Here is a 57,671-nt window from a genome sequence, read left to right on the forward strand (position 1 = left end):
TTGGTTTTCTTCTTGTGAGTTTAGGTATTGTGGTATTGCTTGCAAAAACCTTATCACCCACTATAGAATCGATTGTTGTGAAACATCATCTTCCAAAAGCATTGGTAGGTGTTGTTATCGCCGCTGTGATCTTGTTGCCAGAAGGCATTGCAGCCATCATTGCCGCAAGAAAAAACCGTTTGCAAACAAGCCTTAATCTTGCATTAGGTTCGGCACTTGCAAGTATCGGTCTTACTATTCCTTGTGTAGCACTTGTAAGCAGGATTACCAATATGAATATCATCCTGGGCCTGGATATTAAATCCATCATCCTGCTTGCATTATCAGTATTTATTGTATTGCTGTCACTGGCAAGTGGCCGTACCAATGTGGTGTATGGTGCGGTGTTGCTGGTAAATCTTATTGCTTTTATTTTCATGATCATACATCCTTAAGAGCAACAGTCTACATCAGTTTAATCACACGCACAGGACATGCAGCAATCAAAGAACGATTCGCTTCGGCAGCATCGTCATTTACATCGAGCAACTGCACATCTTTTTTTGTAACAGCACTAAGCAAAGTTGCTTTGCCATCTTTCTTGCTCATGCGCCAATACAATGGTTGCTGCTGGTAACAGATGCCACAGCCAATACACTTATTGCGATAGTGAACAAGTTTAGGCATGTACTTCCTCCACAATTTTGTACAGCTTATCAGTTGGTAAAACAGTGGTAGCGACAGGCAACGTTAGTTTATCGCCACGACCTGCAATGGATGCGGTGGCTCCGTTTACTGTAAGTGTATGCAACTGTTCTTTTACTGCGCCATGCCTGCGACCGGTAATTAAAATCGTATCACCTGTTTTAAGTGACCCTGTTTCAATATGAAACTCGCCCACTTTAATTTGTGCATAATACTTACTTCCTTTTCCCAAATAAATTTTCTTTTCAGTTGCATTAGAGCCGGGCTTACTCGTCCATTCGCCTGTTGGGTGACCGAGATAATAACCTTCCCAAAAACCACGGTTGTACACCGTTGCTAAACGCTGTTCCCATACTGCAACTTTTTCTTTCGTATATGTTCCTGCTGTAACTGCATCAATCGCTTCACGATAACATTGCGTAACTGTTTGAACATACTCTGCACCTTTGCTTCGTCCTTCTATCTTTAATACATCTACACCTGCATCAATGAGTTGATCGATAACGCCGATTGTACACAAGTCTTTTGGCGACATGATGTATTCATTATCGATCAGCAATTCTTCGCCGGTTTCAACATCGGTTACTTTATACGGTCGTCTGCAGGTTTGCACACATGCTCCACGATTTGCAGAAGCATTTTGCGAATGAAGACTCAAATAACATTTACCGGATACTGCCATACACAACGCACCATGTACAAACACTTCTATCCTTAATAACTCGCCGGATATACCACGGATGTTTTTCCGTTTGATATCACGGGTGATGGCTTTCATTTGCTGCAACGTGAGTTCACGTGCAAGCACCACCACGTCGCTCATGCCTGCAAAAAAATGTACAGCTTCACTGTTGCCCACATTCGCCTGCGTGGAAACATGCAGCGGAATGTTTAGTTCTTTGCATAATTGCATCACGGCAAAATCAGCAGCAATCACTGCATCAATACCGTGTTCCTTTACTTCGTTAAGGATGACACGTAGCAACTGCATGTCATGATCGTACATCACAGTGTTTAGTGTGAGATAAGTTTTGATGTTATGGGCATGACAAAGCGATGCCACTTCTTTGATATCTTCAATTGTAAACCCTTCACTTGAACGGGTGCGCATGTTGAGTTGCTCCACACCAAAATAAATGGCATCGGCACCTGCGTTAATAGCTGACTGTATACAATCGAAGCCTCCTGCAGGAGCCAGCAGTTCTACCTTCTTCTTCATGAACGAACAGTGTTTGTAAAAGCGGCAAAATTAGAAGCTTGGTAAATGACAGCAGAGAAAGTGGAGCTGATTGTGGTCAGTATTTTGCCCGCATTTTCTTACCTTGTTTGGTGGTTCATTTTCTCATCGTACAAAACAATAACCATGAAGTGCAAAACTTTATTCTTCGTGATGATACTTTTCTTTTCCGTCGATTCATTTGCACAAAAAAACGATGAGGCGTTGATCAGAAAACTTGAAGAGAAGGAACGTGAAGCAATCTTAAAATCTGATACAGTAGCTTTATCTGAATTGATGTCGATGAAAATTATCGTGCAGAATCCGGAAAGCGTAATTGTGGGCTTTCAACAAATTATGGAAAGAATCAGGAAAGGAAAGATCAACTATGCCAGTTTTGAACGAAGGATAGATAGCGTCAGCTTTGTAAATGGCATGGCGGTGGTCATGGGTTTAGAAATACTTAAGCCCCAGGCCGATTCACAAAACGCAGGTAAAACGGTAAACAGACGCTTCACTAATATCTGGACAAGAGAAAATGGAACATGGAAACTTACCGTAAGACAGGCAACGATTATTTCCATTAATTGATCCTATTTGCCATTCTGCTTTCCTCCCAACATCGGCACGAAAGAAAATGAATCAAACTCTTCTTCGGTATAAGAACCATCAGCATGTTTGGTCAATCGTTTCATGCGTTGCGAATCACCTTCATCAACAGGTATTACCATCTTAGCGCCTGTTTTCATTTGATCAATAAGCTTCGGAGGAACAAATGGTGCGGCTGCAGTAATAATCACTTTATCAAATGGTGCAAATGTGGGCAGGCCCTCAAACCCATCGCCGTAAAAGAATTTAATGTTGAGATACTTTTTTAAAAAGGGAAAAGAGGCTTTATTAAAATCGAATAATTTTTTCTGCCGTTCAATAGTGTACACTTGTGCATTCATTTCAGCCAGCACACAAGCCTGGTAAGCACTACCTGTACCGATCTCCAATACTTTATCGTAAGGCTTTATTTCCAGCAGCTGGCTTTGATAAGCAACCGTGTAAGGTTGCGAAATAGTTTGTCCTTCACCAATGGGAAATGCACGGTCTTCGTAAGCAATTTCATCGAAGGCAGTGTCTAAAAAATAATGTCGGGGAATATTATTGATGGCTTCCAGCACACGTTCATCTGTAATGCCCTTACTACGCAGGAGATCAACTAATTTTTTGCGTAATCCTTTGTGTCGGTAACTATCTTCAAATCGTCTCATAGCAAGCGCAAGATAAGGAAAGAGGCTGCACACTTGAGGCAAGGAAGAAAATCATATATTTTTGAGTTAAAATCAAAGTAAACGCCCTTAAACACTGCACAATTTTCTACAATGTCAAACGTAAAAGACAATGAGTTAGATAAATATAGAGACATCGTTACTGCCGGAATCGATTACATGATCAAGTGCTATTCAAGTGCTCCGGTTGAAACACAAGATGGAAAACTTGTCAATTTCGCAGAAGAGCTGGGTTCATATTTCTCTGATCTGAAAAGCTACGTTGTACTACTTCACCAGAAAAACAGACTTACTTCATTGAAGAAGGTTTTTAGAGATATTTCTGAGCCAGCAATTGCCTCAAATGACATGAATTATCAGACTTTTATTGAAAACGAAACGGGATATAAAATTGATTTGTTCAATAAATTACTCAGTAAAATTGATACGCTTATAAACACAGGTAAAATTAATACTGATACACAATACCGAAATATAGCTACGTTTATTGATTTTCTTGAATCATTTAATCCTTCTGACAAAGAAAGAATAGAAAAACTCCTAGCATTGAAGTTCGCTTATATGACAAAAAAGAATCCAAGAATCGTCAAAAAAAAATAGCTCACCGATAATAATCAATTCCAATCTACTTCAACTTCATATCCTTGATAATGCCATCTATTCTGTCATTCAAGTTTTGATGTACTGCATCGAAATTTTCTGCTTTATCAAGTGGTGCATGTACACTGAAATAAAATTTGATCTTTGGCTCAGTACCACTTGGCCTTGCAGAAATTTTACTGCCATCGGCCAGAATAAACTGCAACACATTTGATTTTGGCAATGTGATGGTCCACTCCTCACCTGTTTGTACATTCTTTCCTTTCTGCAATTGATAATCGAGCAACTGCACAACTGCTGAACCATTGATTGAAATTGGCGTGTTATCACGATAGCCCTGCATCATTTCAGCGATCTCTGCCTGGCCGTTCATTCCTTTCTTAGTAATAGAAATCAGGCTTTCTTTATAAAAACCATACTGCACATACAGATCGATCATTTTCTGATACAAACTGCGGCCTTTGTTCTTTTCATATGCTGCCATTTCGCAGAGCAAAGCCACAGCACTGATGGCATCTTTATCACGCAGCTGGCTGCCGATCATCAATCCATAACTTTCTTCACCACCAACAATATAATTTTCTGTTGCTTCTTTTTCTTTAATAAGCTCAGCGATCCATTTGAAACCTGTGAGTACGTTGTAACAATTGATATTACTTGCTTTAGCGATCGTGTCAATCATTTCGGTGGTAACAATTGTTTTCACCACCATATCATTGGGTTGATTGATCCCTTTTGCTTTGCGTGCTTCGATCATGTAGTTAAATGCAAGCACAGCAGTTTGGTTACCATTCATAAGCACCCAGTTACCGTTGAGATCTTTAACACCAATGCCAACACGGTCGCTGTCGGGATCAGTACCCAACAAAATATCCGCATCCATTGCTTTGGCTTTATTTAAACCAATGCTCATAGCTTCCGCTTCTTCGGGATTAGGATAAACAACTGTTGGAAAATTTCCGTTTGGTTCTTTTTGTTCATCAACGATAGTTACATTGGTAAAACCAAAGCGTTCCAACACTTGAGGCACCAATGTAATGCCTGTACCATGTATAGATGTGTAAACAATTTTGAGATCATGTTGTGCTTTACATACTTCAGGATATACACTCAAACTTTTGATCATATCCATGTATGCTTCATCAATTTCTTTTCCAATTAAGGTGATATTGTTTTCACCACCACTCCACTTCACATCATCAACACCTGCAATTTTATCTACTTCGATAATTACATTCTTATCATGAGGTGGCACTAACTGGCCGCCATCATTCCAGTAAGCTTTGTACCCATTGTATTCCTTCGGATTGTGTGATGCTGTGCAAACAACACCCCCCTGGCAACCGAGGTGACGAATTGCAAAACTCAACTCCGGTGTTGGACGTAATGCTTCAAACAGATAAACTTTAATTCCGTTTGCACCCATTACATTGGCAACGATCTCTGCAAACAGGCGACTATTATTGCGACTATCGTGACCAACCACACATTTTACATTTCCTTCGCCAAAACTTTTATTGAGATAGTTGGCATAACCCTGCGTGGCCATACCAACCGTGTACTTATTCATACGATTTGTACCAATACCCATGATTCCACGTAAGCCGCCAGTACCAAACTCCAGGTTACGGTAAAATGAATCTGCCAGTTCATCGGGGTTGCCTTGTTGAAGTTGTGTGATCTCGTCTTTCACCGATTGTTCGAAATTACCAGCGAGCCACTTCTGTACATTGGCCTGAATCGTTTCTTGCATACAGTTTGTTTTTTTATGAATTCAAATGTAGGATACTCCTGCTTTTGTTTCAACAGCAATTTCAGAAAGAATGGATATTTTGCCGAGCTTACGTATTTTGCAGCAGCCTATGACAGGTAAGCATTATATCAGCAAGATTATTTTATTGTTTTGTATTGCATCCATCACCATGCAGCAGGCCGCTGCACAGCAATATTTTTTGCCTGCAAGTGATCAATATCGTCCGGATCGTTTACGTAAAGTTGTTTGGACAGAATCGGCTGTGTTTGTGTTAACATCTGTTGGTTTGTATTTTCTCTGGTATAAAAAATTTCCGAAAAGCAAGTTTCACTTTCTGAATGATAATAAAGAATGGCTGCAGATGGATAAGCTGGGCCACGCTACTACAGCTTACAACGTTTCGGTTATGCAGCACGATCTTTTGCGCTGGAGCGGAGTAAAACAAAACCAGGCGATTGTTGGCGGGGCGTTAACATCCCTTGCGTTTTTAAGTATTGTTGAAATGATGGATGCTTTTTCACGTGACTGGGGATTTTCTGGCGGCGATATGATCGCTAATATTTCGGGTGCAGGTTTATTTGCCGCACAGCAATATGGTTGGGGACAACAACGTATTGGTTTGAAATTTTCGGCAAGTTTTTCGCCCTATGCGCAATACAATCCAAAACAATTGGGAAAAAAATGGGCCGAACGATTGATGAAGGATTATAACGGGCAAACCTATTGGTTGTCGGTTAACCTGCGTTCATTTATGAAGACGGAAAGTACTTTTCCCGTTTGGTTGAATGTAGCTGCAGGCATTGGCGCCGATGGCATGATCGGTGCACGACAAAACCCTATAAAAATTAACGGCGATACAATACCTTCGTTTAAACGTACCCGTCAGTTTTATTTGGCGCCAGATGCTGATCTGCACAGGATACGTTCCGCCAACGCTTTGAACGCACCATTATTCCTGCTGCAATATTTTAAAACACCTGCGCCTGCCATTGAGTGGAGAACTGATGGTAAGCTAAAATTGAAACCCTTACAATTCTGATTTGAATGACGATGTATTTATTATACGGCACAATAGCACTGTTCTTTCTGTTTTACCTTTTACGTGGTTTATTAATGGCGGGTTATGAGCACCTTAATGTAAGATATGACAGGCGGGTAAAAGGAGCTTTGATGCGTGATTGGATGAAAAAATTATTGGGGCTTAAACCAATTTCGCAATTCAAGCTAAACCCAAAAAGCATCGACTATAAAAAACATGTGCGGTTCCAGAGACGATCTACTTTTTACTACTATGCAATATGGGCCTGCCTGTTCATCATTCTTTTTTTAGCAGCAAGAATTTATTTAGATGCATTTTGATTTTTTGTTTCACGCAAAGCCGCAGAGAAGCAAAGGCAAAGAAAACTATGATAATATCCCTTTCGCTTGCAGCTTTTTTAAAACAATTTACCAGCTTAATGAAACTTCCTTATTGGGAAATGAGAAACGATAGCTCTTTCGTTCGCCTTTATTCTTAAAGTGAATAATGTTTAACTGGTCTTCTCTGTAACTATACAGCAGATCGTTAAACACCACAGCCGATTTGAACGCAGCGGTATTACTCGAAACAAGATAAACCCACACTGCCTCACCTTCCTGTTCGAAGCCGATCATTTTTAATGCAGCAGCTTTACCATCAAGCTTCAACCGTAAATGTTGTTGCAGGTAATTGTTCAGCAATTGTTCATTTTCCTTTTTTGTAGCTGTATTCAGTACATCAACTTTTCGTTTGTACTCTTTTTTCAATGCTTCTTCAAGGTCATCCGTAAATATTTTGCAGGCAACCTGCACTTCTTTCTCGGCAGGTTTGTATTCAAATTCCGTTACGCTCATGTAGTAAGGGTGGAAAGAAAAAGCTGTAAGGCATAAGGCAAAAGCTATAAGGAAGAAAAGACGAGGTACCACAGACCACGGACCAGCACTGTCTTTCAACTTAAAACTTACAACTGAGAACTGAGAACTTCCCCTCCGCCGCTTATATAATTCTGCCACCATCTTCATATTAAATTTCAAGGTTACAAACTTCTGATTTATTTTCCGACTTCAACCACCGCTACCGTAAAAAATGGGGGATTTTGGGTTTTATTTAAGGGAAGGTTTTTATCATATTACCGATTGGAAAGGTTACGACCATATCCTTTTTGTAATGGCACTTTGTCTTCCTTATTTCCTGCGAGCTACGATAAGCACAGGCTGGAAGCAGGTTTTATTGTTGATCACGGCGTTTACACTCGGTCATAGCATCACATTAGCATTGAGTGTTTATGATAAAATTCTGATCTCCAGTTCATGGGTTGAATTCCTGATTCCCATCACCATCATCATTACAGCGATGGAAAATTTGGTCCGCAATAATGATCAGCCAAAACAAACGAAATTTCGTTATGTGCTGGCATTGTTGTTTGGTTTGATACATGGACTTGGTTTCAGCAATTACCTGAAAAGTATGATGGGAAAAAACGAGAATATCATTTCGCAGTTACTTGCGTTCAACCTAGGGCTTGAACTTGGTCAGTTGTTGATCGTACTTGCAGTGTTGTTGGTTTCCTTCATCTTTGTGCGACTATTGAATGTAAAACATAGAGAATGGACAGTGTTTATCAGCGGTAGCATTTTTGGCATTTCATTTATTATGGCGCTCGAGCGCTTACCTTTTTAAAAAGCAAAAAAAATCTGAACTATGCACATGCGTTTTTTACTTGGTTGTTTATTACTCACTGTAGTGGGTATGGCACAACCTCCCCAGAGTAATCCCGGCAGTAATCACGGCAACCGCTTTGAGCAATTGGGATACCTGTTACAAAGTCCTAATGAATATCGTACGGCCAGTGGTGCGCCCGGCCCGAAGTACTGGCAACAAAAAGCAGATTATGACATTAGTGTTGAGCTGGATGAAGCAAATCTTCGTTTGACCGGCACGGAAACCATTACGTATTTCAACAACTCTCCTGATCAGTTGACTTACCTGTGGTTGCAGGTTGATGGAAATATTCATCATCCCGATCATGATTATCTCCGTAACGGTCGTAACCGTATGGAAGCAACCATGAGCAATACCCAACTGGTGAATATTGAAAAATGGCGTGTGGCAAAAGAAAATGACCTGGGTGTAAAGATCACTAAGCTTACTGATGCTTCAGGCAATGCATTGAAGTATACCATCAACCAAACAATGATGCGTGTTGATTTGCCAACAGCGTTAAAACCCGGACAAAAATTTGTTTTCAAGATTGACTGGAATTATAAAATTCCTGATCGTGGTGTTTGGGGCAGCCGCGGTGGTTATGAACTGTTTCCTGAAGATGGAAATGCAGTGTTCACCATGAGTCAATTCTACCCACGCCTTGCTGTGTACAGTGATTTCCAGGGATGGCAGAACACACAATTCAGTGGTGGTGCAGAGTTTGCTTTAACGTTCGGCAACTTTAAAGTAAAAATGACGGTGCCTGGTGATTTTGTTGTAGCAGCAACAGGCGAATGCCAGAACTACAAACAACTTTTAACAGCTGCACAATTGCAACGCTGGCAACAGGCACAATCTGCAAAAGATGTGGTGGAAGTTGTTACACTTGCTGAAGCAACAGCAAATGAGAAAGATAAATCAACCGATAAAAAAACATGGATCTATTCTGCTGAAAACGTTCGTGATTTTGCATGGGGTGCCAGCCGCAAGTTTGTATGGGATGCTATGCCAACTCATGTTGAAGGCAAGAAGATCATGAGTATGAGTTATTATCCAAAAGAAGCGTATGCATTGTACCGTAAGTATTCTACTAAGGTAACTGCACATACCTTGAAGATCTATAGCAAACACACCATTCCTTATCCTTACCCTGTTGCTATTTCAGTTGAAGCATCGCAGGGCATGGAATATCCGATGATCGCTTTTAACTATGGCCGCACAGAAAAAGACGGTACGTACAGCGAAGCAACTAAATACGGAATGATCGGTGTGGTAATTCATGAAGTAGGCCACAACTTCTTTCCAATGATTGTTAACAGCGATGAAAGACAATATTGGTGGATGGATGAAGGATTAAATACGTTTACTCAATTCTTAACTGAAGGTGAGTTTGATAACAACTATCCTTCTCGTCGTGGTCCTGCACATTTGATCACTGATTATATGAAGTTGCCAAAAGATCAATTGGAACCGATCATGACAATGGGCGATAACGTAGCGCAGGTAGGTTCAAATGCTTATGCAAAAGCAGCAACCGGTTTAAACATTTTGCGTGAAACAGTAATGGGTCGTGAGTTATTCGATTATTCTTTCCGTGAGTATGCACGTCGCTGGGCGTTCAAACATCCAACGCCTGCTGATCTTTTCCGCACCATGGAAGACGCAAGTGCGATTGATCTTGATTGGTTCTGGAGAGGTTGGTATTATGGTACAGAACCTGTTGATATTTCACTCGACGAAGTACGTTGGTTTAAGATGAGTGATGCATCGAATGCAGCAGCATTTCAGCAAAAACAATTTGATGCTGTGCATAAGATCCGCAATAAAGAAGATAAAAGCATTGTGTATGCAACCGATGCTGATACAAGTTTGCGTGATTATTATTATTTCAATCCTGGTGCCGATGCCAAATTTACACAACAGCAAACAGAAGCTGCAATTACGCCTGATACAGAAAATAAAAGTAAATGGGCGAATAAGAATTTCTATGAATTGAGCTTCACCAACAAAGGCGGTATGTTAATGCCGGTGATTGTTGAATGGACCTACAAAGATGGAAGTAAAGAAGTTGATCGTGTTCCTGTAAGTGTTTGGAAATTGAATGAAAATAAGTTTACCAAAGTATTCATCAAGGATAAAGAAGTAGCTGCTATTCGTATTGATCCAATGCGTGAAACTGCTGATATTGATGAAAGCAATAACTTATGGCCGGTAAAAGAAATGCCATCGAAGTTTAACCTGTTCCGCCAGGGCAGTGGACCTGCACGTGGTGCAAGCACAGGTGGTAATTCAATGCAGAGAGAACAGAAGAAGAATTAAAACTGATATTCCTGAAGCAAAGGCGACAGTTGTGCAACTGTCGCCTTTTTTTGTCATTTCGACGAACGAGAAATCTGTTGGGCCTTGCTATGCAGTTGAGCAGATCCCTCGTGCCTCGGGATGACAGCTATTTTGTGCAGCAGAAATATTTATCTTCAACACATGAAACGATTAACTTCTCTCCTCCCTTTCTTATTCATTTCATTTCATCTCATAGCTGCCAAAGTTGATACAGTGACAGTCTTCAGCAACAGCATGCAGAAAGAAATTAAATGCGTGGTGATCACACCGAAGAATTACAAGAAAAGTAAAGAACGTTTTCCGGTTGTTTACCTCCTGCATGGTTACAGTGGTAATTATGGCGGTTGGATCAAAGAAGCACCACAACTTGCACAAAAAGCAGATGAGTTGCAGCTGATGATCGTATGTGCCGATGGTGGTTTCTATAGTTGGTATTATGATAGCCCGATAGACCCGAAGATGAAATATGAAACTTTTGTGAGCAAAGAGTTGGTGAAATATATCGATACGCATTACAAAACCATTGCTGATAAAAAAGGACGAGCCATAACCGGTTTAAGTATGGGCGGACATGGCGCCCTCTATCTTGCAGTGCGTAATAAAGAAGTGTATTCGCAGGCAGGTTCAATGGCTGGCGGTGTTGATATTCGCCCCTTCCCCAACAACTGGCAGATAAAACAAGTGCTGGGCGATATTACAAGCAACAAAGAGAATTGGGATAATTATACTGTCATTAATCAAATTGACACATTGAAGAACGGCGAGCTGAATCTTATCATTGATTGCGGTCTAGGCGATTTCTTTTTAGATGTGAATCGTAATCTTCATCAAAAACTTTTAAGCTTAAAAATTAATCATGATTATACTGAAAGGCCCGGTGTACACAATAGTGCTTATTGGGGAAGTGCTGTTGATTATCATTTGTTGTTTTTTAAGAAGGGGCTTGGGAAGAAGTGATAAAAGCTATTACTTATTTTATAAAAACACCATTTGCTATGGGCTTAGGAAGAAATGAGTTTTTAAGATTGATGACATTGGCTTTGTCTGGGCTAGTTGTTGATCCATTAAAAGCTGTTGTTACCAATAACAACTTTTACATCAATAAGAAACTAGGCGTTTTATTTCAAAAACCAGCTTCATGGGGTTTTATACATGTGAAAGATTTTGGCAGACTAAAAGATCAACAAATTCTTGGTAATGGCTGGAATGAATTGAAAGAAGATGTTTGGAAAGACTTAGGCGATCCTATTTGCTTAGCTACAAAATATTTCGAAGATAAGCCCAAGTACAGAGGTATATTTTCTCCAACCATAACATTACAGGTTACTCCAGTAGCTGAATTAGAAGATTGCGGTTATGAAAGCTTTGAGGAGTTGATAGCAATGTCTGAATACGGCATATCGCAAATTCTAAAAGACTTTAAGGTGTTGAAACGATATGACCCTTACAATATATCAGGAAGCAAGTTTTATGAATTTGATTCACAATACATGTTTGAACACGTTGAGATGAAGGAACCGGTTCTGGTGGAATTAAAAACGTTAAAGACCGAGCATAATGGTTTCTATTACGACTTCAATTGTCATCAGTCAATTTCCCAAAATCAAACAGCACATAGTGAGTTTGAAGAATTTAAGAAATCAATCAAACTAATTTAACATTATACCACAATCATCACCTATGCTTCAACAGGCTTTTGCTGCACATGCAGCCATAATTGCAGAAGATGACCCCTTCGTACAAGGATTAGCAGTTGCCGGCTCCTGGCTTACACAGGAACTAGACGAATTTTCTGATCTTGATCTTATTCTCATCACCAATACTAAAGTGGGTGGCAATAAAGAACAGATGATGGCTTATGCCAATAAGTTTGGCAACTTGTTGAATGCATTCACCGGTGAGCATGTAGGTGAGCCACGTTTACTCATTTGTTTGTACAACGATCCGCTTTTGCATGTCGATATTAAATTCATTACAGCAGATGAACTGAAAACAAGAGTTGAAAATCCGGTGTTATTGTTCGACAGGGATGGAAGTTTACAGCAGATCATTGATTCTACTTCGTATCAATTCCCCCACCCCGATCATCAATGGATCGAAGACCGTTTCTGGACATGGGTTCATTATGCTTTGCTGAAGATCGGTCGTGGTGAATACATGGAAGCACATGATTTTCTTGCGTTCCTGCGTATGGTTGTATTTGGGCCTTTGCTGCATATCAAGAACAACAATTTACCAAGAGGTGTGCGTAAAGTGGAAACAACTATTGCTGCAGAAGATTTCAATCAACTACAACAAACATTAGCCATTAATAAAAAAGCATCTTTACTTGCTGCATTAGATCAGTCTGTTCAACTATACCGTTCGTTGCGTAACGATTTATTTACTACAGAGACAAAATTGAAACAGCAAACAGAAGAAGCGGTGATGAATTATTTTATAGAGTTGAAGAAAAAAATACACCAACACTGAGAAAAAGAGATAGAGAGATTAACGCAGAGTCTTGACTATCTCTGCGAGAACTCGATTTCCTTCTTTCTCTGCGGTAAAGACGTATTTCGTCCGGCGAGGGTGTCTGACGTGGCGTGTTACTGTAACAAACCTGTAGCCCAGTTTAAAGCCGCAAATGCCTGGTAAAATTTCACTTTCAGTTCAAGTAATTTTTGTTTTGCTTCCAGCACTTTTGTTTCACGTGAGTTGAGTAGAAACAAGGTTGTTTCACCCAATGAAAATTTCAGTTGCTCGGCTTCAAAAAGACGTACATAATTACGATACGCATTTTCGTAAATAGAAATCTGCTTTTGCAGGTTCAGCACTTCGTTGTAATGAAAACGAACTTTGTTCTCCAGGTTCAGTTCAGTAAAACTGCGGTCAAGTTCAGTTGACTTTATCTTAATTCTTGCAGCACGGTAATCACCAATGCCACTTCGGTTAGGAATCGGAATAATGGCATTCACTCCAAACTTGTAATTATTTTCAAAGAAATTTACATTGAATGAATTAGCCACATTGTATCCTTTCTGCAGAAAATTATATTTCAAATCCAGCTTTGGTAACAGGCTTTGAAATTTTAATCTGCGTTCCACTTCCAGCGATTGTAATTTAAAATCGATCTGCTGCAACTTCGGATGATTGGTAACTGTTTGTGTAAGCCAGCTGCTGAGTTGATCTACTTTAAAATTTGTAAATGATTGGGCGGTCCATAAGCTGTCGGGTATTACACGTTCATTTAAGTAAACAGGCTTGTTTCCTTCTAACCATAAAAAAGTTGACAGTTCCAATGTTGACTTTCTGAATTTCAACCATGCTTCTTCACGTTGCTGTTGAAAGTTCTGCAACTGGGCCAGCGCTTCGGTGGTATCAACCGCTGCACGGTCGCCCTGCTGGAAGGATATACGCACCAGTTCATATCTTGCTTCGTTCAAAAAAATCGTTGTATCAAGCATCTGCAGCAGTTGGTAATCCCGTGCCCAGTTCCAATAGGCTTTGTAGGCGTCAAACAACAGATCGTTGATAACAGTGCGCCGTTCAAATTCTGATTGCTGTGTAAACAGTTTGCCTTGTTGCAAGGCAGCACGGCGTTTGTCTAAGATCAGATCTTTCAATAACGGCAAACTGATACCTGCATAACTGGTACGGCTGGCCGAAACTTCAGGGTTAATAAAATCACCAAAATTATTTTCAAGTCCTGCATACAATTCTACTCCAAACCATGTAGGTATCCCTAACTCTGCATTGGTGTAATTGTAATAGTTTTTCCCATCAAATGTTTTTTGATCGTTGTTCAAAAAAACAACGGGATCAAAGTTTCCACGAATGGAGAGTAGTTGCGCCCTTGCAGCATCTACCAGTAAACCCGCCTGTTTTGCAACCGGGTGATGCTGCTTTACGATCGCAATAAATTCATCTTCTGCAAGCACACGCAATGTGTCCTGTGCACCCAATGGCATGCACGCAACCGTAAACAAAATCAATAAACTCAAAATTCCTTTCTTCATCATGTATCTTGCCTTTGTGATTGCTTAGTTTTTTTCTTTCCCCTCTTTTCCGTTTGTTGTTGTTTGCGGACGATAATAATCCGGTGGAAAACCATTGATCTGCCGCCACAATTCATACCACACCGATACATCTTTCAACAACGTAAAATTCACTGCACCTGTTCCGAGTTTCATATTGGTTGGCCACGGCCGGTCGTTCTTATCTTCTGCAACCAATACACGAAACATACCGTTACTGCTGAGGTTTGATTCAATGGCTACAATTTCACCACCATAAGTTCCATACGATGCCTGTGGCCATCCGCTAAAAACAATTGCGGGAAAACCATCGAACATAAACCGTGTTTTTTGTCCCACATTAAGCAATTGTAAATCCATTGGCTTCACCCATACTTCTACTGCCAGTTGATATTCTTTCGGTACAATTTCAACGATCATATCACCCTCTTTCAGCATTTCATTGATACCAGCTTTCATGGCTTTGATCACTTGTCCATCCTGTGGTGCCAGCACAAAATATTGTCCGTTGCGTATTCTGTAATTGTCATACTGATTTTGCAGCTTCGCTACTTTTCCCTGACCAGTTGAAATTTGTGATTGCGATTGAAAACGATCGCCGAATGCTTTCGCAATTTTCTCTGCATATTCCTGGATGGCTGCACTTCGTTCCAGTTGCAAAATGAGCAGATCCTGTTTGCTGTTGTTGAAATCGTTTTGTGCACTTATCAATTTTGCATTCACGTTTTGATGCAACACTTTTCTTCGTTCAAATTCTGTTAACGGAATTACACCCTGCTCATACATTTTCACGGCACCTTCGAGTTGACGATCGGCCACATTCATTTCATTTATAGCAGCACTCACTTTCATACTATCGCTCTGCACTTTTCGCTTTGTTTGTATGAGTTTATTATCAATTGAACTCAGCTTTAATTCCCGTTCATTTTCCAGTGCGGCAATTTGCTGACCGGTAGCACTTACTTTCCCTTCATAATAATCGATCGTCATTTGTTCTGCAGTGAGTTGCTGTTCGGTACGTTGCAACAGGTTCGGATCGAGGTAATCATCTTTGATCTCTGCTAACTGCACGATGGTATCACCCTTCTTCACAAAGTCGCCTTCCTTCACCCACCATTTTACAATACGTCCGCCAATGATATTGTTCACCTGTTGAGGGCGTTGTTCCTGCCGAAGTGTAGTAACTGTGCCGTTGCTGCGGATGTTTTGTGTCCACGGCAAAAACAGTATAATGATGGTAATACCAATGATGAAAAAAAAGTAACGGCGTATCTTACTGGTCTTGTGTTGCCGGTAAATTTCATTGAATGATCGGAGCGGCTTACCTGCTTTTTCCTGTATATCCGGTGTAAGTAGTTGAAAGGACATGTGGCTTGGTTTAACGGTTAACAGTTGGTTGCTCTTCCTTTACAATTCGTCCGTCCTGCATATAGAACACACGGTTGCACCTGTTTGCAAAAGAATCATCGTTTGTAATTACTAGAACTGTTGTAGCAGGTATTTCCTGAAACAGGTATTGCTCTATTTTCCTGCGGCAATCAGGATCAAGGCCAAGCCAGGGTTCTTCAAGTAACAGGAGTTTGGGCTTTGATACCAGCGCTCGTAACAAAAGCACCTTTCGAATAACGGCACTGGATAAGCGATTTCCGACGGCATCAATTTGTGTATCGAAACCTTTTTTGAGCGATGCAATGAATTCACTGATGCCAAGTTTTGCAGCCAACAAATTAATTTGTGATGTTGTAATAGTCGTATCACCCAGTGTAATATTTTCGTATAGCGTGCCCTGAAAAATTTCCTGCTGATTAAATAGTATTCCCGTTTCGGCACGCAGCAATGCAGGATTGTAATTTCCGATCGGTATCTCATTGATCAGAATATTTCCCTCAAAATCGGAATACGCACCAGTCAGTAATTTCAGAATAGTTGATTTCCCCGAACCTTCGCCTCCTCTGATACATACTTTTTCACCTGCATTAATTTTAAATGACAGCTGATGAAGGATTGGTCGTTGATCAGTATAACTGAAGCTTAGATCGTTCACTGCAATTGCTACTCCGCCCGTGGAAGCATCAAGCCCCAATGTACCTTCCGGTTCAAGCGGCTTGTCGATTACTTTACCTAATTTTTCAACTGCCGTTAAAATATCATAGATCTTATCTAAACTACGTATCAGTTTTTCTACTGAAGCCAGCACAATCAGTATTACAATTTCAGCAGCAGCAAATTGTCCCACGTTAATTTCATTGCTTACCAGCAACAACGCACCAACAATCAACATTCCTGCAGTAATGAGAATTTTAAACCCGATCATTGACCAATACTGTAACAGCAATACCCGAAAATGACTCGTGCGTGCATGCAGGTATTTCGTAACCAGCACATCTGTTTTATCAACGGGTAAAGAAGAACCTCGAGAAAACTGAAATGATTTTAATACCCGTGCAATTTCTTCAAGCCATCCTGCCACTTCGTATTTGTATTCACTTTCATCCAGGCTGGTGGAAAGCCCCTTGGCATAGGTAATGCGTATAATTAAAAACAAGATGAGTAATACCAGTAAACTGAAAACGATGAAGACGTTCGCATACAGCGATAATAAGATCAACCCAAACAATACCTGTATCAATGCCGCCGGAATATCGAGCAATAAACGGCTTAAGCTTTTTTCTAAATTAACTGTATCGAAAAAACGGTTTACAAACTCAGGCAAATAATACTGATCGATCTTCTTAAGATCAAGACGGGGAATACGCCATGCAAATTCAAATGAATAACGTGTGAAGATTCGCTGCTGAATTTTCTCAATGATCTTCATTTGGTTTACCTGCAGCAAACCGGTAAAAAATACACTGAGAACAACAAGTATAATTAAAACTATAATGGATGTAGACAAACGGCCGGCAAGCACAAAATTGATAATGGCCTGCACACCCAATGGTACAGCAAGCTGCAATAACCCTGCAAGAATTGCATAAAAATAAATTGCACCAATCTCCGTTCGCTCCAGGTTTAATACCTGTAATAAGCGTTGCAGCGGACGTTTCAGGTCCTTCGCTGCCTGGTAATTTGCCATTAATAAAACCGTTATGTTAAAGAAAGTTGTCGATTTGAACCCGTTCGTTTGAACAGGTTTTAAAATCGTTTGCAAAACAACAGCATTTCGCAAAAATTGTTAAACGCTGTTGATTGATTTTGTTTTTTTTAACAACTAACGGCTATCAACACTCGGGAAGCGCAATGGGGATATTGATGGCTAACCCACCTTCGGCCGTTTCTTTATACTTGTGGTTCATATCTTTTGCAGTATCCCACATGGTTTTTACAACCGCATCTAAAGAAACTTTTGCAAAATCAGGTGTGCTTTGTAATGCAAGTTGAGATGCAGTGATGGCTTTGATAGCACCCATCGTATTCCGTTCAATGCAAGGAACCTGCACGAGTCCTGCAATAGGATCGCAGGTTAAACCAAGATGATGTTCCATAGCAATTTCACTGGCCATTAAAACCTGTCGTTGTGTGCCACCCATGCTTTCAGTTAATGCAGCCGCTGCCATTGCGCTTGATACACCAATTTCTGCCTGACAGCCACCCATAGCTGCGGAAATAGTCGAACCCTTTTTAAAGATGCTGCCTATTTCTGAAGCGGTCAATAAAAAACGGATGATCTTTTCATCATCGGCGCCGTCACAAAAACAAACATAATACATCAATACTGCCGGGATAACACCCGCTGCACCATTGGTTGGTGCTGTTACGACACGTCCGAACGAAGCATTTTCTTCATTAACTGCTAACGCAAAACAGCTTACCCAATCGAGTGTGTATTTAAAATCATTTCCACCACTACTAATGGCTTCTACCCATTCGCTAAAATCAGTATAAGGCTTTTGCTGCAATAATTTTTTGTTTAAACCAGCACCCCGGCGTTTTACATTTAAACCGCCAGGCAGATAACCCTCAGCATGGCATCCCCTGAAAATACATTCCCGCATTACCCGCCATATGTTCAGTACACCTTGTCTTGTTTCTTCTTCGCTACGCCATGCATTTTCATTTTCCATCACCACTTCACTAATAGTCATTCCTGTTTTCATGCACCAATGCAACAGGTCTTCGGCCTTATCCACAGGGAAAGGCAATTGCACCTGTTCGTTACCGGTAGCTTCTTCTTTTTCTTTCACCACAAATCCACCACCAATAGAATAATAAGTTTCAGCGATGGAATTACCATCATGAAAAGAAGCAAGAAATGTAACTGCGTTAGGATGATAAGGAAGACTTTCCGTCATTAGAAACTCAATATCCTCTCTCGGATCAAATTGTATTTCATGTTTGCCACCCAATACTATTTCTTTCATCGCCGCAATATCATTGATCTTGGCATCAATGGAATGTACATCAAAGGTTACAGGATCATCCCCCGATAAGCCCAACTGAATGGCAACATCTGTTCCATGTCCTTTTCCTGTTTTTGCCAATGAACCGTACAGCAACACCCGCACAGTTGCCACTTGTTCTAATGGCTGTAGTGCTTGAATGGATTGGACAAAACGTTGCGCTGCACGCCATGGACCAAGTGTGTGACTGCTGGATGGACCAACACCGATCTTAAACATATCAAAGACGGAAATAGGTTCGTATGACAAGTGATTGAGTTTTTACAAAAGTAAGTAAACAAAAAAGCTCCTCGTTTATTAAGGAGCTTTTTAAGTATTGTATATTCCTGATTATTGATAAACTGTTACAATCTCCACATCAAAAATAAGCATGGCATTCTGAGGAATAGTGTACAAACCTGTGTTGGGATTAAAAGACCCTGCCGCACCATAAGCAAGGGAAGATGGAATATACAACCTGATTTTTCCTCCTTCACCAATTAACTGCATGCCACGGTTCCAACCTTCAATTAGACTACCAAGTGAGAAAGAAGCCGTAGCTGATCCTGTTGTTTGGTCGAAAATTGTTCCGTTTGCAAGTTTACCAGTGTACTTTACTACAACAGTATTGCACAGTATTGGTTTTTTGGTGTTGCCCGGTGCGTCAATTACATAATACATACCTGAAGTGCCCAATTCTGTGGTGCCGGTAATATTATTTGTGGCAATATAATTTGTCACTACTGCTTCCTCCTGCGCAGAAGCAGATGTATTCTCAGCCGAGTACGGACACTCATCCTCATTTTTCTTTTTACACGCAGTTAAAATCATTACTGCCATTATTAATCCAAATGCATACTTCATATTATCTTATTTGTTTTTATTCAAAATTCACCAAATCTTAAAAATGACAATCATTCTTCTTCTAACGTTGCCTCAGCATTTATTTTTTGCTGAAGTTCATTATATCGCTGCTCATTCATCTCCCACTTAAACCGCATTTTGAAAATGCCATAGAACACCACCACAAGCAAAACTGCAATGAGGATAATGGTCAATTGCGAGCCCGATACATAAGGCATGTTTTTATACCAACCCCGAAACATCACACTCAGCAAAATGGGAAAGCCAAAAGCCAATCCTAAAGGCAAACCAATCGTAAGCTGGCTCAACAATCGTTTTTCCTTGCTTCGGTTTTGCTCCCACCACTCCATAAATTCCTTTTCGTCTGCCGATAGCATGCGCCGTTTTTTTTGCAAATGTAAGCAAGACCGCCCAGCCATCTCTTTCTTTAACGAAGAATTGCAGCAACAGTAAAATCACTGATTTTGCTGGTAGAGGGGTGTTAAGTTGACCAGGTTCTGGTATTTCTATGATAAAAGCAGGTTTTTAAGTATGTTTGAAAAAAATTATCCGTGAAAATCCAGGAAATATTATCACAGTATCTGTATAAGGAGAAAAGTCTTACCCTTCCGGGACTTGGCCGTTTCGATCTTAATCCTTCGGTAAACATTTACGATTTAAAAGAAGAAGGCTGGCCGGCCGATACCATTTCATTTACTACCAATCGTAACGCTGTTGCAGATGAAAGCCTGTTGCAGTTCCTGATGCAGCAAACGGGTAAAATGAAGCCTTTGGCCATGAGCGATCTTGAATCGTATGTTAGCAATGGCATGCAGCTGATCAATATTGGTAAACCTTTTCCTATTAAAGGCATTGGATCTATTAATAAAACGAAAGACAACCAATACGTATTTGAACAAGGTAGCCCTGCATTAGAAAAGATTGATTCTATTAATACCGATCATGTTCGTGATCGTACAGTGCTAGTTGAAGGCGAACGGGAAATCGATTTTTCACATGAAGAACGCAAAAGTTCGAAAAAGCCAATCATTATCTTAGGTAGCATAGTCGCCTTGGCATTGGTTGGATGGGCAGTTTATCTGGCCATGTTCCGAAATAAACAACCAGAACCTGTTGAGCCAGAATCAAATCTTACTGAACAGATCACACCGGTTGACACGACGGCCACACAGCCTGATACTACTGCAATAATAGCGCAGGACTCATTATTACCTGCTAATACTCCATCGGTAATTGATACAGGATCACTTAAACTTGTAATTGAAACAGTTTCTACAAAAAGTAAAGCTGATGCACGCATTGCATTTCACAAAACAAGGGGAAGAGAACTTTCGTTAAACATGAAAGACAGCAGCAACTATCAACTAATACTGCTGGTACAAAAATCTCTTTCTGATAGTACCAAAGTAAAAGATTCGCTCCGTAATTGGTATGGCATTAAAGCACAAGTTTTGAAACCTGGTAACTAGTATGAAAAAGCAGGCTGGAATCATCTTTGGTATTTATGCATTGGTGGTTTTGCTTGAATTGTTTTTCATCTATTTTAACCAATCGCACTTACGATGGTTTACTAAACCATTGCTGATGCCTTTGCTGATGCTGGGTTTCTCTATTTCAACTGCACAACGAAACAATACATTATTCTTTCTGATAATGGCCGCCTTGTTTCTTTCATGGTGCGGCGACGTGTTGTTGCAAATGGAAGGCATGTTTATTCCCGGATTGGTTTCGTTTTTACTGGCGCATGTGTGTTACATCATCTACTTTACCAAAACAGGAAAAGGAAAGAAAGGACTTGTGCAAGCGAAGCCGGTTATTTTATTACCTGTGCTGATTTACATTCTCCTTTTTCTTTGGTTGCTGTTTCCCTATCTTGGTGCACTAAAAATTCCTGTAACGGTGTATGGTATTACCATTGGCACTATGCTCTTGCTTGCGTTAAATACAAAACATAAGTTGGCTGGTACCACAGCTTCCCTTTTTATTGCAGGCGCATCGTTGTTTGTTATTTCCGATTCGTTGCTTGCTGTGAACCTGTTTGCTTACAAGCACATGTTGTTGAGCTTACTGGTAATGATCACCTATGCTTCGGCACAATACTTTATTGTAAAGGGAGCTCTCGCTAACCGGGATCACTAAAAACACTCATTTCAATTGCGTAAAAAGAAAAAACAAAAATTAAAAGAACAGCAGTTCTGGAGCACATTTGCCTTTTTCAGCAAACCACAGTTGCCCGATAGTATTCCAACACATCTTGAACGTGTAAACTTCCGTATTTGGGACCGGGTAACGGATGAAGAAATAGAATTGATGGTTACACATGTACAATCGATCGATATGCTTGATCTTGATGAGACAGAAATTACAAACGATGCAATTGAACAATTAACAAAACTCAGCTTCATTAAAGAATTACGGTTGAAAGGATGCAATGATATTGATGACGATGCCATTTCGCATATCAACACCCTCAACGGACTTGAACTATTACACCTTGGTGGCACATCAATTACTGTAAATGGCTTGTTGCAGTTAAGTGCTGATCATCCATTCCATACCTTGTTGGTGAGCGTTGATGATTCAGAAAAAGAGTTGAACAATTTAACCATACTTGCAAAGCGCTTTCCCAAATGTCAACTTATCGTCAATCACAAAGATTTTGTTTTACCGAAGGCCGATGATGATTGGTCTGAGTATAACTTTACTGCATGACAAACGAATTGATGCGGGACATTACCAGGTTGAAATCCATTGCTGATCTTGGTTTGCTTTACCACAACAACGAATTTGATAAAGAACGTTATGAAGAATTAAGAGAAATTTCGTTGCGGATGCTGAGCAGCTTCAGCAAACAAAGCGCAGATGAGCTTCATACTTTACTACCTGTTGCAAAAGATTATCCAACCGTAAAAGTTGATATTCGGGCACTCATTTTATCAGCCGATAAAAAAGTATTGCTGGTAAAAGAATCAATGGATGACAAATGGAGTTTGCCCGGCGGCTGGGCCGATGTTGGCTACAGCGCCAAAGAAACCATCCTCAAAGAAATAAAAGAAGAAACCGGATTAGATGCAGAAGTGAAACATTTGATGGCTGTGTTCGATAAGCACAAACACCCTCATCCGCCAGAACCGCATTATGTGTTTAAGCTGTTGTTCTATTGTAAAGCAGTTTCGTCTCAACTGCAAACAGGATTTGATGTACTGGATGTTGGTTATTTCTCCATGAATAAATTGCCTGAACTTTCAACCAATCGCATTCTTCAATCGCAACTGGAACTTGTTTACAATAAAGTAATGCAGAACGATTTCGAAACTTATGTGGATTAAAAAAGCAACTCCCGCCAAGGCGAGAGTTGTTTTTTTAGTAGATCAAATAAGGATTATCAAATGAATCATCATCCCTACGGTTGATCTTTTGCAATAAGCTTTTCAACTTGTGTTTCAATTTTTGCATAAACGCTAAAAGCATGTTTCCTGTTTTCATGTTGCATGTTTTTAATCGTGATGAATTATTGAAATGCAAAGTCCCCCGTTTTACCAGAGGACTTTGGTTGTATTTTAAGCTGTTACTATTAAGCTGAGTGATTGAGCTGGCTTACTTCGTACTTCCAACTTCTCACTTCGTACTTATTTAGTAACCACCCATGCCGCCCATATCAGGAGCGCCATGTGCATGTGGCTCTTCTTTCTTTGGTTTATCAGCAATAACTGCTTCTGTTGTTAACAACATACCAGCGATTGATGCTGCATTTTCCAAAGCCACACGGCTTACTTTGGTTGGATCAATTACACCAGCCTTAAACATGTTTTCGTATGTTTCAGTGCGTGCATTGAAACCAAAGTCGCCTTTGCCTTCTTTGATCTTTTGTACAACGATAGAACCATCAATACCTGCGTTAGCAGTTAATGTGCGGATAGGCTCTTCCAAAGCACGACGGATGATCTGCATACCGGTTTGTTCGTCTTCAATTTGTCCACGAACTTTTGCTTCCAATGCATCTAATGCACGGATGTAAGCAACACCACCACCGGGAACGATACCTTCTTCAACCGCAGCACGGGTTGCATGTAATGCATCATCAACACGGTCTTTCTTTTCTTTCATTTCAACTTCAGTAGCAGCACCGATGTACAATACAGCAACACCACCTGCCAACTTCGCTAAACGCTCTTGTAATTTTTCTTTATCGTAGTCAGAAGTTGTGTTTTCAACTTGTGCTTTGATTTGATTTACACGTGCAGTGATATCAGATTTTTTGCCTTTACCACCAACAATTGTTGTGTTGTCTTTATCGATCGTTACAGAAGAAGCCTGACCTAAGTAAGAGAGATCAGCATTCTCCAGTTTGTAACCTTGCTCTTCGCTGATAACTGTACCTGCAGTGAGGATAGCGATATCAGTAAGCATTTCTTTTCTGCGGTCACCGAAGCCAGGAGCTTTTACAGCAGCTACTTTCAATGTACCACGGAGTTTGTTTACAACCAATGTTGCAAGCGCTTCACCTTCCAGATCTTCTGAAATGATCAACAACGGACGACCGCTTTGAGCAACTTTCTCCAAAATGTGAAGAATATCTTTCATTGCAGCGATCTTCTTATCATAGATAAGGATGTACGGGTTCTGCAATTCCACTTCCATTTTTTCGCTGTTTGTAACGAAGTATGGAGAAATATAACCACGATCGAATTGCATACCTTCTACTACATCAACAGTAGTATCAGTACCTTTTGCTTCTTCAACAGTGATCACACCTTCTTTACCAACTTTTACAAATGCTTCAGCAATAAGTTTACCGATTGTTTCGTCGTTGTTTGCAGAGATAGTTGCAACCTGTTGAATTTTTTTGCTGTCGTTACCAACAGTTTGTGATTGACTTTTTAAGTTTTCAACCACCAGTCTTACCGCTTTATCAATACCACGTTTCAGATCCATTGGGTTTGCACCTGCAGCAACCATTTTCAAACCTTCGCTGATGATTGATTGCGCCAATACGGTTGCAGTAGTAGTACCATCACCTGCAATATCTGCAGTCTTAGATGCTACTTCTTTCACCATTTGAGCACCCATGTTCTCAATCGGATCTTCCAATTCAATTTCTTTTGCTACCGTAACACCATCTTTTGTTACAGCTGGTGCACCGAATTTCTTTTCAATTACCACGTTGCGGCCTTTAGGTCCGAGGGTAACTTTTACAGCGTTGGCTAATACGTCAACACCTTTCTTCATTTTATTTCTTCCCTCGATATCAAAGAAGATTTGCTTTGCCATATGAATACAATTTGAAAATTAAATAATTTGAAAATTTGATAATTGCAGAGTTTGAAATATGAAGATGTTGATTAGTGGAGTGTTCCAATTTTCAAGCCTTCAAATGTTCAAATTAAACAATCGCTAAGATGTCGCTTTCACGCATGATCAACAGATCATCGCCTTCAATAGAAATTTCAGTACCGGCATATTTACCGTAAAGAACCGTATCGCCAACTTTCACAGTTACGGGTTCATCTTTTTTACCAGGACCTGCAGCTACTACAGTACCACGTTGTGGTTTTTCTTTTGCAGTGTCGGGGATGATGATACCGCCAGCTGTTTTTTCTTCAGCAGGGGCAGGCTTCACAATTACCCTGTCGTGTAAAGGGGTAACACTTACCTTCTTAGCCATAGTTATTCTTGTTTTAGTTTTAAAATGAAATTAGTTCTTGCCCGTTTTACGGGGCAACGAAGGTAAGCGAATACAGTGCCACGGCGCCAGAACAGGTAAAATTTTCAGGAATGAGTATAAATCAGTAGCAAATCTCTCAATCTGGCAGAATATGAGCTAAGATGATTTGACAAATTTTCATTTATTGGTAAGGCTGCTAAACGGGGTCGGGGGTTGTGAGTTCTGTTATTTTGCTTGTTTGAAGGATAACTTCCTTTCGTTTATAGACTGCTTTTAACCGAAGTTCTTTTTCCTGGGAAGGGATAATAACAGCTTCATTTTTTGAAACAGGGTTTAATTGCAGCCGGTAAAGATGTTCGTTCTCTTTTGTTTGAATAGTGATTTTGTCACCAGTTTGATTACTGATGCCCACTTCAAAGCCTGAAAAAGCATTTATTTTTTCCGCAATAATGGTAAAGGCTTTGGCATTTATCCATGCGGTATCCCATGCTATATTTTCAGAAGTTGTTACCACGTAAACAAAATATTTAGTTTCAGGTTTTGACGGCATTTCTTTACCGTTTTCGTCCACAGCCACAATTCCCGGGTATGATGTTGCTGAAAAGGCATGCGTTTGCTTCACAACCTTTTTTGCATTTATGCAGGAAAGCAAGAAGAAAATCGCTACACAAAAAAGTTTTAGCGCTGATAAAAAATATCTATTCATACAGATTCAGAATATAAAGCCCGGAGATAACATCCCGGGCTTTATATTATTTTTTAATAACCTTAAAGTTTTGCATTTTGTCGTTGATCCGCATACTCAACAAATAAGTTCCGGCAGGTAAACTCATATCAGCTATTTCAAGTTGCGTATTGCCCGTTACTCTTCCAAGGCTCCAGGTTTTAAGTGTTTGGCCGCTAAGGGTGTAAAGTACCGCTGAAACAGCTGTTCTGTTTTCATTACTGATATCGAGATAAATCGTATTCAACACTGGGTTTTGAATCAGCCGTACAAAATTCTGCAGCCGGTCATTTACATTTCCTATACCCGTTGCAACGGCATCACTTAAAAAGAATCTACCACCACCCGTTACTGTTGCAGTGAAAAGTACACCGTTTCCTAAAGCCGTTGCAGTGGCTGGATAAATAACTGTATTTAAACTCGTGGCCCCTGCTGCAGTTGCCGCTGATGTAGATGCAATATTTATAGTGGAAGGCACTTTACCACTCAGTTCTGCCGTGGTAACATAAAAGCCTATCGTGTAGCTGGCAGTTGGATTGCTGCCCACGGATACATCAAATACCTTTTGCGAACGTTGGCCACCAAAATAATTTTGCCACAATGTTCCGGCATCCTGAAGCGTAATGCTGACACAACCTAATGAAGCAGTTGAATTGTTAACAATGCCAAGCAAATTATTAAAGCCCTGGGAATAATAATAGTGTAACCCGCTTCCGAAAATATAGTTCGTTTTTGTACGGCTTGCAACAGTCTCAATATTTGTGCTGTAGAGCACAGGAAAAATGATATCCGGCCGCACTCTGTCTGGAGTTGACCCCACCCCTGCCAGAAATCCGGTTATAATGTCACAACCTGAGAAGCTTGTACTATCTCTCGCCCAAAGCCCCGATTGAAATGTGGTGGTATTACTTGACACCGCATCACTTGCGGAACCACTGGTATTATCGTAACATATTTCCACTACAATATTGCTGACACCATCCCATGTAAATGGCGAAAGATTAAATGGAAAGTTGTTGATACCTACAACTGTTGAATGATTGCCCTGGTAACAGTTTGTAAGTCCGGTTTCAAGTACATTGGTGAAGCTGGCAAGGGTGCTGTTTTTTAATGAGATCCTTAAAGAATTAAAAGGTTGTGTACTGGCTTTGCTAACAACATTAAATGCAATTGAATTAAAAGGTCCTGCAGTTAATCCTGCAGCGCTTAGTTCTGCTGCGGTATAGATATATTGACTTCTGGCTTTTGAAAACTGTCCTCTGAACGGTTGAACATATGTTCCATAATTTGACGTACCAACAGTGAGATTGATTGTTCCATTTGAAACCGGCGCATTATCATTGTCGCCAATATACACTGTATAATTGGGCGACGACGGAGCAATGAGGGCATTTGTGCCGCCGGCCAGGGTATAAGAAAGCGTGAAAAATTCATTTGCATCTGCTTCTGCATCATCATAAATACGTACAGTTACCTGCTGCGAAGTTGTAGCGCCATTTAAAAAAGTAACCTGCTTTGATGGAGTTGCAAAGTTTCCATTCGTGGTAATATCATAATCTCTTCCTTCAACTGCAGTGCCGCCGGATACATTCAGTGTAACCACTGCATTCCCTGTTGGGGCAGCATCAATATTCATATTCAACGATACATCCCTGTAGTTACGACATCCATCAGTTGCAACGGTTGATTCATCATAGGGCCGGCTGTAAGAATAACTACCTGCAAAACGAATATAAGGCGCAGCTCCTGCAATGGAACTTGTCCATAACCCACGGCCATGTGTTGCTGCCAGCAATGTTCTGTCGCTAACACGGTACTGCAGCATATTTGTTTTTACAAAAGGAAAGCTGCTGTTTTGCACCCAAACTGTAGCAGCGCCATTAACATCATCTGTTTCAAAAACCCCAGCTTCTGTTGCGATGATGGCTTTGTCATTATCCTCGGGATGAAACATGGCCCAACGAACGGGCATATCAGGTAAATTACCATCAATTGCCGACCAGCTTGTACCTCCGTTTGTTGTTACCCAAATATTCTGCAAACCATAGTTTGAAAAAACTGCAATAAGATTATTATCGTTTGTGCCGGTGTTGACACAAGTTATACTGCCATTAGTTGGAAGTCCGCCACCAGCCGAAATATTTGTTGCTACAGGTGCTTCGGTATTGGCATTATCGACCTTGATAATTTTGCCGATGTTAGTTCCGAAATAAACCCGGTTGCTGGTATAAGGTGAAACTTTTACAGAGAGAATAACATCTGTTGCAAAGCCGGGCAATGGCACTGTTTTAAACGTTGAACCATTCTGAGGATTATCCCACTTCACATAAGTACCCGCATCGGCGCTTGCGTACATTTTATTATTCATGTCGTCATAATCAGTGGGGTTGATGAATTGACCGATTGTGCCCGAATAACTTATGGATTGCCAGTTATTCCCGCTATTTACACTTCTACGATAGTTGCTGCGGGTTGTGGCACTGAACTGATACGTAGGCTCATCTTCATCAATATGCACAAAACCCCCATCGCCCCCATGCACTTCTTCACTGGCGCTAAGTCCGGCTGATGAAAGTTTATGCGTTCCATTGTCCTGCGCACCTGCCAGGAAATAATTTGCGTTTGACGGATGAATTGCGCAGGAATAAAATTGTTTTATACGAAGGCCAATGTTCTTGTGCACAAATGTTGCCCCATTATCTGCCGAATAGAAAATACCGCCATCTGTTGCGAGTAATACCTGCGTACCATTCCATTTCACGCCGTGATGATCGGCATGAATGTACATTTCTGATGAACTTGCCCAATCAGATAGCTTTGTCCAGCTGGTACCACCATTTGTTGTGCGATGAAAATTTAAACCGCCCGCTATTACATTGTCGGTATTTGAGGTATCAACTCCAATTGCAAGACAGAACCAGCCCTGGCCTGAGCTCATATTGGTGGGGTTGGCTGAAAGAGCAGTCCAGTTATCAGCACCGTCGATAGATTTATAAAGTGTAGGTGTCTGAAAACTAGCGTTGGAAGGCAATGCATAAAGCGTGTTGCCGGCAACAGCCAGTTCGCAATTATAAAAATTGTTGGGAATAGGTGTAGTTGGAGAAGTCCAGGTTGTAGTAGTTACTGTTGCCGGGGCATCAGTAAAGAAATAGCCCGATGTTGCCGCCGTACTGTTGTAATAACCAACAACCACATGCAAACGGCCCGTGCTGCTTAAACTCATTTCGCTGATACGTGTCCCGCCACCAGTGGTTACTGGTGTAATATTCGTCCATGTTGCGCCGCCATCACCTGAACGCCTTAAACCGCTTCCACTGCCCAACGTGCCTACGTAAACATTACCTGCTCCGTCGCAAATGATCTTGGAGATATTATAAAACGTTGTTGTGTTACTTAACAAATTCCAGGTACTTCCCCCATCTGTACTTTTCCAAACACCCCCTCCCCGCACTGCGTCTGTATTGAATGCTTTTTCGCCCGTACCGAAATACATGATGTTTTTATTCACTGGATCTTGGCTTATTGCACCAATGGCAAGATTTCCAAAAAAATCATTGATTAAATTCCACGTAGGTGTAGTTGCCGTAATGTCGTTTGTTTTCCATAAACCTCCGCTTACGCTCCCGGCCCAAACTGTTTTGTTAGTTGCATCCGACAAATCAACCCACATCGACCTGATCCTTCCGCTGGTTACCGATCCTGAAGGTCCACGAAAATTACCATTGCTTGGTCCAATTACATCGGTATAAGGGCCACGTTCTGCCCATGATAAAGCATTCAATCGAAAGGGTATTCCCAGTTTTCTTTCAGCCGCTAATTTCTCATAAGCTGTAATTAACCGCTGCTTGGGTATGTATCCTAAACGAGGGTCTTTTGTTAATTGAAATTCCATTTCCTGCGACTCACGAATACCGTCCTCTTTTTCTTCAGACTCAGCCGATTCCTGTATAGGATCATCTGATTTCGTTTGACTTTTTTCGTTACTGCAGCTATTTATTATACAGGCACAGCAGAACACTGCAATAATGGATAATACTTTCTTCATGCTTTGTTGGTTGGGTACTTATTGAACGGGGCTTTCAACAAGCTTCATATTCAAAAATCAATAAATATCAAATATAAGGCAAAGCAATACTTATCTTTGCGGTTTGTTTAAACAAGTTCTTTCCACATGATCAGCAGAAGAAACATACGGGTAAAGGTGATGCAAACGTTGTACACCTGTTTTACCAGAGAGGGTGATATTACTAAAGAAGAGGCTATTCGTACACTAGACAAGCACATCGACCAGAGCCGTCAGCTTTTTGTTTCCCTAATTTACATACTAACAGAAACAGCACGTTACGCAGAAGCAGATGCCCGTCAAAAAGCATCTAAGCATTTGCCAACCGCTGCCGATCTGAATATCAACACCAAAATTTCCGGTAACACGTTGCTTTGGCAATTATTGGAAAGCCCGTCTTATGACAAGGCAGCGAAGGAAATAAAACCTGAGCTGATGGGCGCTGAAGATTGGATTCGGAAATTGTATTTCGAGCTCGTGGCATCGGAGCCTTACAAAGAATACATCCAGGTTGAAGGGCGTGAAAAGAAAAAGGAAAAGGAAATTCTTGAATTCATATTCACCGACCTGATGCTGCCAAATGAAGATTTTATCAGTTTTGTTGAAGAGCGCTTTCTCCATTGGGAAGATGATGCGGAAATGATCAATCTTTTAATGCTCAACCTGCTGCAAAAACCGCACACTGCCGATTTTCAGCAATTTGTTGGCAATGAAAAATTGAAATTTGCAAAAGATCTTTTGTTGAGTGTAATTGAGAAGGAAGAGGTTTGTAATGATTACATCAAGGATAAATTGGTGAATTGGGATCCTGAACGTACGGCCATTCTGGATATGATCCTGATGCGTATGGGTATTTGCGAATTCCTGTTCTTCGAAACCATTCCACCTAAAGTGACCATCAACGAGTATATTGATCTTGCAAAAGATTACAGTACACCCCAAAGTGGTCATTTTGTAAATGGTATTCTTGACAGCATTCATAAAGATCTGGCCACGCAGAATAAACTGCACAAAGTGTCTTTTAAGAAACCATAATGAAGGCTTTCCTTTACATTTGCAATCCGATAAATCACTACACATGAAACAATTGATCCTCTTATCTACTTTCATCGCTTTTCTTACTGCATGCGAAAATGCCGACAAGAAAGCTGCCGATGCTACTACTCCTGCAACAATTGAGCAAACTACCGCACCTGCGGCATCTATTGATGTAACAACTGTGCAATGGCTTGATTCTACACAGAATTTTGGCAAAGTAACAGATGGTGAAAAAGTAGTGATCACTTTTCATTTTAAAAACACCGGTTCAAAGCCGTTGGTTATATCAAACGTTCAGGCAAGTTGCGGTTGCACTGTTCCATCAAAACCAGAAGAGCCCATTGCACCAGGTGCTGAAGGAAAGATCACCGCAGAATTTAATAGCGAAGGCCGTGTTGGTAAAGCATCAAAAAATATTACTGTAACAGCAAATACAAAAGAAGGCATCACTGTTCTTATGTTTGAAGGTGAAGTACTTCCTAAAAAAACAAAATAAACAAACATGTACGAATTACTCTTATTTGCAGGCGATCCCAAATCAGGTGGTGGAAGTTTCCAGTTAGTTTTTCTTGGATTGATGATCCTGGTATTCTGGTTGTTCATGATCCGTCCACAAGCTAAAAAAGCAAAGCAACAAAAAACATTTATCGATAATCTTCAGAAAGGAGATAAAGTAGTGACTATCGCAGGTATTCATGGCGTTGTAAACAAAGTAAATGAAGACGGTACTCTTTCATTAGAGATCAACCCAGGTAGTTATATTAAAATTGAACGTAGCTCTATCAGCATGGATTGGACAGCGGCGCTGAACAAAACTGCTGAAGTAAAGAAATAACAACAGCCGATAATAAATAGCCGGTAGTTTATAGTCGCAGAAAAATCTGGCTAACGACTAAGGGCTACCGGCTATCGGCTTTTTACAACTTATGCTAAAGATTGGTTTAACAGGAGGAATTGGTAGCGGTAAAACCACCGTTGCAAAAGTATTTGAGGTGCTGGGTATTCCTATGTATTATGCCGATGAAGCCGCCAAAGAATTAATGCATACAAATGAGCTGTTAAAAAAACAGCTCATTTTACATTTCGGCAAAGAGACTTATTTCGACAATGGGCAACTGAACCGTAAACATCTTTCGTCTATTGTTTTCAGCAATAAAGAAAAACTTGAATTACTAAACAGTCATGTTCATCCTGCTACTATTGCTGATGCGAAAGAGTGGTTTGATAAACAGCGATCGGCTTACGTTATAAAAGAAGCGGCTCTTTTATTTGAAAGCGGAACATCAGAAGGACTTGATTATATTATTGGCGTTACTGCACCAACTGCATTGCGTATTAAACGTGTTATGGACCGTGATGGAGTAACTACCGAAGAAGTGAAAAGAAGAATGGCCAACCAGGTTGATGAAGCATTAAAAATGAAACTTTGCGATTTTGTGCTGCACAACAATGAACAGGAATTATTGCTTCCGCAAATAGTAACATTGCATAACCAATTGATCAAACGATCAACCCAACCATGAGCTTTTTATTTATCATCATTATTGCAGCAGGGCTTCCTTTTCTTACGGCACAGAGCTATAAGAACATCAAAAAAATGGAAGCTGAACTCGATGGCGCACAGATAGCCAAGATACCGGTGTACCTGCAATCGATGGTAATGCAGATTATTCTTTGCGTGCTTGCTTTCTTTGCCGCCCGCAGTGAAAAAGTTGAAATACCATTTAACAGCAATTTCAATTACATTTCCATTATTGCATCGGTTGCATTAATTGGTATTGCATTAGGTATTGCATGGCTATCGCAAAAATTCTCTAAAGAGAAAGACGAAAGCACACTTCATCATATTTTACCAGATACGAATCTTGAACGTCTTATCTGGATTCTTGCCTGCGTGGTTGCTGCATTTTGTGAAGAGTATATTTATCGTGGTGTATTGTTTCAGATGATCATGGGTTATATGGACAACATCTGGTGGCTTGCTGCATTGTTAAGTGCTGTAGTATTTGCATTTGGTCACGGCACACAAGGTGAGCGTGCTATTATACAGATCATTCCTTTTGCAGTAGGTTTTCAATTTCTTGCATGGATCAGCGGAGGATTATTATTACCAATGATCGCACATTTCATTTATAATATTTTGGTAGAAGTATTATTTGGCGATAAGATCAAAAAAGATGCAATAAGTCAATAGGAAATAGACAATTGACAATAAACAAAAAATCCTGGAATAAATCAATTTGCCTATTGCCTTTTGCTTATTTAGCAATCACCACCCAACTTTCTCTCCCCAACTACCCAATCCAAAATACTTATTAAGCGGCATGGTTAATCCTATTTGATTGTAGGCTGTGTTATTTTGAAAATGTGTGCGGGCATACCGGAATTGCAATTTTGAAAAAAGCACTCCTGCCCCCAATGAAAACCCTGTAAGTCCATTACCGCCGTTACTGACTTTTAATTCTTTTCCTCTTAAAATATTATAAGCTGCAGTTACTTCTACCCTTTCGCCAATTAGTATTTGTGTGGCGAAAACAAAATGCTGAAATATCTTATCAAGTGTGATCTTTTTGGTGGAAGCGTTTTCAAAACCATTTTCATTATTAAATAATGTATCGTTATACAAAATATCAAAACGATGTAAATGATGAGCAGTTACAGAAAAACGAATGGGTGCTTTCGCTAATCGTTTTGATATTCCTGCCTGAAGATCAAACGGTAATTCTTCCGGCTCAGCAGGATTGTATCGTTTCAATTGCCCGCCCATATTTACTGCCACAATACTTGCCTGGAAAAAATTGGCGGAATCCCGATACAATACACCCACATCGGCAGCAATAGCAGATGAACGATAAGGGCCATAATTGCTTGATAAGAATTTTAAACTCACCCCATATTTCCAGCGAGTAAGATATTCCCGGCTTGCCTGCAACTGAATAACAAAATCACGTGGCCGATAAACACCTTCAATATTTCCGGCAGCATCGGTTTGTTGTGTTGCACCATAATCGAAATAAAGAATGCCAGCAGCAAAATTTGTGTTTAACTTTTTATTTCTAAAAGCCATCATCCAATGCACATTTTTCACTCCAGCATACAACGCATTAAAATTTGCCGCCATTTGCGTATGCATACTTGAATCGAGGTGAGCCGGGTTAGAGAAAGCAAGTGAAACATCATTCGATTCGTTGGTGAGATTTATTCCGCCTAATGCAGATTGTTGCGGTGACGCAGGAAATTTCAGAAAGTTATATGCGGCTCTGCCACCCAGCGTTTGTGCAAACAAGCCAGCAGAAACAAACAAAACAAACACGAAAGAGATCAATCGATCCATAGCAGCATAACTAAGGCTGTAATTTAGGCAAAAAAATATCCCCCATGGAAATGGGGGAAGCTCTTTAACCCTTAAAACAACCAACATGAAATAAATTCGTGTCGTTGATTATTATAACAGCTCTTTACGAGCTTGGTTCACTAACATTAAAAATAATTACAACAATGCGAGGTCAAGTACCTGCTGCATTGTTTTTACATAATGAAATTTCATGCCCTTAATGTATAAGGAGTTGATTTCCTGAACATCCTTTTCATTTTGCCAGCAAAGCACTACTTCTTTTATACCTGCACGTTTCGCCGCTAATATTTTTTCTTTGATGCCCCCAACTGGCAGCACTTGTCCACGAAGTGTTATTTCACCCGTCATTGCTAAAAACGGTTTCACTCTGCGGCCGGTGAAAGCACTTGTGATTGCGGTGAGCATTGTAACGCCAGCACTGGGTCCATCTTTCGGCACTGCTCCTTCGGGCACATGAATATGAATGGTTTTCTTTTGAAATTCATCTGTGGAAACTCCAATCTTTTTGGCATTTGCCTGCAAGTAACTTAATGCAGTTGATGCACTTTCCTTCATTACGTTACCCAGGTTGCCGGTTAAGCGTAATTCTCCTTTGCCTTCTGCCAGGCTTGCTTCAATAAATAAAATGTCGCCACCAACCGCAGTCCAGGCAAGACCAACAGCAACACCAGGCATATTAGCCGTTTTATAAATTTCATTACTGTAGCGTGATTTGCCCAGTATCTTTTCAATATCGTTTGCAGTAAGTGTTGGTTTTAGCTTTTCCTTCATGGCATATTCTTTCGCCTGCGAACGCATGATAGAAGCCAACTGACGATCAAGTTCACGCACGCCACTTTCACGTGTATAGTCTTCAATCACCTTGCGTAAAACAACATCACTTATTTTAAACGGAAATTTTTCTAGACCGTGTGCTTCCTTTTGTTTTGGAACAAGGTAATTTTTTGCGATCTCAATCTTTTCCTCAACTGCATAACCACTCAGATCAATAATTTCCAACCGATCTCTTAATGCTGGCTGAATAGAAGCTAAACTGTTTGCAGTTGCAATGAACAATACTTTGCTGAGATCATATTCTAACTCGAGATAGTTATCGTAAAAGGTATGATTCTGCTCGGGATCCAACAACTCAAGTAATGCACTTGAAGGATCCCCACGAAAATCATTTCCCAGCTTATCAATTTCATCAAGAATCATTACAGGGTTTGATGTTTTTATTTTCCGTAATGATTGCAGGATGCGTCCGGGCATTGCGCCAATATATGTTTTACGATGTCCCCTTATTTCGCTTTCATCGTGTAAACCGCCTAAGCTAATGCGCACGTACTTACGGCCAAGTGCACTCGCTATACTTTTTCCCAATGATGTTTTACCAATACCGGGAGGGCCAAGCAAACATAAGATGGGACTTTTCATATCACCCTTCAATTTCAATACAGCCAGGTATTCAAGAATGCGTTCTTTTACTTTTTGTATACCATAGTGATCATGATCCAATACTTTCTTTGCTTTTTTCAAATCGTATTGATCAGCGGTATAATCACCCCAGGGAAGATCTAGCATGAGATCAAGATGATTATATACTACAGAATAATCAGGCGTAGAAGGATGCATACGTTCCAGCTTTTCAATTCCTTTGCGGAACATTTCTTTTGCAGCATCGCCCCACTTTTTTGCTTCAGCTTTTTTCTTCATCTCCTGGATCTCGAGATCATTCGCATCTCCGCCTAATTCTTCTTTGATGCTTTTCATCTGCTGTTGCAGAAAATAATCACGCTGCTGTTTATCCAGTTCCGTTCTTGTCTTGTTAGTTACCTTATTCTTAAGCTCAGTATACTGTAATTCTTTCTGCAATAACGTAAGCAAAAGTTCTGCACGATGTTTTATCGTGGTTGTTTCCAATAAGCGTTGCTTTTCAGAAATATCACTATTAAGATTATTACTTACGAAGTGAACAAGAAATGCAGGGTTCTCTATATTTTTTAAAATTATTGATGCTTCGCTGGGAATATTTGGCGACAGTTGAATGATCTGTGCAGCCATGTCTTTAATTGATCCTGCAACTGCTTTAAAATTTTCATCTTCAGGTGTTGGTTCTTCCTTCAACACTTCAATGTTTGCTTTAAAAAATGGATCATCGGAAGTAAGCATGTTAATGCGAAAACGTTTCTTTCCCTGTATGATTACAGTTGTTCCTCCATCTGGCATTTTAATCAACTTCACCACCTTTGCAATAGTGCCTGTATATTCAAGATCTATCACTGTGGGATCTTCCACATTACTATCTTTCTGCGCAACCACACCCACCAGCTTATTGGTTTTGTAAGCTTCATTTACTGCTTGGATGCTTTTGTCACGCCCAACAGTAATGGGCAATACAACACCCGGAAATAAAACGGTATTTCTCAGAGGCAAAATCGGCAACTCTTCCGGAATTTCAATATCCTCATCGCTATCACTCTCTGCTTCATTCAACGGAATGATGGGTAAAAAATCTACATCTTCATCGCCAGGTCTTAAAAACAAACTCTTTTCGTTCATAGTTTTTTCTTTAGTCATTTTGACAGATAAGCCCCTGTAAAAGGGGCTATCTTATCGCTAAACTTATATTGCCAAGATTAATGCCAGAGGCATGACCCTGAAAAATCTTCATGCATCTACTCTACAACTGCAAGTATGGGTTTACCTATACAACCGCTGGGCATTTGTATGCACAGTAAGGCCGCAAGGGTTGGAGCAATATCTGTCATATTCACTTCCTTATTGCTTTTGCCGGCTTTAATTCCCCAGCCATACCAAAGCAAAGGAATATGGCTATCATAGGGGTTCCACAAGCCGTGCGTTGTTCCTGTTGGGCCGCCATCTATCCAACCCGGCGCAAACATGATTTGTATATCGCCACTGCGCTTCGGATGCCATCCATTAGCAATACGTTCTTTTATCAATATTGGCATTGGTTGTTCTGTTACTTCATCTATTTCAAACACACGATCAACGCCTTTAATGCCTTTTGCATATTTGATCACTGTTTGAACAATAGCAGAACGATCGAGCTTGGCAGAATCAATTGCCTGGTTGTTAAGAGTTACCTGGTAATTGTAAGCACTCAATACAAGATTGTCAATGGAAAAAGCAGTTTTCAATTGTTTGTTCAAATCGCTCAGCATCCTGTTATCATCCACGGCGCCACCTGGCAATTTATGTTCTGTTGAAAAACCGGGCACATGTGCCACGCCATGATCTGCAGTTAGGAAACTTACATACTGTCCTTTGCCAACTGTTTTATCAAGATACTCAAACAACTCGCCAAGGTCTTTATCTAAACGTAAAAAACCATCTTCTGCTTCAATTGAATTAGGGCCAAAAGCATGGCCGATATAATCGGAAGAAGAAAAGCTTACAGCCAAGAAATCTGTGATGGCATCTTTCCCTAACTCTTCATTGGCAATTGCTTCTTTTGCCAACAACATGGTTATTGTGTTACCATAAGGTGTTGAAGAAATGGCACCATAATTTTTACCAACAAATGATTTCAAATTGTAAGGGAACCCTTTTTGATCTGCACCAAATGGCTTACCCTCATACAAATTTTCATCTTTTGTACTTTGCACATAACTGTTGATAGGATAAACAGTGTTCCAACCTTTTTCATAAAAAGCATCAGGATGTTTTTTATCATTGAATGATTGTACCCATTTGGGCAATTCATTCATATAATAAGTTGAAGTTATCCAGTTACCACTTCTTGAATCGTACCAGTAAGCAGCATTGGCACTATGACCTGCAGGTAAAATTCCTCCTCTGTCTTTTATAGCAATACCAATTACTTTACTGCGAAAATTTGTTGCCAATCGCAATTCATCACAAATAGTTGTTGCCAGCATGTTACGAGGACTCATTTCACCAGCAGTGGAAGTGCTCCCAACTGTTTTCACTGTTTTATCTTCAGCGCAATAAACAGTTCTCTTTTGTTCGTTATCAAACCAGGCATTGCCTGCAATTCCGTGAACCGCAGGAACACTACCAGTATAAACACTTGCATGACCACAACCTGTTATTGTAGGAACATAATTGATAAATGTGTTTTCACAGCTCATCCCCTGGTTCAGCATACGTTTAAATCCACCATTTGATGCATAGCGATCGTAGTAGCGGTAGAGATAGTCCCAACGCATTTGATCTACCATGATTCCCACTACCAGCTTAGGCCGATCAATACCATTTATTGATGTGGGTTTATTAGTGGACTTCTGCTGAGCGTTCACTTGAAGAAACGAGAATAACAGAAGGAAAAATGCAACAAAACGCATATGATTGATTTAGTGGGCAAATATACCTCTGAACGGCAGTAAGCAAAGCGGTTTTTCCCGAATAAACGGCTAACAGCAAGTCTTTATCAATCAGCTCCAAACCCTTACCTTTGCGGCAAATTTTTCACCCTTAACAATTTCATCATATGGCGGATATTTTTGAGAAGCTGATTAAGAATTACGGGCCCATTGGCCAACACAGAGAGCGTGCACATGGCTATTTTGCATTTCCTAAGCTTGAAGGCGAAATCAGCAGTCGCATGATGTTCAGAGGCAAAGAAAAAATTGTGTGGAGTCTTAACAACTATCTCGGTCTTGCCAACCATCCAGAAATAAGAAAGGTTGATGCAGAAGCAGCACAACAATGGGGACTTGCATACCCAATGGGTGCACGTATGATGAGTGGTAACTCAAACCTGCATGAACAACTTGAACAAGAGTTGGCGGAATTTGAGATGAAAGAAGATGCCATTTTGATGAACTTCGGTTACCAGGGTATCATGAGTGCAATTGATGCAGTGTGTGGTCGTCATGATGTGATTGTTTACGATGCAGAAAGTCATGCATGTATTATTGATGGGTTACGTTTACACCCCGGTCATCGTTATGTATTTAAGCATAACGATCTTGAAGATTTTGAAAAACAAGTGCAACGTGCAAGTACTTTAATTGAAAAGCAAGGCGCCGGTGGTATACTTGTTATTACTGAAGGTGTGTTTGGTATGGCTGGAGACCAAGGTAAATTGAAAGAGATCTGTGATCTGAAAAAGAAATACGATTTCAGAATATTGGTGGATGATGCACATGGTTTTGGAACACTCGGTAAAACAGGTGCAGGTGCAGGGGAAGAACAAGGGTGCCAGGATGAAATTGATCTTTACTTCAGCACATTTGCAAAATCGATGGCATCGATTGGAGCTTTCTTAGCAGGCCCACGTGTGATTATTGATTACATCCGTTACAATATCCGTTCGCAGATATTTGCGAAGAGTTTACCAATGCCCATTGTTGTTGGTAACCTCAAGCGTTTGGAAATGTTGAAGACCATGCCTGAGCTGAAAGAAAAGCTCTGGAGCAATGCACGCAAGTTGCAAGGTGGTTTAAAAGAAAGAGGGTTTGATATTGGCAAAACAGACAGTCCTGTTACACCGGTGTATATGAAAGGTGGAGTTGAAGAAGCTACTGCTATGGTGATGGACTTGCGTGAGAACTATAACATTTTTGCCTCGATTGTTGTATATCCTGTAATTCCAAAAGGACATATCATTTACCGTTTGATTCCATCGGCTGCGCATACCGATGCAGATATTGAGCAAACACTTACGGCTTTTTCTGAAACGAAAGCAAAGCTTGATGCCGGTGCATATAAAGTTGAAGCTATTCCGGATATGGCCGAAGATACCGTTACAGGTAAAAGATTTGATTATATGCTCGACAGACCGAAAAATAAATAATCTAAAGAGTATTTGAGAAAAGAGGCCGTATCAAGCGATGCGGCCTCTTTATTTAACAGGCATGTAGAAATTACGGTAAACTTTACGAGTTTTCCTCATATATGCTAATTGTTCCCTACTAGCGAATACGATACGGTTGTATTTTTCGTTTCTCTTCTTTATTTTCGGGCATAACTCAATCATAAAATCCGTTGAGTTTCGATCAGAAAACTGATATCGCTAAAAACCAATATTCTAATTCGACCCAAAAAAATACCACATGAACTGGCTTAGAAAAACCATATTACTAACCTGCTTACTTATTGCTGCGCTTTCATCATTTGCACAAATTGATACTGAGTTTTGGTTTGCAGCACCGGATATAACTTCATCCAGTAACAAAGACAAGCCGATTATTTTTCGCATCACTTCATTCAAAGAAGCTGCGACTGTTACTATATCCCAGCCGGCTGGTGGGGGTATTGCCACACAAATCATTAATCTTGCCCCCAATTCCAGTGCAAAAATAGATTTGACAAGTTCTATTAATCTTGTTGAATGTGCACCGGCGAACATCGTTCAAAATAAGGGTATAAGAATAACTTCGACGGCACAGATTTCTGCTTATTACGAAGTAAATAACGTAAACAACGTAGGCCTCAATCCCGAATTGTTCGTTCTCAAAGGAAGAAATGCCTTGGGAAATAGTTTCTTTATTTCATCTCAGAATTTTGGAGGAAATGGCGGCGGAACTCCTACTCCCTATTCATCATTCAATATTGTTGCAACAGAAGACAACACCAGCATTACAATAACGCCGACAAAAGATATTGTGGGTCATGCTGCGGGGGTACCCTTTACAATTACACTTAACCGTGGCCAAACGTACGCAGCCATTGCAACTTCGCAAGCAGCTGCTCAGCATCTCGAAGGATCACGGGTTACTTCAACGAAGCCTATTGCAATTACTTTAGCTGATGACTTTATCAGTTCTCCCGGATTTGGCTGCTCCGATTTGATTGGAGATCAAACAATACCAGTAAGTATTACGGGCACTGATTATATCGCCACTAAAGGTTATTTATTAGGGAATCTTGAAAAAATATATGTGACTGCCACAGCAAATAATACCACGATATCGCAAGATGGGATTGTCGTTACTACACTTAATGCGGGTCAATCGTTTCAAATAAATCTTGCAAACAATTCGACATTTATTCAAGGTTCTAATCCAATTTATGTTTACCAGGTTTCAGGTATTGGATGTGAATTAGGTGGAGCAATTTTACCCCCAATAAAATGTACAGGTAGTCTCTCAGCTACTTATGCAAAAAGTACAAACCGGGAAATATACATGAATGTGATTGTACGCAGTGGAGGCGAATCGTTTTTCAAGGTAAACAACAATAGTAGTGTAATTACAGCAAATAAGTTTACGCCTGTTCCTGGTACTGCCAATCAATGGTTAACTGCAAGCATTCTGTTGTCTAATTCATTTTCACCACTTGATTCACCCGTTACGGTAACCAACACCCGCACATTTTTTCATTTAGGAATTTTAATGGGAAACGATAGAGAAGGAACAGGTTATGGTTTCTTCAGCAGCTTCAACAATAATTACGCAAATGCAAGCACTACCACGCCATTCATTTGCGATGGTGGTAAAATTGCACTTTTTGCCGATACCCTATTAACAGCAACATATCAGTGGGCCGGGCCAAATGGATTTAGCAGTAATCAGCAAAACCCTGTCATTAACAATGCAACCACTGCAAGCGCAGGAAAATATTACCTCACTGTATCGTTACCCGGTTGTGGCAATCAACTCGACTCTCTAACAATTGGTATTGGCGGAAGCAAGACATCAACTGTAAATCGAACCATTTGTGAAGGCGATACAGTGGAAGGTTATACAACCAGCGGAACATATATCGACACACTAAACACAGCTCTTGGTTGTGATAGTATAAGAACATTAAACCTGATTGTATTGCCGAAATCTGTTCTTACGCTTACACAAACTATCTGTGAGGGAAATTCAGTTTTCGGTTATACAAAAAGTGGAATTTATATTGACACGTTAGTGGCTGCAAATGGTTGCGACAGTATCAGAACAATCAATCTTACTGTATTTCCCCGAGCCAAATCAACAATTACGCAAACTATTTGCCAAGGACAAACCTATCTGGGTTATTCAAAGGCAGGAACTCATATAGATACATTGATTGCAGCAAACGGCTGTGATAGCATAAGAACATTGATATTAAAAGTTGACACTCAACCGAGGCCCAATCTCGGTCCTAATAGAGAGCTATGCGTTGGCGATACTATTCAACTTTATCCCGGTCTATTTGCTACTTATCTCTGGCAAGACAACTCAACCAACGATAAGTTTACAGTTAATCAAACAGGAACATATTCTGTAACTGTAACTAATGCTTGCGGTTCAGCTTCCGATAATGTCGCAATAAATAGTGTTGATTGCGTGATTCTCTTTCCCAATGCATTTACTCCAAATGGTGATGGAAGAAACGATTACTTTAAAATTCTAAACGCATTTAATCTCACCGATTATAAGTTGACTATTTACAACAGGTGGGGACAATTAGTATACTCTACTAACGATTTCAAACAAGGATGGGATGGTCGACTAAAAGGCTTGCCGCAAGATCCGGGTATGTTTGTTTACTATTCCAGCTATAAGAAAGACAACATTCCGGTTACTACCAAAGGAACATTCATCCTGATCAGATAAATTAAAACTTCAGCAAAAAATAAAAGCCACATCAAAAGATGTGGCTTTTGCATTTATCAACTAAATTTCTTTTAGCGAAGATCAACAACTTCTACTCCTGGATATTTTGCTTTATCAAACACAAATTGCGCATCCGCAACAGTAGCTTTACCGTTAAGCGTGGCAACAGTGTAAGTATATTTGTTTCCACTTTTCTCCAACACTTTTGTACTGTAAATTGTTTGCGCAAGCTTATCTACCCAAACAATTACTTTGAAGAAAGATTTTGTTTTATCAACTGGTGTCAACTCAATTTCCTGTAAGGTTTTACCTGCTTCTTTCTTTTCTCCATTTAGTTTGTAAAGAAAATCTTTATCATAAAAATTGGTAAACAACTTCTGTGGTGTGATAGAATTTTGTGAAGCATCGTATTTCGAAATGGTTACTTCATTCACCGATTTATCGTAATTCCAGATATTGCTTCCATCGCAATAAATGTCCTGGCCACCTGTAATGTTTACACGATATTTCGTTCCTTTTGTAAATAAAGATCCTTTCTTAATACCCAATACTTTGCCTTTCCCATCTTCATTTTTAAATGAAAAAGTTGCCTGAACCGCTTTAAAGGTTTTGAACTTTGCACTTACTGCGTCAAGAATTTTTTTGGCTGCCGGATCGCTTTTGCCAAGACTCTGATTCTGAGCCATGACAGACAAACTAAATATTGCAGCTATTGCTGTTAAAACTGTCGCTTTAAATCTAATTGCTTTCATTCTGTTCCCTGGTTTTTATATATGGATCGTTTGCACAATCCGGTTGTTTAGTATTCAGAGTGCTCACCAAACCGATTGGTTGCAACTAAAAAACTTAAGAATTTGTAAAGGATGTTAAACAAATCTAAGGCCGCAAAGATAGGCATCTGGCTGAAAAAGGTTGAGCGGGTGCCGGCTGGGAAACTTTAACAACTACCCCATCATTTCAAGGTGCTGATTTAGCTCCGATTCTGTCTTGATCAACACGTCCCTTGCCTTACTTCCCTGGCTTGGCCCCACAATCCCGGCTGCCTCCAACTGATCCATTAAACGGCCGGCACGGTTATAACCCAGCTTCATACGGCGTTGCAGCAACGAAGTAGATCCAACTTGGTTTTGCACGATCAAACGGGCAGCATCTTCAAACAGTGAATCCCTGTCAGACAAATCAAAGTCTTTACCCTCCAACTCTTTTTCATCAACATATTCGGGAAGCAAGAAAGCCTGGGGATAGCCACGCTGCTTACTGATGAACGAAACAATATCATCCACTTCTGGTGTATCAACAAAAGCACATTGCAAACGGGTAAGTTCACCATTGTAACTAATGAGCATATCACCTTTACCGATCAACTGCTCAGCACCACCCGTATCAAGGATCGTACGACTGTCGACCTTAGACGATACTTTAAAAGCGATCCTTGCAGGGAAGTTGGCCTTAATTGTACCCGTGATAATATTTACCGAAGGACGTTGTGTGGCAATGATCAGATGAATACCAACAGCACGGGCTAACTGAGCCAAACGTGCAATAGGCATTTCAACTTCTTTACCCGCCGTCATGATCAAGTCCGCAAACTCATCAATAACTAATACAATGAACGGAAGATACTGATGGCCTTTTTGCGGATTTAATTTGCGTGCAACAAATTTCTCATTGTATTCACGCAGGTTACGACAGCCTGCCTCTTTCAACAAATCGTAACGGTTATCCATTTCAATACACAACGCATTTAATGTGTTGATCACTTTCTTTGTATCGGTAATGATCGATTCATCTTCACCGGGAAGTTTCGCTAAGAAATGATTTTCAATATGGCGGTATAAACTTAATTCTACTTTCTTTGGATCGATCAGTACAAACTTTAATTGTGATGGATGTTTTTTATACAACAGAGAAACGAGTATTGCATTCAACCCAACAGATTTACCCTGACCGGTTGCACCAGCCATAAGCAAGTGAGGCATGGTAGTAAGATCAACGATAAAGTTTTCGTTGTCGATCTTTTTCCCAATTGCAATAGGCAAACCAAAATTATTATGCTGAAATTTTTCTGAAGACAATAATGTTTTCATACTCACAACTGTCTTCTTCACATTCGGCACTTCAATACCAATTGTTCCCTTACCAGGAATCGGTGCAATAATACGAATGCCTAATGCGGCAAGACTCAATGCAATATCATCTTCCAGATTTTTAATTCTTGAGATACGCACACCCGCAGCAGGAACAATTTCATACAATGTTACTGTTGGCCCAACCGTTGCAAATATTTTCTGTATTTCAATATCGTAATTTCGGAGTGTACTGATGATTTGGTTTTTGTAACTCTCCAGTTCGTGTGGATCCTGAACAATTTTTTCACTACCGTGATTTTCCAATAAATTCAGCGAGGGGAATTTATAATCTTTCAAATCAAGAAACGGATCGTAAGGCGGTAAATTCTCTACTACTTTTTTAACCGGAGCTTCATCACCATCTTCTTCTTCCTCATCATCCGTTATATTTTTTATTTCCAATGCAGGTCCTACTTCATCTTCCTCAATTTTCGACGGTCTTTTCGGTTTTTCTATTGCTGGAATATCCATTTCCACCACAGGTTCGTTTTGCGGTTGTTCCACCACAGGAAGCGGTGTGGCAGCAATAATCTCTTCTTCTCTTTCATTAATGATAAAACCATGAAGAGAATTTTCTTTTTCTTCTGTTAACGGAAGCGGTGTAAAAGATGATTCTTTTTTGAGTTGATTTTTTGCCGTTTGCTCGTTTGCAAATTTTTCATTTACGTCGATAGCTACCCGTTCCGCAATTTCTTCAGGTAAAGCATCAACAACAATTTCTTTCGGCTTGCGTGCAGGCAATTTAAACACCGGGTTAAATCGCCAGATGACGTATGAAGCAGCAGCCAATGATAAAATCAAACCTGTGCCCGCTGTACCAACAAAACCATTTAACCAACTTGCTGAATAATTACCAAACGCCCCACCCCATGGAAAACCAAACCCTTTCATAAAAAATGAAAAGAATACGGGCAACACCAACAACCCAACCAAGACATATTTCAGGTTGCGTGCCATCGAAAATATTTTTTTACCGAATAAGAAATTGGTACCGATGATAAAAAAGAAACTACAGATAAGATAAGATGATACGCCAAATCCTTTATAAAAAAACAAATGGGATACCCATGCGCCAAAACGCCCCAACAGGTTTGCAACTGTTACTTCTTCGTCAAACAATACACCTGCTCCGTGACGAAGTACCTTATCCTGGTCTTCTTTCCAGGTAAACAGATAAGATGTAAATGCAATAAACAACACAAGAGAAACAATGAGCAAAGCAATACCGGCGATCTTGTGCGTTCGCTCATCCTTCACCAATTCCTTTACATTTACCTGCTCCTCTTTTTCCTGCTTCAACTGTTCAGGATTTTCCTTTTTCTTCTTGTCTTTCGTGCGGTTTGAGGCCATAAAAACAAAGATAAAGAATGGAAACATCCTAACAACAGGCAAAAGGAATCTGCTTTGCCCAAAAATTTCTATCTTTCTGCTGAACTTTCTGCTGCATGAAAAAATACTGTTTACCCATTATTCTGCTGTTCCTGAATTTTTCCGTGGCTCATGCCCACCAGGATACAAGTTTATCAGTGATCTACACCTCAAAGGTTATTAACCTGCATTTTCTTCAGCCGAACATGCACGTGTTTGTTGATAAGCAAAACAACACCGATATACAAACGCTTCGTGGTTCAATGTTCCTTCACCTGAACGAAAAACCAAAACGCAGCATTTCAAAAAATTACCTCAGCGGTTCAAATATTTACCTTCTTTTCTGGATCAATAATGATGAAGACAAGCCACGCAACTTTTACATTTCGCCCGGGATTTATGCCAGGGAATGCGTTGTTTTTTCAAGGATCAATAACAGTTACCCATGGAAAGAAATTGAAGGCCAGATCGATCCTTCTAAAAATGAAAATGCCTATCGCTATTTTACAGTTCCGCCCGGTGTGGAAATGCAAATACTGGTGCGTTGCCGCTATGCACGTGCAGCAGTAGTGACGTTAAGGCCTTTCCTGATCAATCCTATTTATTTTGACGATCATGTTAATAAAATTCATAACAACTGGTACGGTTTAAACACATTCACCTATTTATTGTGCGGGTTAATGTTAATGATGTTGCTTTATTCTTTCGCCAACTATGTGCAAAATTATAAGCGATCGTTTCTCTATTATTCAATCTATGCTTTATCTATAGGAGCATTGCTTTTTTTGAAAGCAGTTCTATACCAAAGATCCATACCATTCAATTTCTTTTATGAAGAATATTTCGATTACTTTCTTCAAATAATAGGTTACATTTTCTATATCGGCTTTACCCGGATGTTTCTTGATACGCCGAAGAATTACCCGTTGTTGAATAAGATATTCATTATGGCCGAAGTAATATTGGCTGTATTTCTTACTGTTTTTACAATTTTATATTTCACAGGTGCATCTTATGGCAAGCTTGAATCGACAGAGAATGCAAGTAAGTTCTTTCTCATCTTCCTCGGAATTATGTACCTCGTTTTGGGAATTGTGAAACGCAACCGTTTAATGAATTATTTACTTGCAGGTAATATCGCAAATCTTATTGGCGGCGGTATTTCTATGTTTCTCATCTTTTCTCCTTCGACAAATCTTTTTCCATCGACCGGGCTATTTCGCCAATCGTTGTTTTATTTCGAAGTAGGCATTTTACTTGAACTCGTTTTTTTCCTGCTGGGTCTTGTGTACAAAAACAAAATTGAATTGATTGAAAAAGTAAAAATGGATGAAGCGATTAAACAGGAAGCCGACCGTCAGGAGTACGAAAAACAGATTGCTATATTAAGTGCTCAGCAAGATGAACGTAGCCGCATATCAGCCGATATGCACGATGAATTGGGAAGCGGTGTTACTGCTATTCGCTTGCTTAGTGAAATTGCTCGACAGAAAACAAAAGAACAACCTGTTGAGGAGATATCCCGTATTTCCTACAATGCAAATGAGCTCATGACCAAGATGAATGCGATCATCTGGAGTATGAATCCCGGTAATGATACCGTAGCTAGCCTTGTAGCTTATATCCGTTCTTATGCTTCTGAATACCTTGATAATTTTGATATGGATTACAACATCAATGTAGCAACTGACATTCCTTCAACCGAAGTATCAGGTGTAAAACGTCGGAATATCTTTTTGGTGCTGAAAGAGTCGATCAACAATGTAATGAAGCATGCAAAAGCAACTTTGGTAGAAATCAATATTCGTTTCGAAAACGATCACCTGCTTGTAGAAATTGTCGACAACGGAAAAGGGATCGACCCTGAAAAACTCAACCAGTTTGGAAACGGTTTAAAAAATATGCAACGAAGAATGGAAAGTATTGGCGGCAGTTTTACAATTCTCAACAACAATGGAACAACCATACAATTGACAATGCCTTTGCACTGATCCTATTTTTTTCGAACGCCTACAAACAAACAAAACCAGCCAGCAATAAAGCATACGCCTCCTATTGGTGTAATAGCGCCCAACCAATTAACGGAAGTTGATCCTGCAGCTTTTGACAGCACCATGATGTATAATGATCCGCTGAAGATCACAATACCGGAGAGGAAAAAATTACCAGCTCGTTTATACCAAACATTTTGCTCTTGTTTTAATAAAACGCCTGTAATGGCTATTGCAAACAAATGATAGAAATGATATTGCACAGCTGTTTGCCATGTTTGAATCGCTTTTTCATCAACCATTTCTTTTAATGCGTGTGCACCAAAAGCCCCAAAGACAACTGCTATTACTCCCAGTATAAAACTAATGCTTAAGAAACGCTTATCCATTTCTACGTATGATTTTTTGAAAGTTATCGAGACTCATATATTCAGCAGGCAAGTGATACATGGCCTGGTGATAAAAATGTTCCCGCTCGGAAAGCTTGCCCGAAATAAATTGTGCAAGCACATCATCATTCATACCGGCAATTAACGGTCTTGTTTCTTTTTCTGAATGCAAACGTTTTACCAATAAATCAACCGGGCTTTTAATATAGATAGTTACGCCTTGTTCATTCATCCGTTTCATGTTATTGTGAAAACAAGGCGTACCCCCGCCACAGCTGAGAATAAAATTGTCGAGCTTCATGTAAGTGCAAAGCGTTTCTTTCTCCATTTTTCTGAATGCTGCTTCGCCATTTTCTTCAAAAATTGCGGTTACCGCTTTGCCTTCACGTTTTTCAATTTCTTCATCAAGGTCATAAAATTTCAATCCAAACTTTTCGCCCCATTGCTTACCCCAATATGTTTTACCACTGCCCATAAAACCTGTAATGAAATATCGCATGAAAGAGTTAGTTGTTTGCTACGAAGGTAGTGAGTCATGAGTGATGAGTTATGAGTTTGGTCACTTATTTTAGGAGTGAATGGTCAATGGTACAATAATCGATATGCAAAACTCCTAATTACGAAATAGTAATTTATCATTCACAACTCAAAATTCATCACCGTAAAAAAAAGCCCATCGTTTTTCAACGATGGGCTGTAATATAAAGATCAGTTGTTACTGTCTTATTCTGCGCTCTTGCTTTCTTCAGAACCGCCATCTAATTTTTTCTTCAGATCGGCGAGAACACCTAAGTCACCAAGTGTGGTTTTCTCCACTTTGCTTTGCATATCCTTCACTGCTTTTTTAGTGCGGGCAGCATCAGCTTGTTTTTCTTTGAACTCAGCATTCTTTTCATCAGCAATTGCTTTTTCCCAGATACGTGCATGACTAATAACTACACGCTTTTCGTTGCGATCAAATTCGATCACTACAAACGGTGCAGTTTCATCCGCCATTACCTGTTTGCCATCTTCCTTGTTCAGGTGACGGTTAGGAGCAAAACCTTCAATACCATAAGGTAATTGTACAATTGCACCTTTGTCGTCTTTTCTTGTTACATGACCTTCATGAACGGTTCCAATTGCAAATGTTTCTTCCAATGCATTCCAAGGATCTTCTTCCAGTTGTTTGTGACCTAACTGGAGTTTACGATTTTCCTTATCAATGCTCAGGATCATTACTTCAATATCCTGTCCAACCTTTGTGTATTCACTTGGGTGATTGAAACGCTTGGTCCAGCTAAGATCACTGATGTGAATCATACCGCCGATACCAGCTTTCAATTCAACAAACACACCGTAAGGAGTAATGTTTTTCACTAAACCTTTGTGCTTGCTTTCTACAGGGAAAGTTTCTTCAATTGTGCTCCATGGATCCTGGCTCATTTGCTTGATAGAAAGACTCATCTTACGAGCGTCTTTATCAAGTGTAACGATCTTGGCTTCATGCTCATCGCCCATTTTGAAGAATTCTTTTGCATTAACCGGCGTGTTAGCCCAGCTGATTTCACTTACGTGAACCAGACCTTCAACACCTGGCATAATTTCTAAGAATGCACCGTAGTCTTCAATGTTTACAACCTTACCTTTTACAGTATTACCTTCAACGATTGATTCGCTGAGTGTATCCCATGGGTGAGGAGTCAATTGTTTCAGACCAAGGCTGATACGTTTCTTATCATCGTCGAAGTCAAGAACTACAACGTTCAATTTCTGATCCATCTTCAACACTTCTGTCGGATGGTTGATACGGCCCCAGCTGATATCAGTGATATACAACAAGCCATCAACACCACCGAGGTCAAGGAACGCACCGAAATCAGTGATGTTCTTGATAGTACCTTCCAGTACCTGACCTTTCTCGAGTTTGCCCATGATCACCGCACGTTGTGCTTCAATATCGCTTTCAATCAGTGCTTTGTGACTTACAACAGCGTTCTTAATGGTTTCATTAATTTTCACCACTTTAAACTCCATTGTTTTACCAACAAACTGATCGTAATCTGTAACAGGCTTCACATCAATTTGTGAACCTGGTAAGAATGTTTCCATTCCAAATACATCAACGATCAAACCACCTTTTGTTTTGCTTGTAACAGTACCGGTAACAATTTCGCCAGTTTTGTGCACTTCCATAATGCGCTCCCAAGCACGAGTAATGCGTGCAAGTTTGCGGCTAAGGTGTAAGTGACCTTCTCTGTCTTCTTTTTCAACAACCATTACTTCAACAGTGTCGCCAACTTTTAAACCTGGCAAATCACGGAACTCGTTCAAAGAAACGAGACCATCACTCTTAAAGCCGATGTTTACCACAACGTCTGTTTTTGTTAATGCCACAACCTGGCCATCAACAATTTCAGCATCGTTTACTTGCTTGAACGTACCATCATAAACTGAATCGTACTTTTCACGTTCTTCTTTCGTGTAAATAGCAACGTTACGTTTGTCAACGCTCCAGTCAAAATCATCATGAGCAGTTTGCTCAATTACAGGTGCCTTTGTTGTCGCTGTAGATGTTTCGGCAACTTGTGTTGCTTCCACGTTCTCCTGTGCATCAGCGTTTGAGTTAATAATTTCGTTTTCTGACATAAAATAGCCCCGATTTGTTTAATTGATTCGGGGGTGCAAATGTAGGCTAAAAAGCTGTTGGGACAAGGGTTTTAAGCGTGGTTTTTTTGCTAAAGTAAAGAGCCTTCTTAATAGGCATGGCAGGTGTTTTATGGCATCGCCATTTGCAGGAGTTTATCCGGATAGCTATCGAAACTCGTGTCAGGGCTTTTAATTATGATTACCAATGCTTTAGATTTCGAATTGCACATCTCTTTTGCAGAAAACAAGCCCATTCAGCTCCAGAATAAAGCATGGCCTGCCTAATTGCATTTCCGTTATTTTTATAAGCTATGGAGCAAATGGAAAACTTACTAAACGATTTTGAAGAACCGCAGTACACGTATGTAGGCTTCTGGCCACGCTTTGGAGCGTTGTTTATTGATGCACTTATTTTGATTGCGGTATCGTACTTTATTAAACTTCCATTGCAGGAACTCGACAATGAACTGGTAGTGTTAATAGTGACGGCAATGGTTCCCCTATTCTATCACTTGCTTCTCGAATACAAGTTTGCCGCAACGTTGGGAAAAATGTTATTGAAGATAAAAATTGTGAATTACGAAATGCAACCGCCCACGTTAAGCAATATCATTCTTCGCAATATTATTTATATCGGTTTGCAATTTGTTTCTTTTGGCAAAGACTTGTACAATTATTACAAGGCCCAGTCATTTGAATTTGACCAACTTGATGGCCTGGCGAGTTACTTTACACCCATGGTGATAGTGGGCCTGTTTTATTCTGCAGGCGTTTTTGTCATTTATATCATCGAATTAGTATTTCTTCTGAACGATCAAAAACACAGGGCACTGCATGATAGAATTGGAAAAACATATGTGGTGAGAAACCTGGCTTGAGCGATTATTAAAAGCCTTATGCCGGGTTCACTTTCATACTCCTCACCAAGCCTATCACAATCATAAAAAAACAAAGCCCAATTCCACCATAAGCTAAGGTTACAATTTCATTGTAATTCCTTTGCGAAACAGAGATACCATACAACGCCCACATCACCACAAGCGTATAAAAAAAATCTTTGCGAAAGATAGAGAACACTGCACCGAGTAATGCTGCAATTGTGATCATGATACAACTCCACATCACCGCATCAATACCAAAGCCATCCCATTTATAATATACCAATAAGGCGGTTGTGTTTGCGATAGTTGCAACACTTATCCATCCTAAATAAACAACAAACGGAACGTAAAGAAATAAATTCATTATACCGCTGAGTTTTAATCTGTGGGGTTGCAGTTTTATATAGATCAAAATCAGCGTCGCTAAAAGCCATAACATAATGAGCAATGACAATTCAACCAATAAAAAATGCCACATGATGATCCAAACTCCATTTAGTGCACATGATAGTATAAAATAGGGTGCTATGGTTTTTATCACCGCCATCATTGTGTGAGCATCATTCTGATTCCATAAAATAGCTGAACTGTAAATAACATATCCAAGCAGCAACAAATAAATAACTCCCCATATACTGAATGTAAAACCAGCCGGTACAAATAAGTTTGGATACATGTCGCTTATCTCGCCTGTGTTATAACCGTTAAGTGGTAAAGCATTGGCTAATACATTCATGGTGATCATGAATACGAACAAGAAAGCCTGGTAAATGGCAAGTCGGCGTGTGTTAACTATCATGGTTCAGATCTATTACAATAATTACACCTAAACCGTTAAACTGTTCACTATTTCCACAACACATAACTCTTGGCCAGCAACGGAAGCAATAGCACAGAAGCAACTGCCCACCATGCACCAACAAAACAATACAGCACTATAGCAATGGTGAGCAAATAGAAAGGATACAAAAAAGCCATCAGGCAAAACAAAATACTATCATAATACTGCTCACCACGAAGCTTCCATGCAAGACGTTCTAGAGGAAAATAGAAAAGAATATGTGTCAGTAAACCCAGCATTGCGGGAACCAACAGCAATGGCTTAGGAATTCTGGCTACGTTAACGCCATCAGGTATTTCTGATAATTGCTGTAACTGCACTTCAGCAGCTTTATTAATTGCAACTGACGCCGCACCACTTTCCATATTGTCTGTAAGCACTTCTTTGCCAAACTGCGTTCCGAAATTGATATCAAAAGATTTTGGAAACTCAACAAATGAATTGTACCTCACCCACACCGGTAAAAAAGTTACATCCAAGCCATCAGCCCATGCCTGCATCAGCATACGTGGAGCACCTTTTTTTAATGGCAATTGCAATGTAGTTTGATGCTTACAAAATCCTTCAACAAAAATGAGCACATGTTCACCGCGCTGCAATACTTTTCTTACTTCCTGGAATGTTGCATCATTATTTGCAAGCTGCTCTTTGCCATCCGTCATCCGATAAATGGGAATCATATTTACAGAGCGTAATATTTTCCTAACAATTGGATTCTTAAACACTCCGCTCCTTGTAATGAAATGCACACGATGATCCATTACAGCACCCACAATAACCGCATCAAGAAATGAATTAGGATGGTTAACACCCAATATCATGGGTGTTACAATTTTGGTGGCGTCCGGGTTGTAAATACTCAACCGTTTTGCAAAAATCCAGAAACAAAGTTTGGTGAGGATCTTGGTAAAAATATACATCCGCTGATAATCATTAAGTGGGCAAAGTAACTGAAAAATCCAATGGCAGCCACTGTAAACAAAAAACGCCACCGGCTAAGGTGGCGTTATTACTAATCAATAAGATTTTATTGCTCAGAAACAAGCTTGCCTGTTTCATCAAGCACTAATGTTTTTTTCTTTCCAGCTGCCTCTACGATAATTTGAAAAAGATTGGGATTTTTTGGCTTTTCGATCTTGATCACATCTGTTGGGCTTTTTGGAAAACGACGCAGGATTTCATCTAACACCGGGCGTGGGGTTTGTTCTCTCGTCATAGGTGTTCGTGTATCAACACGTTCTCCATTGCTGTGATAAGTTGCAGTTGAACGCCAGATACCATTGCCAAATACTACCGTCCAGTCACCACGGTTCTTAGTCCATGTAGCATTTACTGCGTTTGGATATTCACCTGCAAATACGCTTCCTACTTTTGTGGGAATATTCTTTCTTGTTTTTGCATTGCCATTTTGCTGATCGCTATTAGATGAGGCGTTGCTATTATTTGCGTTGTCTTGAGAAGAATTATTATTTTTCCCTTTAGCTGTGTTTTCATTTTTTGCTTTGTCTTTGCCTTTTGATTTTTCCTTGCCCGCTTGCGCAAAACCAATTACGGATAATGAAAGAAGAATAACAAGACTAAGTAGTTTTTTCATGTGATAATTTGTTTTACTAAAGTTACACAGTGAAAATTAAATTGCAATAGGGATTAAGACGCAGCAATTTCACGTATGGCTTTTACTAAGCGATCAAGATCTTTTGTAGAAGTATAAACATGCGGTGTAACTCTTACGCCATGAATATTTTCCCATTCAATACTAACCGTATGAATTTGGTATTTTTTATGGAGTGTATTCGATACATCTCCAGGCTTCATTCCTTCAATTGCAATATTAGAAATGGCACAATAGAATTGCTTATTTTTTGGCTGAAGAAAAGATACTTTCTTAAGATCGCTTACTTTGTTCACCCAATAATCAGTTAAGTAACGAAGTCGCTCCTCTTTCCGTTTTGAACCAATGATATTATGAAAATCAACTGCATTACCAATTGCCATTTCACTTGCAAATGAACGTGTACCAAGCGATTCAAATTTCCTTATATCAGCACCATCGGGTTCTACACTACTTAACAATGCCCAAATGTTTTTGATCTTTTCTTTTTTGATCCATAACAATCCACTCCCGAATGGAGCACACAACCATTTGTGTAAGGAAGTAGCAAAATAATCGCAACCAAGATCAGGAATATTAAATGCAGTATGGCCAAATGTATGTGCCCCGTCTCCTATCACTTCAATGCCACGCTTGTGTGCTTCATCTGCAATTTTACGAATGGGAAGTATTTGTCCTGTCCAGTTAATAAGATGCGTTACATGAACGATTTTTGTTTTTGAGGTAAATGCATTCACATACTTGCGAACGATCTCATCTTCATTCTCCATTGGCAACTCAAGATTCAGCCAAATTAATTTTATGCCGTCTCTCTTTTCACGTTGCTTCCATGCATTGATCATGTTCGGATAATCCTGCTTCGTGAGCACCACTTCATCCCCTGCTTTTAAATTCAATCCAAAGATCACTGTATTCAATCCTTCCGTTGCATTCCGATTAATAGCAAGTTCTTCTTTATCGCAACCGGCAAGCTCAGCCAACTTTGTACGTAAGCCTTCTCTACCCTCGTCTAATGTTCGCCACATATAATACGATGGTCCTTCATTACTTAATTGATAGAAACGAATATGTGCATCCTGCACCACTTTGGGTTGCGGACTTACGCCTCCATTATTAAGATCAAGAAAATTGGGCGATACCGTATATTGTTCTTTTACCCATCCCCAAAAATCCTCATCAGTCATTGCTTCATTGGGAGATAGTTGTTTAAAATGTTCATGTTTTTGTTGAGCTTCTTTTGCAAAGAGTGAATTTGTAAAAGGAATGAAAGTGAACATGCCGGTTGTGGCAGATAGTTTTCGGATAAAGTTCCTACGAGATGACATGCTTTTTGGTTTAGCTAAAGATAGTTTTTTTCAAGTTGACAACAGGCCATCATAGCAGCATCATCAAATTGTTCTGCTAATTAGCTATAAAAAAGCGTAGATATTTTATTAATTATTATTTGTGACGAATAAGTTTATATCTGTGTCGTTTGTCAGGATTTTGCAGAGAGATTTGCAATAGCTTTTGCAGCAATAAAGCCGCTTGTCCATGCATGTTGAAAATTGAATCCGCCAGTTATTCCATCTACATCCAGTATCTCCCCTGCAAAAAATAAATGCGGTAGTAATTTGCTTTGCATTGTATTGGGATCGACTTGTTTCAGATCAACACCGCCAGCTGTAACAAACTCTTCTTTGAATGTTGTTTTGCCTTTCACATGAAACTCGTGATTATACAAAAGCTGGATAAGCTTATTCTGTTCTTTAGAAGGAAGATCGGCCCAGCGCCATTCATCTTTTATTCCTGCATCCTTCAGCAGGAACAACCATAAACGATTCGGCAATTGAAACAAGTTGTTGTTAACTATCTTTTGTGATCCTTTAATATTTCGGGTCTCCTGCAACTCATCTTTTATGTCCTGTTCTTTTTTATCGTTGAGCCAGTTAACATTGATCGGAAAATCATAGTTACGTTCATGAAGTTCCCTTGCACCACATGCAGATAGTTTCAACACACAAGGCCCGCTCATACCCCAGTGAGTAATAAGTAACGGCCCGGTATTTTTTAATTTGCCTGATTGAATTTTAATCGTTGCTTCCTGCACAACAACTCCCATCAATTCAGTTATAGGATGTTTGGGCATATTAAAAGTGAATAAAGATGGTACTGGTGAAACAATGGAATGCCCCGTGCCTTTCAACCAATCAAATTGTTGCAGCTTGGGAAAACCTCCGCTTGCCACACAAACATAGTCGGCAGGTATCACTTCATTGTTATTCAATTCCACTTTCCACATTCCACTTTCCACTTCCAATTTCTTTACCTCCCTGTTCATCAGTATCTCTATACCCAGCACATTTACTTCCTTCATCAAACAATCAATGATCGTTTGTGACGAATCTGTTACAGGAAACATTCTTCCATCGGCCTCCGCTTTCAACTTCACTCCTCTTTCTTCGAACCATCTAATTGTGTCGCTTGTGAAGAATTGATGAAATGCCTTTCGAACAAAATGCTCACCACGTGGATAACGTTTACTCAACTCCGGCACATCAAAACAAGCATTTGTAACGTTACAACGGCCACCACCACTCACTTTAACTTTTGATAACAGTTTGCTTGATTTTTCAAGAATAGTTACCCGTAATGCAGG

Annotated in this window: 52 protein-coding genes (2 of these 52 cut by a window edge); 23 read left to right on the top strand and 29 right to left on the bottom strand. The window is 40.0% G+C overall.

The features are described from left to right. Positions 1-434 carry the final stretch of a calcium:cation antiporter gene (locus ACO1QW_RS08175; RefSeq protein WP_486257427.1) on the top strand. 634 nt of this gene lie to the left of the window's left edge, so 434 of the gene's 1,068 nt are visible here — the last part of the coding sequence; the start codon falls outside the window, past its left edge; the stop codon is at positions 432-434. 10 nt (positions 435-444) lie between these two features. On the opposite strand, the gene ACO1QW_RS08180 is transcribed toward ACO1QW_RS08175, so the two are convergent. Further along, positions 445-666 (bottom strand): ferredoxin, encoded by a 222-nt coding sequence (locus tag ACO1QW_RS08180; protein ID WP_486257429.1) that lies wholly within the window; start codon positions 664-666, stop codon positions 445-447. Beyond that, positions 659-1,903 (bottom strand): peptidase U32 family protein, encoded by a 1,245-nt coding sequence (locus tag ACO1QW_RS08185; RefSeq protein ID WP_486257431.1) that lies wholly within the window; start codon positions 1,901-1,903, stop codon positions 659-661. Before ACO1QW_RS08185 ends, ACO1QW_RS08180 begins: the two co-directional genes overlap by 8 nt. A gap of 45 nt (positions 1,904-1,948) precedes the next feature. Here ACO1QW_RS08185 and ACO1QW_RS08190 point away from each other — a divergent pair, with 45 nt between their 5' ends. Beyond that, complete coding sequence (locus ACO1QW_RS08190) at positions 1,949-2,491, top strand: nuclear transport factor 2 family protein (RefSeq protein ID WP_486257432.1); 543 nt, start codon at positions 1,949-1,951, stop codon at positions 2,489-2,491. Positions 2,492-2,493: 2 nt separating this feature from the next. Here the strand turns inward: ACO1QW_RS08190 and ACO1QW_RS08195 are convergent, their stop codons facing one another. After that, positions 2,494-3,159, bottom strand: a complete 666-nt coding sequence (locus tag ACO1QW_RS08195; protein WP_486257434.1) for a protein-L-isoaspartate(D-aspartate) O-methyltransferase — start codon at positions 3,157-3,159, stop codon at positions 2,494-2,496. A gap of 111 nt (positions 3,160-3,270) precedes the next feature. Between ACO1QW_RS08195 and ACO1QW_RS08200 the strand changes: the two genes are divergently transcribed. Continuing rightward, a complete protein-coding gene (locus ACO1QW_RS08200) occupies positions 3,271-3,777 on the top strand; it encodes a hypothetical protein (RefSeq protein WP_486257436.1) in 507 nt (168 codons plus the stop codon). Positions 3,778-3,802: 25 nt separating this feature from the next. On the opposite strand, the gene ACO1QW_RS08205 is transcribed toward ACO1QW_RS08200, so the two are convergent. Next, on the bottom strand, positions 3,803-5,530 hold the full coding sequence (locus tag ACO1QW_RS08205) for a phospho-sugar mutase (RefSeq protein WP_486257438.1): 1,728 nt from the start codon (positions 5,528-5,530) through the stop codon (positions 3,803-3,805). Positions 5,531-5,600: 70 nt separating this feature from the next. On the opposite strand from ACO1QW_RS08205, the gene ACO1QW_RS08210 reads away from it, so the two are divergent. After that, a complete protein-coding gene (locus ACO1QW_RS08210; protein ID WP_486257439.1) occupies positions 5,601-6,569 on the top strand; it encodes a DUF2279 domain-containing protein in 969 nt (322 codons plus the stop codon). A 5-nt stretch (positions 6,570-6,574) separates the two neighbouring features. Continuing rightward, positions 6,575-6,889, top strand: a complete 315-nt coding sequence (locus ACO1QW_RS08215) for a hypothetical protein (RefSeq protein WP_486257440.1) — start codon at positions 6,575-6,577, stop codon at positions 6,887-6,889. An 87-nt stretch (positions 6,890-6,976) separates the two neighbouring features. Here the strand turns inward: ACO1QW_RS08215 and ACO1QW_RS08220 are convergent, their stop codons facing one another. Then, positions 6,977-7,570 carry a DUF6702 family protein gene (locus tag ACO1QW_RS08220; RefSeq protein WP_486257442.1) on the bottom strand — a complete coding sequence of 198 codons (594 nt, stop codon included), beginning with the start codon at positions 7,568-7,570 and terminating at the stop codon, positions 6,977-6,979. Between the two features lie 64 nt (positions 7,571-7,634). On the opposite strand from ACO1QW_RS08220, the gene ACO1QW_RS08225 reads away from it, so the two are divergent. From ACO1QW_RS08225 to ACO1QW_RS08245, 5 genes are all read left to right on the top strand, one after another. Next, positions 7,635-8,228 (top strand): HupE/UreJ family protein, encoded by a 594-nt coding sequence (locus ACO1QW_RS08225; protein ID WP_486257444.1) that lies wholly within the window; start codon positions 7,635-7,637, stop codon positions 8,226-8,228. A 27-nt stretch (positions 8,229-8,255) separates the two neighbouring features. Continuing rightward, positions 8,256-10,571 (top strand): M1 family metallopeptidase, encoded by a 2,316-nt coding sequence (locus ACO1QW_RS08230; protein ID WP_486257446.1) that lies wholly within the window; start codon positions 8,256-8,258, stop codon positions 10,569-10,571. A 162-nt stretch (positions 10,572-10,733) separates the two neighbouring features. After that, positions 10,734-11,549, top strand: a complete 816-nt coding sequence (locus ACO1QW_RS08235) for an alpha/beta hydrolase (protein WP_486257448.1) — start codon at positions 10,734-10,736, stop codon at positions 11,547-11,549. Continuing rightward, complete coding sequence (locus tag ACO1QW_RS08240) at positions 11,546-12,250, top strand: hypothetical protein (protein ID WP_486257450.1); 705 nt, start codon at positions 11,546-11,548, stop codon at positions 12,248-12,250. Before ACO1QW_RS08235 ends, ACO1QW_RS08240 begins: the two co-directional genes overlap by 4 nt. Before the next feature lie 22 nt (positions 12,251-12,272). Then, positions 12,273-13,064, top strand: coding sequence for an aminoglycoside 6-adenylyltransferase (locus ACO1QW_RS08245; RefSeq protein WP_486257452.1), 792 nt, complete (start codon positions 12,273-12,275; stop codon positions 13,062-13,064). A 116-nt stretch (positions 13,065-13,180) separates the two neighbouring features. On the opposite strand, the gene ACO1QW_RS08250 is transcribed toward ACO1QW_RS08245, so the two are convergent. From ACO1QW_RS08250 to ACO1QW_RS08275, 6 genes are all read right to left on the bottom strand, one after another. Next, positions 13,181-14,590, bottom strand: coding sequence for a TolC family protein (locus ACO1QW_RS08250; RefSeq protein WP_486257454.1), 1,410 nt, complete (start codon positions 14,588-14,590; stop codon positions 13,181-13,183). A 24-nt stretch (positions 14,591-14,614) separates the two neighbouring features. Beyond that, on the bottom strand, positions 14,615-15,976 hold the full coding sequence (locus ACO1QW_RS08255; protein WP_486257456.1) for an HlyD family secretion protein: 1,362 nt from the start codon (positions 15,974-15,976) through the stop codon (positions 14,615-14,617). Between the two features lie 10 nt (positions 15,977-15,986). Next, positions 15,987-17,684: a peptidase domain-containing ABC transporter gene (locus ACO1QW_RS08260; protein WP_486257458.1), complete on the bottom strand. Its 1,698-nt coding sequence runs from the start codon at positions 17,682-17,684 to the stop codon at positions 15,987-15,989. Positions 17,685-17,829: 145 nt separating this feature from the next. After that, the gene (locus tag ACO1QW_RS08265) at positions 17,830-19,257 is read right to left on the bottom strand and encodes an L-serine ammonia-lyase (RefSeq protein WP_486257460.1); all 1,428 of its coding nucleotides are present in this window, start codon (positions 19,255-19,257) and stop codon (positions 17,830-17,832) included. 81 nt (positions 19,258-19,338) lie between these two features. After that, positions 19,339-19,851 (bottom strand): FKBP-type peptidyl-prolyl cis-trans isomerase, encoded by a 513-nt coding sequence (locus ACO1QW_RS08270; protein ID WP_486257462.1) that lies wholly within the window; start codon positions 19,849-19,851, stop codon positions 19,339-19,341. Between the two features lie 50 nt (positions 19,852-19,901). Further along, positions 19,902-20,228 carry a hypothetical protein gene (locus tag ACO1QW_RS08275; RefSeq protein ID WP_486257463.1) on the bottom strand — a complete coding sequence of 109 codons (327 nt, stop codon included), beginning with the start codon at positions 20,226-20,228 and terminating at the stop codon, positions 19,902-19,904. A gap of 174 nt (positions 20,229-20,402) precedes the next feature. Here ACO1QW_RS08275 and ACO1QW_RS08280 point away from each other — a divergent pair, with 174 nt between their 5' ends. Genes ACO1QW_RS08280 through ACO1QW_RS08295 form a run of 4 tightly spaced genes read left to right on the top strand, consistent with a single transcriptional unit; the run spans position 20,403 to position 23,180 of the window. Beyond that, entirely contained in the window at positions 20,403-21,320 is a 918-nt protein-coding gene (locus ACO1QW_RS08280) for a hypothetical protein (protein WP_486257464.1), read from the top strand. A 1-nt stretch (position 21,321) separates the two neighbouring features. Beyond that, a complete protein-coding gene (locus ACO1QW_RS08285) occupies positions 21,322-21,990 on the top strand; it encodes a lysoplasmalogenase (protein WP_486257465.1) in 669 nt (222 codons plus the stop codon). 15 nt (positions 21,991-22,005) lie between these two features. Next, positions 22,006-22,563 carry a hypothetical protein gene (locus tag ACO1QW_RS08290; protein WP_486257467.1) on the top strand — a complete coding sequence of 186 codons (558 nt, stop codon included), beginning with the start codon at positions 22,006-22,008 and terminating at the stop codon, positions 22,561-22,563. Then, a complete protein-coding gene (locus ACO1QW_RS08295; protein ID WP_486257469.1) occupies positions 22,560-23,180 on the top strand; it encodes an NUDIX hydrolase in 621 nt (206 codons plus the stop codon). Before ACO1QW_RS08290 ends, ACO1QW_RS08295 begins: the two co-directional genes overlap by 4 nt. 34 nt (positions 23,181-23,214) lie before the next feature. Here ACO1QW_RS08295 and ACO1QW_RS08300 read toward each other — a convergent pair whose 3' ends face one another. From ACO1QW_RS08300 to ACO1QW_RS08320, 5 genes are all read right to left on the bottom strand, one after another. Continuing rightward, positions 23,215-23,337, bottom strand: coding sequence for a hypothetical protein (locus tag ACO1QW_RS08300; protein ID WP_486257470.1), 123 nt, complete (start codon positions 23,335-23,337; stop codon positions 23,215-23,217). Positions 23,338-23,484: 147 nt separating this feature from the next. Next, entirely contained in the window at positions 23,485-25,122 is a 1,638-nt protein-coding gene (gene groL / locus ACO1QW_RS08305) for a chaperonin GroEL (protein ID WP_486257472.1), read from the bottom strand. A 112-nt stretch (positions 25,123-25,234) separates the two neighbouring features. Further along, positions 25,235-25,516 (bottom strand): co-chaperone GroES, encoded by a 282-nt coding sequence (locus tag ACO1QW_RS08310; protein ID WP_407527508.1) that lies wholly within the window; start codon positions 25,514-25,516, stop codon positions 25,235-25,237. Between the two features lie 196 nt (positions 25,517-25,712). Further along, a complete protein-coding gene (locus ACO1QW_RS08315) occupies positions 25,713-26,138 on the bottom strand; it encodes a hypothetical protein (protein ID WP_486257475.1) in 426 nt (141 codons plus the stop codon). Between the two features lie 130 nt (positions 26,139-26,268). Then, positions 26,269-30,285, bottom strand: coding sequence for a T9SS type A sorting domain-containing protein (locus tag ACO1QW_RS08320; protein WP_486257477.1), 4,017 nt, complete (start codon positions 30,283-30,285; stop codon positions 26,269-26,271). A gap of 126 nt (positions 30,286-30,411) precedes the next feature. Here ACO1QW_RS08320 and nusB point away from each other — a divergent pair, with 126 nt between their 5' ends. From nusB to ACO1QW_RS08345, 5 genes are all read left to right on the top strand, one after another. Next, positions 30,412-31,338, top strand: coding sequence for a transcription antitermination factor NusB (gene nusB, locus ACO1QW_RS08325; protein WP_486257479.1), 927 nt, complete (start codon positions 30,412-30,414; stop codon positions 31,336-31,338). A 43-nt stretch (positions 31,339-31,381) separates the two neighbouring features. Continuing rightward, the gene (locus ACO1QW_RS08330) at positions 31,382-31,837 is read left to right on the top strand and encodes a DUF1573 domain-containing protein (protein ID WP_486257481.1); all 456 of its coding nucleotides are present in this window, start codon (positions 31,382-31,384) and stop codon (positions 31,835-31,837) included. Between the two features lie 6 nt (positions 31,838-31,843). After that, positions 31,844-32,176, top strand: a complete 333-nt coding sequence (gene yajC, locus ACO1QW_RS08335; RefSeq protein WP_486257483.1) for a preprotein translocase subunit YajC — start codon at positions 31,844-31,846, stop codon at positions 32,174-32,176. Positions 32,177-32,267: 91 nt separating this feature from the next. Further along, entirely contained in the window at positions 32,268-32,864 is a 597-nt protein-coding gene (gene coaE / locus ACO1QW_RS08340; protein ID WP_486257485.1) for a dephospho-CoA kinase, read from the top strand. Beyond that, positions 32,861-33,535, top strand: coding sequence for a CPBP family intramembrane glutamic endopeptidase (locus tag ACO1QW_RS08345; RefSeq protein ID WP_486257487.1), 675 nt, complete (start codon positions 32,861-32,863; stop codon positions 33,533-33,535). The genes coaE and ACO1QW_RS08345 overlap by 4 nt, the downstream gene beginning before the upstream one ends. Positions 33,536-33,610: 75 nt before the next feature. Here ACO1QW_RS08345 and porQ read toward each other — a convergent pair whose 3' ends face one another. The 3 genes from porQ to pafA all read right to left on the bottom strand — a co-directional run bounded on the left by porQ (position 33,611) and on the right by pafA (position 39,006). Continuing rightward, on the bottom strand, positions 33,611-34,675 hold the full coding sequence (gene porQ / locus ACO1QW_RS08350) for a type IX secretion system protein PorQ (RefSeq protein WP_486257489.1): 1,065 nt from the start codon (positions 34,673-34,675) through the stop codon (positions 33,611-33,613). Between the two features lie 156 nt (positions 34,676-34,831). Next, complete coding sequence (gene lon, locus ACO1QW_RS08355; protein WP_486257490.1) at positions 34,832-37,237, bottom strand: endopeptidase La; 2,406 nt, start codon at positions 37,235-37,237, stop codon at positions 34,832-34,834. Positions 37,238-37,353: 116 nt separating this feature from the next. Continuing rightward, complete coding sequence (gene pafA / locus ACO1QW_RS08360) at positions 37,354-39,006, bottom strand: alkaline phosphatase PafA (protein WP_486257491.1); 1,653 nt, start codon at positions 39,004-39,006, stop codon at positions 37,354-37,356. A gap of 146 nt (positions 39,007-39,152) precedes the next feature. Between pafA and ACO1QW_RS08365 the strand changes: the two genes are divergently transcribed. Together ACO1QW_RS08365 and ACO1QW_RS08370 are read left to right on the top strand one after the other, a co-directional pair. Next, positions 39,153-40,460 carry an aminotransferase class I/II-fold pyridoxal phosphate-dependent enzyme gene (locus tag ACO1QW_RS08365; RefSeq protein ID WP_486257492.1) on the top strand — a complete coding sequence of 436 codons (1,308 nt, stop codon included), beginning with the start codon at positions 39,153-39,155 and terminating at the stop codon, positions 40,458-40,460. Positions 40,461-40,719: 259 nt separating this feature from the next. Beyond that, positions 40,720-43,194 carry a T9SS type B sorting domain-containing protein gene (locus ACO1QW_RS08370; protein ID WP_486257494.1) on the top strand — a complete coding sequence of 825 codons (2,475 nt, stop codon included), beginning with the start codon at positions 40,720-40,722 and terminating at the stop codon, positions 43,192-43,194. Between the two features lie 71 nt (positions 43,195-43,265). Here the strand turns inward: ACO1QW_RS08370 and lolA1 are convergent, their stop codons facing one another. Together lolA1 and ACO1QW_RS08380 are read right to left on the bottom strand one after the other, a co-directional pair. Next, positions 43,266-43,946 (bottom strand): outer membrane lipoprotein periplasmic chaperone LolA1, encoded by a 681-nt coding sequence (lolA1, locus tag ACO1QW_RS08375; protein WP_486257496.1) that lies wholly within the window; start codon positions 43,944-43,946, stop codon positions 43,266-43,268. A gap of 192 nt (positions 43,947-44,138) precedes the next feature. Continuing rightward, positions 44,139-46,673 (bottom strand): FtsK/SpoIIIE family DNA translocase, encoded by a 2,535-nt coding sequence (locus tag ACO1QW_RS08380; RefSeq protein WP_486257498.1) that lies wholly within the window; start codon positions 46,671-46,673, stop codon positions 44,139-44,141. Between the two features lie 95 nt (positions 46,674-46,768). Between ACO1QW_RS08380 and ACO1QW_RS08385 the strand changes: the two genes are divergently transcribed. After that, a complete protein-coding gene (locus ACO1QW_RS08385) occupies positions 46,769-48,682 on the top strand; it encodes a sensor histidine kinase (protein ID WP_486257501.1) in 1,914 nt (637 codons plus the stop codon). Between the two features lie 2 nt (positions 48,683-48,684). On the opposite strand, the gene ACO1QW_RS08390 is transcribed toward ACO1QW_RS08385, so the two are convergent. From ACO1QW_RS08390 to rpsA, 3 genes are all read right to left on the bottom strand, one after another. Beyond that, positions 48,685-49,071 carry a DUF423 domain-containing protein gene (locus ACO1QW_RS08390; RefSeq protein WP_486257503.1) on the bottom strand — a complete coding sequence of 129 codons (387 nt, stop codon included), beginning with the start codon at positions 49,069-49,071 and terminating at the stop codon, positions 48,685-48,687. Continuing rightward, on the bottom strand, positions 49,064-49,570 hold the full coding sequence (locus tag ACO1QW_RS08395; RefSeq protein ID WP_486257505.1) for a shikimate kinase: 507 nt from the start codon (positions 49,568-49,570) through the stop codon (positions 49,064-49,066). The genes ACO1QW_RS08390 and ACO1QW_RS08395 overlap by 8 nt, the downstream gene beginning before the upstream one ends. Positions 49,571-49,794: 224 nt before the next feature. Continuing rightward, positions 49,795-51,699, bottom strand: coding sequence for a 30S ribosomal protein S1 (rpsA, locus tag ACO1QW_RS08400; RefSeq protein WP_486257507.1), 1,905 nt, complete (start codon positions 51,697-51,699; stop codon positions 49,795-49,797). A gap of 320 nt (positions 51,700-52,019) precedes the next feature. On the opposite strand from rpsA, the gene ACO1QW_RS08405 reads away from it, so the two are divergent. Then, positions 52,020-52,577: an RDD family protein gene (locus ACO1QW_RS08405; RefSeq protein ID WP_486257509.1), complete on the top strand. Its 558-nt coding sequence runs from the start codon at positions 52,020-52,022 to the stop codon at positions 52,575-52,577. A gap of 16 nt (positions 52,578-52,593) precedes the next feature. On the opposite strand, the gene ACO1QW_RS08410 is transcribed toward ACO1QW_RS08405, so the two are convergent. The 5 genes from ACO1QW_RS08410 to ACO1QW_RS08430 all read right to left on the bottom strand — a co-directional run. Then, entirely contained in the window at positions 52,594-53,379 is a 786-nt protein-coding gene (locus tag ACO1QW_RS08410; protein WP_486257511.1) for a hypothetical protein, read from the bottom strand. A 47-nt stretch (positions 53,380-53,426) separates the two neighbouring features. Next, entirely contained in the window at positions 53,427-54,341 is a 915-nt protein-coding gene (locus ACO1QW_RS08415) for a 1-acyl-sn-glycerol-3-phosphate acyltransferase (protein WP_486257513.1), read from the bottom strand. 107 nt (positions 54,342-54,448) lie between these two features. Continuing rightward, a complete protein-coding gene (locus ACO1QW_RS08420; protein WP_486257515.1) occupies positions 54,449-55,015 on the bottom strand; it encodes a hypothetical protein in 567 nt (188 codons plus the stop codon). A gap of 53 nt (positions 55,016-55,068) precedes the next feature. Further along, positions 55,069-56,358, bottom strand: coding sequence for an aminotransferase class V-fold PLP-dependent enzyme (locus ACO1QW_RS08425; RefSeq protein WP_486257517.1), 1,290 nt, complete (start codon positions 56,356-56,358; stop codon positions 55,069-55,071). 152 nt (positions 56,359-56,510) lie between these two features. Continuing rightward, positions 56,511-57,671 carry the 3' portion of a BaiN/RdsA family NAD(P)/FAD-dependent oxidoreductase gene (locus tag ACO1QW_RS08430; protein ID WP_486257518.1) on the bottom strand. Its footprint extends 90 nt past the window's final position, so 1,161 of the gene's 1,251 nt are visible here — the last part of the coding sequence; its start codon lies beyond the right edge, outside the window; its stop codon occupies positions 56,511-56,513.

The organism is Lacibacter sp. (genome assembly GCF_057361365.1).

Bases quoted from the DNA above. Each gene is read 5' to 3' on its own strand.
- ACO1QW_RS08420 (WP_486257515.1), bottom strand. From the start codon at position 55,015: ATGAAAAAACTACTTAGTCTTGTTATTCTTCTTTCATTATCCGTAATT.
- ACO1QW_RS08295 (WP_486257469.1), top strand. From the start codon at position 22,560: ATGACAAACGAATTGATGCGGGACATTACCAGGTTGAAATCCATTGCT.
- porQ (WP_486257489.1), bottom strand. From the start codon at position 34,675: ATGGATCGATTGATCTCTTTCGTGTTTGTTTTGTTTGTTTCTGCTGGC.
- ACO1QW_RS08385 (WP_486257501.1), top strand. From the start codon at position 46,769: ATGAAAAAATACTGTTTACCCATTATTCTGCTGTTCCTGAATTTTTCC.
- ACO1QW_RS08395 (WP_486257505.1), bottom strand. From the start codon at position 49,570: ATGCGATATTTCATTACAGGTTTTATGGGCAGTGGTAAAACATATTGG.
- ACO1QW_RS08405 (WP_486257509.1), top strand. From the start codon at position 52,020: ATGGAAAACTTACTAAACGATTTTGAAGAACCGCAGTACACGTATGTA.
- ACO1QW_RS08365 (WP_486257492.1), top strand. From the start codon at position 39,153: ATGGCGGATATTTTTGAGAAGCTGATTAAGAATTACGGGCCCATTGGC.
- ACO1QW_RS08225 (WP_486257444.1), top strand. From the start codon at position 7,635: ATGGGGGATTTTGGGTTTTATTTAAGGGAAGGTTTTTATCATATTACC.
- lon (WP_486257490.1), bottom strand. From the start codon at position 37,237: ATGAACGAAAAGAGTTTGTTTTTAAGACCTGGCGATGAAGATGTAGAT.
- rpsA (WP_486257507.1), bottom strand. From the start codon at position 51,699: ATGTCAGAAAACGAAATTATTAACTCAAACGCTGATGCACAGGAGAAC.
- ACO1QW_RS08285 (WP_486257465.1), top strand. From the start codon at position 21,322: ATGAAAAAGCAGGCTGGAATCATCTTTGGTATTTATGCATTGGTGGTT.
- ACO1QW_RS08390 (WP_486257503.1), bottom strand. From the start codon at position 49,071: ATGGATAAGCGTTTCTTAAGCATTAGTTTTATACTGGGAGTAATAGCA.
- nusB (WP_486257479.1), top strand. From the start codon at position 30,412: ATGATCAGCAGAAGAAACATACGGGTAAAGGTGATGCAAACGTTGTAC.
- ACO1QW_RS08425 (WP_486257517.1), bottom strand. From the start codon at position 56,358: ATGTCATCTCGTAGGAACTTTATCCGAAAACTATCTGCCACAACCGGC.
- ACO1QW_RS08380 (WP_486257498.1), bottom strand. From the start codon at position 46,673: ATGGCCTCAAACCGCACGAAAGACAAGAAGAAAAAGGAAAATCCTGAA.
- ACO1QW_RS08370 (WP_486257494.1), top strand. From the start codon at position 40,720: ATGAACTGGCTTAGAAAAACCATATTACTAACCTGCTTACTTATTGCT.
- ACO1QW_RS08310 (WP_407527508.1), bottom strand. From the start codon at position 25,516: ATGGCTAAGAAGGTAAGTGTTACCCCTTTACACGACAGGGTAATTGTG.
- ACO1QW_RS08260 (WP_486257458.1), bottom strand. From the start codon at position 17,684: ATGGCAAATTACCAGGCAGCGAAGGACCTGAAACGTCCGCTGCAACGC.
- ACO1QW_RS08275 (WP_486257463.1), bottom strand. From the start codon at position 20,228: ATGCTATCGGCAGACGAAAAGGAATTTATGGAGTGGTGGGAGCAAAAC.
- yajC (WP_486257483.1), top strand. From the start codon at position 31,844: ATGTACGAATTACTCTTATTTGCAGGCGATCCCAAATCAGGTGGTGGA.
- ACO1QW_RS08200 (WP_486257436.1), top strand. From the start codon at position 3,271: ATGTCAAACGTAAAAGACAATGAGTTAGATAAATATAGAGACATCGTT.
- ACO1QW_RS08180 (WP_486257429.1), bottom strand. From the start codon at position 666: ATGCCTAAACTTGTTCACTATCGCAATAAGTGTATTGGCTGTGGCATC.
- ACO1QW_RS08245 (WP_486257452.1), top strand. From the start codon at position 12,273: ATGCTTCAACAGGCTTTTGCTGCACATGCAGCCATAATTGCAGAAGAT.
- ACO1QW_RS08235 (WP_486257448.1), top strand. From the start codon at position 10,734: ATGAAACGATTAACTTCTCTCCTCCCTTTCTTATTCATTTCATTTCAT.
- ACO1QW_RS08330 (WP_486257481.1), top strand. From the start codon at position 31,382: ATGAAACAATTGATCCTCTTATCTACTTTCATCGCTTTTCTTACTGCA.
- ACO1QW_RS08210 (WP_486257439.1), top strand. From the start codon at position 5,601: ATGGATATTTTGCCGAGCTTACGTATTTTGCAGCAGCCTATGACAGGT.
- ACO1QW_RS08215 (WP_486257440.1), top strand. From the start codon at position 6,575: ATGACGATGTATTTATTATACGGCACAATAGCACTGTTCTTTCTGTTT.
- coaE (WP_486257485.1), top strand. From the start codon at position 32,268: ATGCTAAAGATTGGTTTAACAGGAGGAATTGGTAGCGGTAAAACCACC.
- ACO1QW_RS08190 (WP_486257432.1), top strand. From the start codon at position 1,949: ATGACAGCAGAGAAAGTGGAGCTGATTGTGGTCAGTATTTTGCCCGCA.
- ACO1QW_RS08320 (WP_486257477.1), bottom strand. From the start codon at position 30,285: ATGAAGAAAGTATTATCCATTATTGCAGTGTTCTGCTGTGCCTGTATA.
- ACO1QW_RS08270 (WP_486257462.1), bottom strand. From the start codon at position 19,851: ATGAAGTATGCATTTGGATTAATAATGGCAGTAATGATTTTAACTGCG.
- ACO1QW_RS08415 (WP_486257513.1), bottom strand. From the start codon at position 54,341: ATGTATATTTTTACCAAGATCCTCACCAAACTTTGTTTCTGGATTTTT.
- ACO1QW_RS08195 (WP_486257434.1), bottom strand. From the start codon at position 3,159: ATGAGACGATTTGAAGATAGTTACCGACACAAAGGATTACGCAAAAAA.
- ACO1QW_RS08250 (WP_486257454.1), bottom strand. From the start codon at position 14,590: ATGAAGAAAGGAATTTTGAGTTTATTGATTTTGTTTACGGTTGCGTGC.
- ACO1QW_RS08345 (WP_486257487.1), top strand. From the start codon at position 32,861: ATGAGCTTTTTATTTATCATCATTATTGCAGCAGGGCTTCCTTTTCTT.
- ACO1QW_RS08410 (WP_486257511.1), bottom strand. From the start codon at position 53,379: ATGATAGTTAACACACGCCGACTTGCCATTTACCAGGCTTTCTTGTTC.
- pafA (WP_486257491.1), bottom strand. From the start codon at position 39,006: ATGCGTTTTGTTGCATTTTTCCTTCTGTTATTCTCGTTTCTTCAAGTG.
- ACO1QW_RS08300 (WP_486257470.1), bottom strand. From the start codon at position 23,337: ATGAAAACAGGAAACATGCTTTTAGCGTTTATGCAAAAATTGAAACAC.
- groL (WP_486257472.1), bottom strand. From the start codon at position 25,122: ATGGCAAAGCAAATCTTCTTTGATATCGAGGGAAGAAATAAAATGAAG.
- ACO1QW_RS08230 (WP_486257446.1), top strand. From the start codon at position 8,256: ATGCGTTTTTTACTTGGTTGTTTATTACTCACTGTAGTGGGTATGGCA.
- lolA1 (WP_486257496.1), bottom strand. From the start codon at position 43,946: ATGAAAGCAATTAGATTTAAAGCGACAGTTTTAACAGCAATAGCTGCA.
- ACO1QW_RS08185 (WP_486257431.1), bottom strand. From the start codon at position 1,903: ATGAAGAAGAAGGTAGAACTGCTGGCTCCTGCAGGAGGCTTCGATTGT.
- ACO1QW_RS08255 (WP_486257456.1), bottom strand. From the start codon at position 15,976: ATGTCCTTTCAACTACTTACACCGGATATACAGGAAAAAGCAGGTAAG.
- ACO1QW_RS08220 (WP_486257442.1), bottom strand. From the start codon at position 7,570: ATGAAGATGGTGGCAGAATTATATAAGCGGCGGAGGGGAAGTTCTCAG.
- ACO1QW_RS08205 (WP_486257438.1), bottom strand. From the start codon at position 5,530: ATGCAAGAAACGATTCAGGCCAATGTACAGAAGTGGCTCGCTGGTAAT.